Raw genomic sequence first — 57,671 nt, 5'->3', positions numbered from 1 at the left:
TGGTTTTGGTTCTAAAGATATGAGAGTGCCTGATGAAAGTTTCTATGAAAAAGGAACTCAAGAGCAATCAGATAATCATACTTTTGATTTAACTCAACCTGTGGTGCCTGAAAATTCATTAAAAAATCAATTTAATAAAAATATACCCCAATATTCTTTTGCTGAAGAGAACACTTCCTTACAAGAACAAACTCGTGATGAACTATCTCAAATAGAAGATGCAGTAAATAACTACCAACAAGATGCTCGGGAACAGGGTTTAGATGAAATTAATCGTCAGGAAATTGCACAACAAGATGGGGTAAAAAAGGGAACTATACAAATGAATCTTTACCCAATGAGAGAAAAATTTACTAGAGGAACTCTAGGTTTATTATTACCTCAGTTTACGATCAAAGTACAAAGTGGCAGTTTCTTTGATGAGGATACACAGCTATTGGATAGAGTCTACTTATTACAAGATTTTAAACTCTCAAATCAGGATTCTAATTTAGATATCGGTAAAATTGACAGTGAAATTTGGCAACTTAGTGTTCAAGATAGTGATGATGGTTCAGATACAAGATTAACTCTAGACCGTTTAAAGCAACGTGATATTAAAGATTTAATTAATCAAGTCGCACAAATGACTGATACGAGCCAAATTAAACAAATTGAAGACTCAATTTTTAATAGTTTTACTAGAAAAGCCTTTTATCCAGTTGATGATGGAGACTTAAGGCTTTATATCCGTAAAATTGTAGGTGTCTGGACTAGAGAACAACGTATTTCTTCAATTAAAAATTTGGCTACAGTTGCACAAGTGTTTAAGCACAAGATTGATGGTTTGATGAATGAATATGCAGCCAGACAGTTTAAATACTTAGTAGATAGTTCCGATATCAATGTATCCCCCTCATTTCAGCTTGCATCAAGTTTAGCCATTCCTGAAACTTTTACTTTACCTTTGGAAAATAGCCTTTATGAAAAAGAGGCGAAAGCAAATAATTTGGAAGTAGATTTCATAACTAAACTTGTTGGCTTAGATAATATTGAGTGGTGGCATCGAAACTTGAGTCGAGGTAAGGGGTTCGCTATTAATGGTTATTTAAATAATCACTATCCTGATTTTATTATTCTGACTAAAAATAAGCATCTTATTTTGCTAGAAACTAAAGGTGAAGACAGAGATGGTTCAGATTCAGCCTATAAAATGAAGTTGGGTGAAGTATGGAAGAATCAGGCAAATTTATTAAGCCACCAGACTGGATACAGATATAGTTATTTTATGGTATTTGAGAAAGAAACTAAGCTTGAGCAGGCTTATGGATTTAACCAGATATTGCAATTGATTGGTAACTTGTAAAATGATCGAACTATAAATAAAGATTATATAAGATATTTAAAAGCTCATCGGAAGATGGGCTTTTTTATTGGAGTAAAGACGGACAAACTTATAGTTTTCGTATAAGAATAGGAAAATATTGATTCAACGTAGCTTCTATATATTTGTTATAAATAAAAAAAGAGACCTTAAGCTGATCTCTTTTTTATTAAATTTTTTATATCTAAAATCTCAATCAACTTTTGAAACTTTTGTGCGCTTTCGGTAAAGTGGGTATTTCTTTCCAAATACAACGCAATCATGGCGCCGATAAAGGTAAGAATATATTTTATAAACAAGGGTGATCAAAGATTTCCTGATTCTCCTTTTTCAAAGTTTCTTGCCACTTTGGTTGTTGCTCCTTGAGCCATTTATTTAAATCTGGCATTTGTTCAATATTACGCTTTACTGAATTTATATAAGTTGGATTAGTAACAAACCTACCCATTAAACATAAAGAATTTAGATCAATTGGCTCTACAGTTTTTTCGAGCTTGAAATTTGCACTTGCTTGGTCATCATATCTTTTTAATAAACTAAGCTTAAATAATGCATCTTCATACATTTGTTTAGTTAAAGCTGTAGGGGCTTCTTTTGAAACCAAAGCATAAGTACCCGCATCAATATTATAAACTGTAGGTAAAAATCTAGTTTGGAGATCTAGTTCTTCTTGAGGGCTTGGTTTTGCATTGCACGCAGTTGTAAAAATGGGTAAAAGACAAACTAATAAGTATTTCTTCATTGTAAAATCTATAGATATTGCTAAATCTGGTAAAATATTGAAATTCCTATTCGCATATTAACACCATTGAAGAAATAAGAAAAATATTATATTATTTAACTATATGTATTAAACTTAATCAAGCTTCAATAGTATGAAAGTAAGAGTATTTTATATACCTTTGTGTTTTGCTCGTATTTTTATTATTAATAAAGGTCATAATAAATAATGTTCAATAGTATCTTTGGTATTCTTGATAAATTAGGATATGGAATACAGAAACGCGCTATTAGTATTCATTTTTCAAATACGCAACTCAACTCTCAAATTATGTTGCAACGTATTGATGGTTATCATGGTCTCAATGAGGGGCTGTCTGCTGAACTTATTTGTTTATCAACCAATCCGTATATAGAACTCAAACAATTTATAGGCTGCCAAGTAGCAGTAGATCAAATTACTGATTCAGGTAAATTATTTAGAACATCAGGTATCATTACAGGCGCTAGTCAGGGGCAAAGCGATGGGGCTTTTAGTCTTTATCGCTTAACTATGCAGGACCCTACAAGTTTATGGCATAAAAGACGTAATAGCCGCGTATTTATGAATAAAAGTGTTGTCGATATTGTAGAAATTATATTCAAAGAGTGGCAGACAAAAAGTTCTTTATTTGCAGCTAGTTTAAAACTTGATACAAGCGGCTTAACTAAATCTTATGATATAAGACCTTTTTCCATGCAGGCCAATGAAAGTGATTACACCTTTCTAACAAGATTAATGCGTGAAGAATCTATTAACTGGCTTATAGATGAATCAAATTATATTATTACTAACAATAGTGGGGACATAGAATCTCAAAAGTTGAGATTAATTGATGATAACTTTCAATTTACTGCAATTGATCGAAGAACAATACGCTATCACCGTTCAAATGCTACAGAGCAATATGACAGTATCACTAGTTTTATTGCAGAGCGTAATTTACAGTCGACAGCCATTCATGTACAGCGTTGGCAAGCAGATAGTTTAAGCCAGCAAGATGCAAGTGGCTTAATTGTAAGTTCACATAAGCATAGTTCACAAAGAGACAATGAAAGTCTTAGTCTGGAACAAGCGTGGAGTTTATCTCCATCATGGATTAGTGATCTTAAAGGTGAAGATCAAGCTACCGCATCAAGTAATGATCAACTTGAGAAATTAAATAGGCATCTTAACCAATATCAAGCTTTGCAGGCTAAATATTTCACAGCACACAGTAGTGTACGCGATGTACAGGTTGGGTACTGGTTTCAGTTAGTTGAGCATCCCGAGCTAGATAAAAACCATGCTGAAAATGATAAGGAATTTTTAATTCTATCCAAACATTTTTACAATCAAAATAATCTGCCGAAAGATATACAAGGGCAAGTTGAAAAATTACTTACTCAGAGCCATTGGCAAATTAGTCAAGATAGTGAGCAAGAAAGACAAGCCAATGAGCTGATTGTAGTTCGTAGAAGTATTCCTGTTGTTCCTGAGTACGATCCACTCGTACATAGGCCTATTGCACATGTACAAAGAGCCAAAGTTACTACTGATGGTGAGGAAATTCATGTTGATGAATGGGGGCGTATAAAAGTTCGTTTCCTGTTTACCCGTGCAGATGACCATGCTCATGACGGCGGTGCAGGTTCCAATGATATAGATACTGACTCAGCTTGGGTTGATGTACTTACCCCTTGGGCTGGGGAAGGCTATGGTACGCGTTTCTTACCGCGTAAAGATGAAATTGTTGTAATTGATTTTTTTGATGGCAACATAGATCGTCCTTTTGTCACTGGTCGTATTCATGAAGCCCAACGAATACCAACTAGATTTGATATTAAAGGAAAATTACCAGAGACTAAAAAACTGAGTGGCATTCGTTCAAAAGAAGTTGATGGAGAAGGTTATAACCAACTTCGCTTTGATGATACAACAGGACAGATTAGTGCTCAGCTCCATAGTAGCCACGGTGCAACACAACTGAATTTAGGAAACTTAAGTCATCCTAAAGAAACTGCAGAAAGTGATGGAAGAGGTGAAGGATTTGAGTTAAGAACTGATCAATGGGGAGCTTTAAGAGCTGGAAAAGGCTTGTTAATTAGTACTGCTGAGCAAGCAAATGCTTCTGACGTACAATTAAATATTCAAAATTTATTATCACAGTTATCAGAATCTTTAGATCAATTACAGTTATTAGAAAAAAATGCGCGTACCAGTAAAGTTTTTCAAGATGAAAACTATCAAATCAGCTTAGATTTAGTTAATCAGGCTGAAAAAACTTTAGAAAAGTTTACGGAGCCTAATATTTTAATGAGTTCAGTTAAAGACCTTCTTTCTGTGAGTCAAGGTAACCAGACTCATGTGGCAAAAGATAATATAAAATTAATTGCGGGCAAGCAATTTGATATAAGTTCTTCTGGTGAACTTACAGCGCAATCTGCCAAAGGGCTCAGCTTATATACACAAGATAAAGGCGTAAATCTATTTGCTACGAAAGGTAATATTAAAATACATGCTCAAAATGACGAGTTAGAATTAGCCTCTTTAAAAGAGTGTAAAATTATAAGTACAGAAAGCTCAATAACTTTAGCTGCAAAAAAAGAAATTATGCTCGCTTGTGGTGGTGGTTACATAAAAATAAAGTCTGATGGTTCAATAGAAATTAACAGCCCTGGTCTGGTCGAGATAAAGTCATCTCAAACTAAGTTTACAAAAGGGGTAAAACATAATTTTCCGCTTCCTAACATTTCTAGTAAGATTTGTGTTTCATGTTTATTAGATGCTGCTAGAAAATCACTACCATTTGTTCATAGAGAAATTTGATATGAAAAGTATAGAACTACTTGAGCAAATATCTGACAATAATCTAGAAACTAATTTTTATTTACTCATTGATGCTGCGAAAGAACCTTTATTTATAAAAAATTGGCTGAAAAAGATTCCGAAAAAAAAATTGTTCAGATTGGTAACTTATTTGAGGGAACTATAGATGAAACTTCTCCATTAGAAGCCTCTCCCTTATTAATACGTATTAATTCTGACTTGAAGTATGAAATTGAAATGCAATTACTAATGAATAATAATTCTGAAATGTTTTCTATCATTGAAACAACTCTATCTAAATATGAATTAATTAATCATTTGCAGCCTTTTTTACAAGCAGAGCTACCGAATGGTGAATTAGCATTGTTCAGGTTTTATGATCCATCAATTGTAAAAATTTTAAATAAAATGTTAGATGAAGAAAATTTTATTTTATTAACTACTCCGATTAAGAATTGGTGGTATCAGAGTTCAGATAATAATTATTTAAGTTTAAAGAGTAATTGATATGGTAATTGAATTTACGCAAGAACATTTAGATGCTTTTCTTTATGATCGTGAGGAAACATTAGCATTATGGAATTGGAATCGATTAAAGCAATTATATAGTGTTTTAGCAGAAAAAAACTTTGGTAATGATGAAGTAAAAGGTGTTCAATTTCTTATTGTTGCTCAAAAAAGAATTAGAAACTATCTTAATGGTATGGAAAATCATGAGGATTATAATAAGTGGAGAGCAGCGTATGGAGAAATCTGTTTTATTTTAAATAAAAATAATATAGATGAGGATCCTTGGAACCGTAGTCTTCTTGAAGAGCGGTTATGGCCTCCTTTTTTAGCAATTGATATTTTAGCAGGAGTGCTAGAAAGTAGTTTAAATAATTCTGCTAGTCAAAAGTTCTATGCTTCATTGGAGAACCATAAATGGGAGTAGCAATTGATGCGGGCTCATTTGGCGGTTGGGGTGTTGCTGCAGAAAAAGTTGGTGAAGCTGCGAAAGTTGGGACTAGAGTTAATCCTATTGGCGTATTATTGACAGGTTTATTTACACCATCTGAGCTAGGTGATGGAACAATTACAGGGATGTTAAATCGACAAATTGATATGGCTACTACAGATATTGAGGATAGTAGATCAACTATTACACAAGCTGAAAAAGATAAGGCTTTACAAGCTAGCCAAGCTAAATCGAAAGAGCTTGAAAGGTCATGCAATAGCTCTAATAAAGAATGTAATAAAGGGCAACATAATGGGCGAATTCAAGCCCAGAATGGGAAAAGAATGATCGTCACAGCTACTGAAGCTGGAAGTGTGTGGACCAATCATTCTTTTCCACCACCACTTATTTTATGTAAACAATATGCACTTTCTATGCGCATAGCTATGTTAAAACTTGAAGGGCATAGTAAACCAGATACTAAAATTAAAAGTCCTATTGATTATCATCAAGGAGCTACCAAAGCATATAAAGCGCAGGTAGCGTGGATGGAATCAAAAACACCATATGGCGTTACTGTTGGAAAGCATTCTTTTAGTTTTAGCGGTAAGCATTATATTGGTGTAATCCCTCCAATTGACGATTGTCGAAGAATTGATTTAGATGTCCTTAAGGGTGAAATTTTAAAAGGTTAAATTAAAATTATGATAGTTTCAGTAAATGTAGTAAGTTTTTTTAAAAATCACCCGAAGTTTCCATTTTTATACTGGCACAAGAATTATGATGAATATACTGCTATGTATCTTTGCTTAACAAATTTATTAAAAGCATACATATCTGAAAAAGATAGAAATGACTGGACTCATGCATATGATTTTATCGATTTTAGACGAAATCCTGATGGTGAGGTAGCCTATCCTTTAATGTGTATTAATAGCAAACTAGAACTTGTAATAAATTTAGGTCCAAGAAAATTAGATGAAAATGAAATTGATGAAAATTTCTTTTCTGTACAAGTCAGTAGAGATGATCGATGGGGTGATAAGTGGATGGATAATGCACCCGAGGAGGAATGGTATAATGAAATATCTATAATGTTTGATTTTAATAATGCTGCATCTTTAGAAAAAATTGATTTTATATTAAATAAAATTATACAAAAAAAGTTAAGCTACAATGAGTTATTGATTTTGGAAGAATAAATTTTAAGTGTGATTACTACTTTTTATATTGAATAGACTATAAAGAGTAGAATCATAGTTATTTTTAACCATTTACCAAAAGTTTAATTAGATGATTTTATATCCAATACCTGCTGATTTTATTAATGAAAAGGTGAACCTTTCTTGGTGTGATATCAAATGGGGCTATGAAAATAACCTGATTACTTGTGAACTACCAATCAAAAAAGCCGAAAATATTGTGTTAACGGAGATCTATACTAACGCCGAGCTTGAGCTGTCATTCCTTATACCGAGTGAATCAAATGATATCTTTCCCTTTTTGAATGAATTATGTTCAGAGACTAATGAAGATTCGATGATTAGAGAAAAATGGCTTTATATACTTCTTAGCTGGCTTTGGATTAATCGCGCAAGTTTTGAAGATCCATTAAGTGAAGTGGAAAGTATTTATGCTGATTTTGATTATCCTGCTGAAATAGATAGTTTCATTAAGTATATGCCTCCTGCGGATGGATATGATCCATCATCACATTCCTATACAGAAAATATTAATCAGTTAATGAGTAATTGGGAAAATTACTTACAAAAGAGTGCTGATATATTCAAATATACTCTATGCTATCCATAGTATTAATAAAATTAGTTAAATTTCTTTAAGTATTAGATTAAAACTTAAAATAATACATTAAAATTTGATATAATATTTTTCCATAAATATTCTTAAAAATACATGTACATAGAATTGAAAGACCTGATGAAAAAAAGAAATATCGCTTTAATCACTGTATTTATTCTTATTATTGGAAGTGGCCACTTATTTATTAATAATAAAGGAAATACACAAAGGGTTAAGTCAGTGATATATACAGATAAAACCATAAGAGAGAAATTTGGAAAAATTAAAGACTATAGTATTAAGGAGTATGGATCTGATTTTTATACTGATGCCGAACGGCCACTTTACTCTTATAAAGTTGAAATAACTGGAGAGAAGAAAGATGGAGTGATTGATATAGAAATGAGAAAAGATCTAAATAAAATTAAATACTTATATACTATTAAAATCAAAGAAGAAGGGCATTCTATGGGGTTTCGTATAAGATTTGGAAAACATTGATTTATCTTATCTTTTATATAATTGTTTTAAGTGAAAAGAGTTCATCTGAATATTTATTGAGAATTTCATTCTATACAGAGTAAATGCTAAATCGAAATCTAAGGAAATTGCACTATTATTGACATTAAAGAAGGCTCTTAAAATTGTGAGCTTTTTTCTTACACATTGCTTTAAATATATACAGAAACCTCGCTAAAACGAGTTGGAACACTACAAACGTGAATGATAAGTTAAACTCCACTCTTCCTAATAAGTGAGGTGAGCAATGAAATTGTTAGCTTTGATTAGCATGGGAGTTGCAGCCAGTTATTGGTATAAAACTATAAAAAATAGCAAGCTAACTCTTCGAAATTCAAATTTTGATGAAATCGTAAAAAAATTTGTATTAGCAGAATTTAAAGGCTAATACTTATTAATAATTTTAGTTAAATAAAAAGCTCATCGGAAGGTGGGCTTTTTACTTTATATGTTAAGCTGATCTTCATAAAATTATGGATTATTACAATGTTCATTTGTATTGGTGGCGATTTAGACGGCGAAGTTGTTAATAACCGTGAAGGAACGTTCTTTAAGGCTAGTGAAATAGATACAAGTAAGGAATCTACTTACAATCGTCAAAGTTACATTATTGGTGAAAACACTTATCGCTTTTGGCTTTGTGCGGAGTTGACCTATGCTGAGACAACAAAAATAGCAAATGATTACTTGGCACAAAAACATTCATACCTTTCATAATTCAGATATTAAAAAATAAGCCCGCTAATTTTGGTGAGCTTAATCTAACTAGGGTGAGTAGGTTAAGTGAAAAACAATTAAAAAAGCCCCTCATATCTGAGAGACTAGTCATATCAATTTTCTGGAATGAATGGCTGTAATTTCTTAAATAACTAAACAAATCAAATTGATAAAAGTAGTTAATATTATAATAAATCAGTGCACTAATTTATTCTTTATAGTAGCAGAGCCTCAAAACAACGTCCAAGGCACTGTTAATAAGAAATTATTTGTTATTAGGATCAGGTTGTTCATTATTCTCAGGCAGATCTTTTACAGTGCCAGGAACTTGTGAAGGCTGAGTTTCAGTAGGTGGTGTTGCTGAAGAATGCTTGTTCATTTGAGCTTTGATGATATTAGTGTTGTTTGTTGTATTTTGAGAAAAACTTTTAAAACCTGACATTTTTATCTTCTTATCTTCACTAGGGAGAGTTCATAGTACGCTTTAAAAGCCTTTACATTGCGGTAGTTTTAAGACTTATATGTGTTGATATGTCCTAGAAAAGATCTTTATCTCGACGACTTATTTCATAAATAAAATCAATTATATATAACCTGTTGAGTCTTATCCTTTAAATTTTGAAATTACGCCATCCGAATTTCAAGTAGGGGTACATAAAGCACACATATATAAATGATTCCAAGATAGTGGATTAATAAAGTTTTAAAAATTAATTCAATCTAGTTGTCTACAAAATATTGATAGTATAAAAATATCGTTAGGCATAATATGCATGATTAAGTTGGAGCATATGAATGCTAAAAGACATTACAATTATTGATTTCCAAGGTAAAGAAAAAAGAGCACAGGCAAATTATACAGAAGTAAACACTAATAAAATCAATCATTCATCTAGAGTTCAGAGACCCAAAGTTGAATATATTTTGTTAAAAGGTGAATTTATTTACCCTACTTCAAATTTGGTTTTCTATAGTTCCGATGGCAACAGCTATTATATAGAGTAAACATGACCCACTTCAGTGGGTTTTTTAATAGTTGATTTTAGTTGCCGAACGTCTTACGGCACAGGAAGAGCGTTTTGATTTGGTCTTGGCAGTCTGCTAAAAGAATGCACTTTAGAAGCATGATGACTGTTCCGATGGTGCCGTCAGCTTTGGATGAGCTTAAAGAAAAATGTATTAAATCTAAAGTACATTAAATTTAGTCGCCAAGATGAACTAAAAAAACTAGATATAAAGCTCCTAAACACGAAGCTTTTTCTTTTTGATGGGATGAAAAATTAAACTGACTTAAATGCTGTCGTGATATGGTATAAAAGCACCTCAAATAATAAGGATTATATATGTCAGACAATTCAACAAAATGGCTTTGTGTGGGTGGTGTTCTAAGTGGTGAGTGGAGAGAGCAGCAGTTAGAAGCTTTTGATGTTGATCCTAATGATTTAAATACTCATAGTTATGAGTCAATGAAACTTATTAATCCTGTTACCAAGACAGAGCAGGATTTCTATGTATATAGCGAGCTACAAGAACAGGCATATGATCGGGCAATAAACTTTGCCTTATCCAAAAATCAATGAGAACGAGAGAGCACTTAGGTGCTCTCTTTTTATCTAAGCCTTAAAAATCAAACAACCTTTTGAACCTTTTGTGCTTTAGGTAAAGTCGGTTTTCTTCCCAAATATAATGCAATTACGGCACCGATAAAGGTCAGAATGCATAACGGTAAAAGAGAAACAGGAAAACTACCTGAATAATCTTTCACTACTCCCATTATAGAGTTCATGAGACCCGTACCAATATGCGCGATGGTATTGACCGCTGCAATGCCTACAGCTACCAGAGTTGGCGGTAAGCGTTCAGAAACTAATGCCCAGAAAGGGCCTTTGATTGCATAATTACCCATCAAAACGATAGAGAATAAGACTAAGCTCAAGGTTAAAGATGAGGTAAAAAGAGTCAGGAGCAAACCAAAACTCGTTACAAATAATGGAATAGCCGTATTTAGGCTCTTATTTCCACTTTTATCGGCATGTATGCCCCAAACAATCATGAAAACAGAAGCCAAACCAAATGGAATCATATTTAAAAGGCCTGTTTCCATGGCAGTCAGATGGAAAGCTTTTAGTATTTGAGGCATCCATAACGATAAAATATTGCTGGTTGCTGAGCTTCCTGCATAGATAATTGCGAAGAACCATAAATATTTATTGGTAATAAGAAGCTTGAACTTACTCTTTTTCTGTTCGGCACTGTCTTCTTTTTCAGAATTTAACAGTTGGTTTTTTTCAAAAGTTAAGGTGCTTGAGAGCCATTCCTTTTCTTCTTTACTTAACCATTTAACATTAGTTGCTGTATTAGGCAGCCATACAAGACACAATAAACCAAGAAGAATCGCGGGTAATGCTTCAAGAATTAAAAGAACTTGCCATCCACTTAACCCAAGTAGGCCATGTAAACCCAACAATAAAGCAGATAAAGGCGAACCAATAAAGTTAGATAAAGGAATGGCAACCATAAATACAGCAACGATTCGGGCCATATATCGTTTAGGGAACCAGAGCGTTAAATACAGTAATACACCCGGGAAAAATCCAGCTTCGGCAGCACCGAGTAAAAATCTTGAAATTGAATAAGAAATAGGGCCGATAATGAAGGCTGTACAGCAACTCACAATCCCCCAAGTAATCATGATTCTGGCAATCCAGATACGTGCACCCAGCTTTTCCATTGCCATGTTACTAGGAATTTCAAATATGACGTATGCAATAAAAAATAAGGTAGCACCAAAACCAAAGGCAGTTGCGGTTAAACCAATTTCTTGGTTCATGGTTAACGCGGCAAAACCAATGTTTACCCGATCAATATATGCGATGAAATAACAAAGAATGAGGAAGGGAAGAATACGAAACGAAAGTTTACGGATCGTTGACTTTTCTACTTCCGATATAGAGATATCATTGTTCATACATACTCCTTATGTACGTGAGAAACCAAACAGCTCGGTAGGGTTCTGGTTTAAAATTAAACACTGCTCGTGTTTATCAAAAACAATCTGTTTAAAAGCATGAATTGCATCTTCATAAGTTATATATGATTCATGTTGGGTGTGTGGCCAGTCACTTCCCCAAACGAGCTTGTGTAAAAAACCTTTGTCTTTAAAAATGTTATAGGCCTGTTGGGCAATATTGATATGATTTGGGGCAGTACCCAAACGATAGAAACCAGACACTTTAATCCAGTGCTGTTTTACGTTAAGCAAGCTTAAAAACTTTTGATAATCTGAATCATTAATCCCTTTAACACGGTCAACGCGACCAAAATGGTCAATCACAACATTAACGTTGTATTCACTCAATTGAGGTAAAAGCTGCACCAGATATTTTGGTGGAGCGTGTACTTCAACTTGCCAGTTGAGGCTTTCCAGATTTCGTAAAAACATTTGCCATTCAGGCGTATTTAACGCAGGAGGGTTAAGACCGAATAGATTTAAACGAACGCCGACGATGCCTTGTTGTTTCAGTTGAAATAGCTCATCAAAAGCCGTCGTATGTTCAACAACAGCAATCCCTTTTAAACGCTCAGGGTATTGCTGAATCGCATTTAACATTGCTTGGTTATTGGTTCCTAAAAAGCTAGGTTGAACCAAAATACCGTGCGTGAATTTGTGCTGATCAAGATGAGAGATAAAACGTTGCACAGTTGCATCGTAATGAGGTGTATAACGCGCTGTTTCAATACTGCGGTCCTGTACCGAAAAAACATGTGCATGTGTATCTATACAGTTCATTTTCATCTCACATTACAATTTTTAAAGCAAAAATAGCGATTAAAGCGGCAATAACTCCTACAGGTATTGCTTTAAATAACAGTTGATTAAAGAATTTGGTTTTGTCGATATCTGCTGGTGCAGAAGCCATAATGAGGCTACCGCCAGACGAGAAAGGAGAGATCGCTGTAGATTGAGCGCCCACCACAATACAAATGAAAAGCATCAGTGGATTTAGCCCAGAACTCAGAGCAAGTGCTGGAACAATTGGGAATAAGGTAGGAGCAACAACACCAAGCGTGCTTGAAAATACAGACATGATGGCACTAATCAGACATAGCAGTACTGGAATAACCCAGACTGGAACATTGTGTGCTAACCATTCTGAAAGTGTGGTAATAATGCCGAGTTTTACACCTAATGCGATGAGCATACCGACACCGCAAATCATGATAAGTGTTCCCCAAGGCACAAGTGCTACCACCTTTTTTTCATCGGCAAGTTTCATGAGTAAACTGATGAGTGAAAAGGTAATGGCAAGAAAAGCAATATCAATTTTGGAGTTTAAAAAACTGATGGCTTTTGCATCTGGAAAAACAAGGTGCAATATTGGAAAAACCAAAACAATTGACATCATTAAAACAATAAGGAATATTGATTGTTTCTGCTTTTTATCGAATGGCTCAGGCTTTTGATCTTCAATAACAATAGAATTACTTTTTCTATTCCAGAGGGTATAAATTCCCAACACCACAATTGGAATAATCAAAGTTATAACAAAAATTCCGCTGCTATATGAAAAAGCGGTTTGAGAGCTAATGCCTGTATTTTCCATTAAGCTTCGGAAAATAATACCACTTTGTGATGTCATAAAATTTGCGCCAGCTAAAGCGCCATAATTTGCAGCCATCCCACCAATAATCATATTCATATTGGTCTTTTTACAAAGTAGCAGGGTAATGGGTGCCATAAAAGCAAGTACGGTATAAAAACCAGCGCCTAGGCCTGCAATAATAGTCGCTGCGAAAAAAATCGCTAAGGGTAAAAACTGTGGGAACTTACGGCATTTATATAAAAGATGGCTGGCAAGTTTTTCTAAAGCACCATTTGCTAAAGCAAAGTTATAAAACAGAGTAACCGATAAAATAATAAAGAAAATTTTGACAGGCCATAATTCAATAACTTCAGAAGGCTTCAGACCCATGCCAAAGCAACCAATCAGGTAGGCAAACGCAATTGTAAAAAATCCAATATTGATTTTTGTTTTATAACCTAAACCTATAGATACGGCTAAAGCTATAAGCATCAATGCAGCCATATTATCTTCCTTGATAAATATATAAACATCTAAACATATATATGTTTGGTTTTTTGTATTACATATAACTATGCTAATATTGTCAAATCGATTTCATAATGTTTAACGCAAATGCTTGATGAAACTGCATTTAAAAATTTTAAATTGCCAAGATATGAAAAGGTCCGTTGGGAGCTTCAAAAACTACTGATCCAGTCTAAATGGACAGTGGAAGAGCCTATTCCAAGCGAACAAGAGCTTGCTCAAATGTATAGCGTATCGGTTGGAACCGTTAGAAAAGCTGTAGAGGGATTGGTTGAGGACGGCTTGTTGGTTAAGTTGCAAGGAAAAGGCACTTTTTTAAAACAACCTAATTTTGAAAACTCACTCATCCGTTTTTTTAGACTCCGTAATAAAAAAGGCGAACTCATTCAGCCACAAGGTCAAATTAAAAAAGTAGAAGTGTGTGAGGCAATACCGGAAGTAAACTCAGAGCTGGGGCTTGGGCTTAACGAAAAATTGCTTTATATCGAGCGTGTGCGTAAGCATGAAGAAGTCGTTGTGTTAAGCGAAAGAATCTGGCTGCCTGAACATTTATTTAAAAATCTAAAAGAAATTCCAATCTCTGAGTTTGGTAATTTACTTTATCCTTTTTATTATCAGCACTGTGGCCAATTTATTTCTTCTGCAACAGAACGGTTAACTTTTGAGAAAAATATGAAAGATAGCCATTTAAATAATAACCTTGAAGATCCTTTGGTTAAAGTGTGCCGTATTGCAAAAAATCTTGAAGGTGTAGCAGTCGAGTACCGTGAGTCGTTTGGTTTAGCTCATAATTTTCATTATGAAATATCGATTAACTAATTCTTTTTATAATCTTTAATTTTGGTTTGAAGTTGATTTTTTTACGATCTGGCGGAGGTAGAAACTACCTCCTTAATGATTCAGCACTCGTTTCTCAAGCATTTCCATAAAAGTTTTTAAAATAATATTGTGGTTTTTACTTTTGTGAGTAATTAAGCAAATGGGTGTACTGTAATGCATTTTTTCCTTTGAAACGGCTTGCATAAAACCATCTTCAACCCATTTTTTTGCGTAGTGGTCGGGTAAAAAACCTAAGAATCTTCCCGTTAAAATCAAAAAGGCAATTCCTTCACGGTCACTCGCTGTCGCTTTACAGTCTAAAAGCTGGTGTAACTTTGCTGCTTCAGGTGTGATTGCATAATTGGGAAGCACCGCTTGCCATCTTTTTAATTCATCTAAATCGATCTGGCTGCATTGGTTAAACAATGGATGGTTCTTGCCGCAATATAAAAATGAACTTTCGCTATATAAGTCAAAATAGTCTAGGCCTGACAGCGGAGTAACGAGGGGAATTGCTCCAGCATGTAAACGGTTGTCTAGCACGCGGCATTCAATATCTGAAAGTGTGCTCATGCTAATGTTAATAATTACTTCAGAATGTTCTTCTGCAAGTTGTGCCAGCGTATTGGTAATGTAGCCACTTGGCATGGTCACAAGGTTATTAATAATACCTATATTAAATTCGCCCTTAAGACGGTTATGCATTTGATTGACTTTGGAGCGAAAGTCTTCGATAGATGCGGTGAGCACTTCTATATATTCTAAAATTTCCCGTCCTTCATCTGTCAGTGCAAACCCTGCGCGACCACGTTGGCATAGCCGAATGCCTAAACGATTTTCTAAATCGCTCATATGCAAACTAATTGCAGAGCGGCTAATGCCAAGAATACTTTCGGCAGACGTGAAGCTGTGACAGTCACAAACCGTTTTAAATACTTTAAGTAATTTAATATCAAAATCAGTAACTTGATTTAATTTTTTAGGTTTCATTTAGTTTTGTTTTTTTAAATCTAAACTCAAGATAATTTGAATTTATCAAAACTATAGTGCTATGTACACTCAAAAATAGCCTCAAAACAAGAAGAGTGATTATGTTTGATATCGACAAATTAGGTGATGGTAATTCTGCATCGGAAACCGTTCAATCAAATGCTCAGATGAGCTTAAATTATCAAGCGCATTGGATGCCATTTTCTGCAAATCGTAATTTCCATAAAGACCCGCGCATGATTGTTGGTGCTAAAGGGTCTTATTTAATTGATAGCACTGGCCGTGAAGTCTACGACTCATTATCAGGTCTGTGGACTTGTGGTGCTGGCCATACGCTTCCTGAAATTCAGCAAGCTGTAAGTACTCAGTTGTCAAAGCTGGATTACTCGCCAGCATTTCAATTTGGTCATCCATTGTCATTTCAATTGGCTGAAAAAATTATTCAACGTATGCCTGAAAAATTGCAGCACGTGTTCTTTACCGATTCAGGTTCAGAGTCTGCCGACACAGCAATTAAAATGGCGCGCGCCTATTGGCGAATTAAAGGGAAACCAAGCAAAACCAAACTGATTGGACGTGCCCGTGGCTACCATGGTGTAAACGTTGCGGGGACTAGTCTTGGTGGTATCGGTGGTAACCGTAAAATGTTTGGTCAGCTTATGGATGTAGACCACTTACCGCATACTTTACAGCCCGATTTAAGTTTTACCAAAGGCTGTGCTGAAACTGGTGGTGTAGAGCTTGCCAATGAAATGCTTAAGTTAATTGAGCTGCATGATGCATCGAATATTGCTGCCGTTATTGTAGAGCCAGTTTCAGGTTCAGCAGGGTGCATTGTGCCGCCGACTGGCTATTTAAAACGCTTGAGAGAAATTTGTGACCAACACGATATCTTACTTATTTTTGATGAAGTCATTACTGGTTTCGGTCGAATGGGCAAATGGACGGCTTCAGAATATTTTGATGTTACGCCAGATATTTTAAATTTTGCGAAACAAATTACCAACGGCGCGATTCCACTTGGTGGCGTGGTGGCAAGCCATGAAATTTACGATGCCTTTATGCACCAAGATTTACCAGAACATGCGGTTGAATTTACGCATGGCTATACCTATTCGGCACATCCAGTGGCTTGTGCAGCAGCTTTAGCAACACTCGATGTTTTAGAAAAGAAAAATTTAATTCATCAATCGGCTGATTTAGCGCCAAGCTTTGAAAAACTTCTACATGAGTTAAAAGGCGCACCAAACATTATTGATATACGTAACTGTGGGCTGATTGGTGCTGTGCAATTAGCACCGCGTGATGGCGATGCGACAATTCGTGGTTTTGAAATTGGCATGCAACTTTGGAAAGCAGGTTTCTATGTCCGTTTTGGCGGAGATACCCTGCAATTTGGTCCAATGTTTAATAGCACTGAGGCAGAGTTGCAGCGGCTCATGAACGCCGTTGGCGAAGGAATTTATCAAGTGAAATAGCAGTTATTTATTTTAAGACTTAACTGGAAAAGATGAATAGACACAAGGAACAAAGATGAACACTTTAGAGAATTTTGACAGCAATGCCGTTGCGAACACAGACAAAGATCAGAGCCAGCAGGCCGTTAAAGTAGTAGGGCATTTTATTGATGGTGGTTTGGTAACTAAAACAAACAAGAAACAGCCAGTTTATAACCCTGCGACAGGTGAAACAACCAAAGAAGTTGCACTTGCAGACGCAGAGTTGGTCAACCACGTGGTTCAAATTGCAGAGCAGGCTTTTCCAGCATGGCGTGATACACCAGTGATTAAACGTGCGCGCGTGATGTTTAAGTTTAAACAATTACTCGAAGAAAATGCTGACAAGCTCTGCCAACTCATTGGTGAAGAACACGGAAAAATTTGCCACGATGCTAAAGGTGAATTACAACGTGGTATCGAAAATGTTGAATATGCATGTGGTGCGCCAGAGTTTCTAAAAGGCGAATATTCAAAAAATGTGGGTCCAGATATTGATTCATGGAGCGAGTTCCAACCGCTAGGCGTGGTTGTGGGCATTACGCCTTTTAACTTTCCTGCGATGGTTCCATTGTGGATGTTCCCAATGGCGATTGTTTGCGGTAATTGTTTTATTTTAAAACCTTCGGAAAAAGCGCCTTCAGCTGCCTTATTTTTAGCGGAGCTTCTAAAACAAGCAGGATTGCCAGATGGTGTTTTTAGTGTCGTAAATGGTGATAAAGAGGCTGTTGATGCGTTATTACATCATCCTACAATTCAAGCGGTTAGCTTTGTCGGGTCTACTCCAATTGCAGAGTACATTTACCGTACAGCAACCGCGTGTGGTAAACGTTGCCAAGCTTTAGGCGGAGCAAAGAATCATGCCATTATTATGCCCGATGCCGATATTGATAACGTCGTGACTTCTTTGTTAGGTGCTGCATTTGGCTCATCTGGTGAGCGTTGCATGGCATTATCTGTGGCTGTCGCAATTGGCGATGAAGTTGCAGATGTCATTATTGAAAAATTAAAGCAAGAAATGAAACAATTGAAGTTTGGGCACTATGCAAATGAGCGTAATGACTTCGGACCGCTCATTACGCAAGCACATAAAGATAAAGTACAGGCTTTTATTCAAAGTGCAGAGCAACAAGGTGCTAAAATTGTTGTGGATGGTCGCGATCCAAAACCTGAAGGTTATGAAAAAGGTTTTTTTGTCGGGCCAACTTTAATTGATCAAGTTTCACCTGAAATGACAAGTTACCAGCAAGAAATATTTGGCCCTGTTTTACAGGTCATTCGTGTCCAAACCATGCAAGATGCGATGCAACTCATTAATGACCATGAATATGGTAATGGAACGTGTATTTACACTCGTGACGGTGAGGCTGCACGCTATTTTACCAGCAATATTCAAGTGGGTATGGTTGGGGTCAATGTACCTTTACCTGTGCCAGTTGCATATCATAGCTTTGGTGGTTGGAAGCGTTCATTGTTCGGTGATTTATATGCTTATGGCCCAGATGGTGTACGTTTCTATACACGCCGTAAAACCATTACGCAACGTTGGCCTTCAACGCAGGTCCGTGAAGCCAAACAATTTGCTATGCCTACATTAAATTAATCAATCAAAAGGGAAAACTCTGATTTTCCCTTTTTTGTTGGGCACAAGTTGGAGACGTGCATTTTAAAACGGTTTTAAAAATATTTTGTCAATTTGAAGGAATCGAATATGAACAATGATAAAACAATAAAATTAGGTGAAGGACTTTCTAATCGACATGTCACCATGATCAGCATTGGTGGCGTTATTGGTGCAGGTTTATTTGTAGGCTCTTCTGCGGCAATTGCAAAAGCAGGGCCTGCCGCTGTACTCGCTTATATAATTACAAGTATTTTGGTTTTTTTGGTCATGCGCATGCTGGGTGAAATGGCGGTAGCGCAGCCCGATACAGGTTCATTTTCTACATATGCCCGTAAAGCCATCGGCCCTTGGGCAGGGTTTACCATTGGATGGTTATATTGGTGGTTTTGGGTGCTGGTGATTCCAATTGAAGCGATTGCTGGTGCTGAAATTTTACATGCTTGGTTCCCACAAATTTCCAGTGCTATTTATGCATTTGCCTTTATTATTCTACTCAGTCTAGCCAATTTTTTTAGTACCAAAAGTTTTGGTGAATTTGAATTTTGGTTTGCTCTCATTAAAGTCATTGCGATTGTCGTATTCATTATTATTGGGGCAATGGCTGTATTTGGAATGTGGCCTTTAGCAAAAAATGTCAGTGGCGTTGGCAATCTATTTTCAAATGGTGGCTTTATGCCACATGGTATGGGTGGGGTTGTTTCGGCCATTTTAATTTCGGCATTTTCATTTTTTGGAATAGAAATTCTTTCTATTGCTGCAGCTGAATCTAAGAACCCACAAGAAAAAATTAAACGTGCAACGAATTTGGTGCTCTATCGAATTATTTTATTCTTTGTTGTTTCGATTTTTCTAGCCGTTGCTTTAGTCGATTGGCGTTCGCCGGACTTACAAAAATTTGGCACTTTTCAGTTTGTATTAATGAGCCTAAATGTTCCTGAAACTAAATTGATTATGGATGCCGTAGTATTTATTGCAGTTGCAAGCTGTATGAATGCAGCAGTTTATACCTCATCTCGCATGCTATTTGCTTTAGGCACACGCCAAGAAGCGCCTAGGGTTGTGACAAAAATTAATAAAGCGGGTGTGCCGACTTCTGCTGTGTTTTTATCTACTGTGGTTGGAGTCATCTGTTGTGCAGTCAACTATATGTTTCCGGGGCAAGTCTTTGGATTCTTGTTATCAACAACAGGCTCAATTGCTTTACTGGTTTATTTGGTGATTGCATTTTCTCAATTGCGTTTAAGACATAAATGGGAAAAAGAGGGCACAGCGGTATCATTTAAAATGTGGTTGTTCCCTTGGTTAACTTGGTTTGTGATTTTGGTCATTATGACCGTTTTAGGTTATATGTTCCTATCGCCAACCTATAGTTATGAAACGACTTTATCTTTAGGGGTAACTTTAGTGGTGGTTGTTTGTGGATTAATCGTCACTCGAAAGCGTAAAGCAACCAGATCGGTTGCCATGAATATAGATTAATTAAAAAAGAGGCTTTAGGCCTCTTTTTTATATAACAAACGCACATATACGGCCCGATAGAAATTTCTGTACCGAACTGCCATTCACTCCTTATTGCTTCAAAGGAATCCAGCCGGGCATGCCTTGAATGATGGTCCATAGCTTCTGAGGAATTTTGAGAGCATCTATCTTGGCTGGATCAAGTTCGACATTCACTTCCTGTTCTTTTTTAAGATGATCGACCCAGTCTGGATTGATGATCAGCCCGCGTCCAACCGAAACCATAGATAGTCCAGTATCCAATGCTTGCTTGGCTTGATCGGTTGTCAGGATACCACCAGCAGCCAAAACTGGCAGGCGGTTGTCAACTTTATTAATAATGCGACTGATAATGGATGGTCCAGTTGGATCATCTATAGGGCTATCAGTCAGCAAGTTAGCGAGAGAGATGTGAATGTAATCGACCTTGAGGTCTAACAATTGATCAATAAAAGTAAGCGTTTGGTCAATACGGTAACCTTCCTCGACGGTCTCCTCAGGTGAAAGGCGGACACCAATAGCAAATGGTCGATCAGCATAATTGGCTATAACGCGCTTGATCTCTGCAACGACGGCTAGCGGAAACCTCATACGGTTTTCTAACGAGCCACCCCATTCATCGGTGCGTGTATTGGTGGCTGGTGACAAAAAGTTTTGCAAAAGAAACCCGTGGGCGCCATGCACTTCAATCCCGTCAAAACCAGCCTCAATACCGCGTCTTGCTGCTTCACCGAATGCCTTGATCATCTGCAAGATTTCATCACTTATCAGTGCCCGAGGTGTCAGCGGTGCCATAAAAGGTGTAGCTTTCGTCAAGATAGCACTCGAGCTCACTACATCTGCATCGGGAATGAGATGAGGCAGTGCCTTGTTGCCCGCATGAAATAACTGAAGAATGGCTGGTGCACCACCACTCTTTACAGCGTCTGCGAGCCGCTTAAGGCTTGGAATATAGCTGTCGTCAGCTGCGGAAAACTCATTTGTAAACCCAATACCATTAGCGGTGACTTGGGCACAGCCGCTAATGACCAAACCCACACCTTTGACGCGAAGACGGTAATAGGCTTCCTCTTCGTCCGAGATTTTAAAATCATTAGTACTTGACCAAGTTGTCATTGGCGACATCACAATGCGATTACGAAGAGTTATGCCTGAAGCAAGCTTAAGAGGATGGAAGAAGTTATTAAGAGTAGACATCAAATAGACTCTAAGAGGTATGAATCTTAATGGTATATATTATAAACCTAGTGTCAATTAGGTACTTCGAGTAGACTAAGTATACTCACGTAAACCATCTCGGTCTCTAATTTCATGTTAACTAACTGCTGCGCTACTATGATGTGACTCTCAATCAAGCTGGCTAAGAGAATGGATTGAGGCCTTGTTGTTCAAGCTTCTAGATTGGTATAAAATTTAAACCTAGTACCAAATTAGTATAGGGTTTTCGGGGGAGAGTCATGGAACATTCGATGTTAGTTATTGAACCGCAGTGCTTTTCATCAGATTGCCCAAGTAGAGCCTTATTTGATCAAATCGCAGATAAGTGGTCAATGATGGTGTTAGCCGTTTTGGACGACGGTCCGCAACGTTTCAATGCGATTAAGCGACGGTTGGAAGGCGTTACTCAGAAGGCTCTAACCCAGTGTCTGCGCCGTTTGGAGCGTAACGGACTTATTTCCCGTCACGTGATTTCATCCCCACTTGCTGTTCAATATGAAATCACGCCTTTGGGCAACACATTGCAGCAGCCCTTACGACAATTGCATGCATGGACAATAGATAAGCTTCCAATGGTTGAATATGCTCGAAATGCTTTCGATTTGCAAAACTCAGTATGAATATATTTCTAACTGAATTCATATCTTAAAAAATAAGCCAATTTTTACCCTGAATGTAGTATAAAACTACAGCTACCCTCAGGTTGTGAGTTGTATTCAATATATCTGTAAAGTCCTGTCTATTTCTTCGTTGTATCTACAGAAACCAAAACAGATAAGCCAGGACGCAAAAGCTTAATATCTGGTTGGTTTTCAACAAGTTTGATACGTAAGGGAAGGCGTTGGACAATTTTGGTGAAATTCCCTGTCGCGTTATTTGCAGATATTGGAGAGAAAAAAGCACCAGTAGATGGAGAAAAACTATCTACAACACCTTTTAATTCAACATTATAAGCATCTACATAAACCTTAACTGGTTGTCCGATTTTTATTTGTTTTAATTCAATTTCACGGAAGTTCGCTTCTACATACACTTGATTTAGAGGCACAACAACCATTAATGGGTTACCTGCACCAACAAAGTTACCCACGTTAGCCGACTTTTGACCAATCATGCCATCAATAGGAGCTCGAATTTCGGTATAACTCAAATTTAGTTTTGCTTTATCAAGCGCGGCTTGGGCTTGTTTGAGAGCAGCTTGTTTGGCTTGTACCTGAATCTTGTATTGGTTTAATTGATATTGCGCATCTATCACTTTTTCTTTGCTGCTATCTAAATCTGCATATTGCTCGGTTAAAGTGGTTTTTGACTGCTGCGTAATCAATCTCGATTCGGCACCGAGTGCCTGCAACTGCTCGTAACGCGCCGTATTATCTTTTGTGAGTTTAATTCCGGCTTCTACTTTTCTAAGCTGGGCTTCTGTTTCTCGAATAACAGTAGGTTGTCTATCAACTGCCAGCATTGCTTCACTCAGGTCAGCTTGCGTTTTTGCATAATTAGATTCAGCCTCAGCCAAAGCAGCTTGATAATCGCGTGGATCAATACGTGCTAATAGCTGGCCTTTTTTTACAGTCTGATGATCTTTAATATAAATCTCTTCAATATTGCCAGCTACTTTAGGCGCAATAGTCGAGTACTCTACATCCACACGCGCATCGTCGGTTTTAACAATCGAAGAGGGTAAAAATATAAGTTTTAAAACCCATAAAATTGAGGCTAAAACAATAATAAATGCGATAACCATAACCCAATGCTTTTTGAGATATTGCACCTTTGTTAACTTGGGTGGTTCTGTGTGGGGAGTAGCTTGGGCTTCGAGAGTACTCATAAAGATTTTCCTGAGTTATGACTATTCATTAACTTAATGAGAGCAATGCGTGGCGGGTAAGTTCTGACTGGCAAAATCAACATCACAATAAACAAAATAGCCGTGAGGCCAGCTAAAATTAGATATTGATCGCTAATGACCAAAACCGATTGTTGGGCCTGAATTGCAGAATTTAGAGCAGATAAGCCACCTGAAACACGGTCTGCGCCATTTGCGGTGAGTACGGGGGGCGTAAGCGGATTAATCACTGGGCCTTGAATATTTTGGAAAACATGTTGGGCTGTATTTTCAATAAGTCGTGTTGAGTGGTATTCACCGCGTATTCGGTTTATCCAATCCAGAATACAAACACCAAGTACGCCACTGATCGCACGTGGAGTATTAATCATTGGCGAAGCGTAAATTGCCATGGTTGGATGTACGCTGTTCGTACCCATCATGAGCAAAGAAAGCACCACACAGGTTTGCCCTAAGCATGAAATCGCATGCCAAAAATAGAATTGATCTTGGTTCCATGTTGTATCGAGTTGACTTGCACCTAGACAGCCTGCAATCACGAGCAGTAGACCAAAGCCATGCACATAGCGGCTATCGACCCATGGCTGATTTAAAAGCTTAACGACGATAGGAATATAAATGAATTGTAATGCTGCAATTTGTAAGCCAATCCACATGGTTTGAGTGGGTTTATAGCCATGTACAGCACTAAGATAATTGAGCGGCAGGGTACTGGTGGACATGCCAATGATGACAAAACAAAATAGAGCAAACACGGCGTATGCGAAATTTCGTATTTCGAGCATTTGTGGCTTAATTAAAGGTGTTGGATATCGCCATTCTTGTATGAAAAATAAGGGCAAAGTAATGGCACTAATTAAAGCCAATACACAAATCAATTTAGAGTTAAACCAGTCTAAGTGATTGCCATGCAATAACATGGTACTCAGGCTTGCTATGCTGATGATAGCTAAAAATGCTCCTGTCCAATCGTAAGTTTTTATTCTTGAATAATTTAAAGGGTCTTGAGGAATACCAAAATAAACCAGAGCTGCACTTAGGGCACAAAAGGGAATGGTTTGGAAGAAAATCATTTTCCAGCCAAGTACATCTAAATAAAAGGCAGAAAGCGCAGCACTTAAGTTGGGAAAGAAAGTCGCAGTTAATGCGTAGCAGGCTAAGCCCCATAGTCGAATATCTGGCCCCAAAAATCTGAGCGCACATGCCATGAGCAAAGGGATGGTTAAGCCATTAGCAAGACCTTGTAAGGCGCGTAATAAATAAAATATTTCGATATTTGGACTAAAAGAAATTAAAACGCTAGAAACGAGGCAAAGCCCTATAGCAAAAAGAAGAACTCTCCGCATAGAAAAAATGACCGCCCAACTGGTGGAAAGTATCATTCCAATAATCATGGCGCTGGCATAAATACTGTTGGCCCAATAACCCGAGTCGACACTAATTCCCATAGCTCCACGTATGTCGGCTAAGGTAATGCTGGTGATGCGGTTATTAAATTCGACAGTCATTGCAGCAAATATTGCACCTGCCAAACCGATGAGTGGGCGTATATTCATCTTTTACCTTAAATTTTAAACACAACTTTATGCATGGAGCAGGTATTGCAATTAACTGTACCGATCGGTACTCTACTCTTTAATTAAATTTACGTCAATTCTCGATTTTGAACTTTTCGATGAGTTACACTACAAACGAAGTCGCTAAAATTGTTATAAGGTCACTATGTCTGGTTCATCGAAAGCTAATGAAAAAGATCAAAAAATTCTGGATGCAGCAACTAAATTTTTTCTGACTCATGGCTTTAGTGGCACCACAACAGATATGATTCAAAAAGAGGCGGGTGTTTCAAAAGCAACCATGTATGGCTGTTATAAAAATAAAGAAGTGATGTTTGCTGCTGTGATTGAACGACAATGTACGAACATGCAAGAGCAAATTATATTAGTCGAGACAAAAGCCGAAAACCTACGTTCTGCTTTAACGGAAATGGGGAAAACTTATCTGTGTTTTATATTATCTCATTCAGGTTTGGCTTTTTTTAGAGTATGTATTGCAGAAGCAGTAAGGTTTCCAGAGTTATCTGAAAAATTCTTTCAAGTTGGCCCACAGCGTCTTGCGAATATCATTGCGGGTTATCTTGAAAAATCAGCCAAAAATGGTGAAATTGAGTTAAATTCTTCTTCAGATGTCGCTGCGAATATATTTTTAGCGTTACTACGAAGTGATGCGCACCTTAAGTGTCTTACACATCCTAATTACATCATATCGGATAGTGAAATTAGTTCTTGGGTTGAATATGCAGTTGGTTTATTTATGAAAAATATCAATTACAATGAGAAGTTAAAATAATTTTATAAGTACTTCCAGTCTCAAAATTGGTAAGAATAGTTTCTATTTTTGCTTATTTGATAATAAAACAACTTGATATTTAATCTATATGGATTATTCTTTTTCTCTAAAGGTTAATGCATAAGAATGGGGATATTTTCTTAAGTTAACACCATTAATTTTAACTTGTACTGTGGAATCAAATGAGTAAACAAACTAAAGAAAAATTGATAGAAGCAGCCATCATTCTTTTTTCACAAAATAATATTGAAACGCTATCGGTACAAAGAATTAATGAAACTGCTGGAGTTGCAAATAAGTCAGCTCTTTATTACCACTTTAAATCAAAATGGGGACTCGTGGAGGCCGCATTAGATCATGTTATGCAGCCTTATGTTATTGATAGTTTAGAGTTATTAAATGCTATTCCATCTAATAATGTACAGGTTTCTGATGTTGTAGATGCTTTAATGAAACCCATGGTAAAAATACTTTTACAGCATAACGGAATTCATTACATCAAATTTTTCTCTAAAACGATTAGTGCTGGAGATGAAGGGCGCGTTATTGTTGCAAAAACTTTAGTACCTATTTCCAATAAAGCCGTAGGTCTATTACAACAAGCTTTACCAGATGCAGACCCTAATGCAATTTCACTTAAAGTACTTTTTACTTTTAATATTATTTTAAATGTGATCAGTGATGTTGGACTTGAGCATTTTTGGCCAACAGAGGTTAAGGACCATAAACTACTCGCCAAATATTTAAAAGATTATATTGAAGGCGGAATTCGTTTTAAAGCAGATCATTTTTATTCATAAGCCTCAAAAAATTCCCTATCTTTCATTGAGGTAGCATTACTTCATTTCGCCCTACATTTTTATAGAACCCGTTTAGACAGTACTGTTTGAACTCTCCTCACTTGTGGAATCAGAATTGATAAAACTTTTTTTGTAGTGTTGATATTTTAATAAAAAATTATAAGTATTTGATTTTATTTTAAAAAATAATTTTATTCATTGTTGATAAAAATAGCTTGATATTTAATCTAGTTGGATTATTATTTTAATCTAAATGGATTAGGTCTCGGAAAAAATTCGAGATTAAGAAATATAACAAAGAGATCAAGTTTGTATCACTTGGTCAAAATGGAAAAGTATTATGGAAAAATTTAATCAGTTAAGGATTGCAATATTATTGACGGTTATTGGCTCTGTGGGTTTGAGCGCGTGTAATGATAGTGATGATTCTACTCAGGGAAATAAGCCAGTAAATCCAGGAACTGAGTTAACAGATTGCATGTGGCAAGATTCTGTAACAAGTAAACAGCATACTGGAGAAGACCCGTTAAATTATGCGTTTCCTGATTCTAATGTAACGTATTGGTCATCAGAATTTACGGTTCCAGAAGGTGCAAAAGTAATGATTGATGGGGATTATCCTTATTCACGTCACTTTTCATTGGTGAGTTATACCGCAAAAGGTGAGCGCGTTAATTCATTATTAGATGCAGCCATTTTACCAAATCAAGGTTCAATCAACCCGTTTGTAGTCGGGAATAACCGTCTTGGCAAAGCGCGTAGTTACTCAGCACAATTGCAATTAGGAGATTTACCAAGTACTCCTCTAAGTAATACGTTGTATGCCCCAAAAACGGTTGATGGCAAAGTTGCCATTTTATATCGTGTATATGTACCCAACAAAAATATGGATATTAAAGGAAATGTGAGTTTCCCTCGATTTAAAGTACAACTTGCAAATGGGGACGTTAAAAAAGGCCAAGATGTTTGTAATGTTCTACAAGTAAAAAAAGCACCTATTGATCGTATATCGGCAATACCATTAAAAAATACTGTAGATGCATTTAACCAAAATAGATATGAGGGTTTTCCTGCACAACAGGAACCAAAATGGTACAAAGCTTTTAGTGCTTTAGATAGCTTCAAATGTATTTATAAATTCGATCCTATTACAAAACAGCCGATTGATAAATGTGAAGGTTTGGCGGTCACACCAAAACTTGGTTATTGGGCTACACCTGACAATGAATATGTTTATGCGGCAGTAAGTAGACGATTAGGTAAAGTGATCGAACTTCGAGGTAAAGTTCCAACTACAGCAAAAACTTTTAATAATGATCCGTTTGTTCAAAAAACAGATATACGTTATTGGTCAATTTGTACAAATGAAGTGATTTCAACCGCGACAAATTATTGTCTCTATGACGAAAATATTCAAAAAGTAGATAAAGACGGTTTCTATACCATTGTTGCTTCGTTACCAGAAGATCGACCAGCGAATGCACGAGAAGAGTGTGGCGTATATTTCCTTGAGCTAAGTCCTCGTGGTTCAGGCTATACAGCCGAAGATGGTAAAGCTTTCGGTCACTCAGACTTTGGTTTATTTATTATGCGTAATTTATTACCTGATAATGCCTTTGCTCACGCCGTTCAGAAGGTGAAAGTACCCGGTGAAGAAAAAGCAGTAATGGGTGATTATTTGCCAGACATTCGCTACACCTCTAAAGACGCCTTTGAAACAAAGGGATGTTCTTAAAATCTAGATATAAAGAAAATCAACCAATCTTTTAATGAAAGATTGGTTTTTTCTTTAGTACGCTAAAAAGTTCTAATTCAATAAAAATATTCCCAATCTTTAAGGGATAAAAAGCATATAAAACATTAAGGAAATTTTATGAAAATTAAAGTACTAACGGTCTCATTATTATCTATTTTGTCGCTCAATGTATTTGCAGAAAATAAAGTAGAGAAGGCCGTTATTGACTCAAATGCTTCGTACGGTAGCAAGTACAATCTACAAGATGCTGATGAGTTTAAAAATGCTGAAAAGGGTTTTATCGCTAAACCTACTGGCCAAATAAAAAATGAGCAAGGAGATGTGATCTGGGATTTTGATGCATTTAATTTTATTAAAGATCAAGCTCCCAATACTGTAAATCCAAGCCTGTGGAGACAAGCAAAATTAAATAATAATGTTGGTTTGTTTAAGGTGACGGACCGTGTCTGGCAAGTTCGAGGCTTTGATCTGGCAAACATGACCATTATTCAGGGTAATACAGGCTGGATCATTGTTGATACTTTAACATCTAAAGAAACTGCTGAAGCGGCTATCAAATTTGCAAGACAGCATTTAGGTAACCAGAAAATTTCAGCGATTGTTTTTACACATAGCCATATTGATCATTTTGGTGGGGCGCTCGGTGTTATCTCTGCTGAAGAATTGAAACAAAGAAAAATACCAATTGTTGCTCCCGAAGGATTTATGGAAGAAGCGACTAGTGAGAACATTATGGCGGGGCCAGCCATGACCCGCCGAGCAACGTATATGTATGGTACATTTTTACCTAAAAATACAGAAGGTTTGGTGGATAATGGTTTAGGTAAAGCGGTAGCAGTTGGACAAATCGGAATTTTAGAACTGAATCAGTTGATTACGCAGAAAGAACAAAAATTAAATATCGATGGTTTGGATTTTGTATTTTATAACGTTCCAAGTTCAGAAGCGCCGTCAGAATTAACTTTTTCCATTCCTTCACTTAAGCTTTATAACGGCGCAGAGATTCTCTCTCATACGCTACATAATCTTTATACTCTAAGAGGTGCTAAAGTACGCGATACGTTAAAGTGGGTCGGTTATCTTAACCAAGCTTTAGTGCAAACCCAAAACTCAGAAGTTTTTATTGCCCAACATCACTGGCCAGTTTGGGGGCAACAAAATATTCAAGACTTTATTAAGACACAAAGAGATGTCTATAAATTCATTCATGATCAAACTGTTCGTTCTATGAACTCTGGTTTAAATGGTGCTGAAATTGCAGAGAAGATTAAGCTGCCACCAGAGTTAGACCAAAAGCTATATGCTCACGGCTATTATGGAACCTTAAAACATAATACAAAGGCTGTATATCAATACTACATGGGTTGGTTTGATGCCAACCCGTCAAATTTAGACCCTTTACCGCCTAAAGATGCTGCAAAGAAATATATTGAACTGGCTGGTGGAGAGGCGAACGCTTTAAAAAATGCTCAGCAAGCTTATGACAAGGCTGAATACAGATGGGCTGCGGAAATTCTAAAACATTTAGTATTTAATAACCCAAAGAATTTTCAAGCCAAAGAATTGCTGGCAAAAACTTATCGACAATTAGGATATTCAGCTGAAGCTTCGACTTGGCGTAATTTCTATTTATCGGGTGCACAAGAATTACAAGGCGTTACTCCACTTAAGAATACTTCGGATTTATTAGGTTTATTTATTCATACGCCGACTGAAAGATTTCTTGAAGCGATGGCAACCAATCTGGATGTTGAAAATTTAAAAAATGAAAATCAGTGTATGAACTTAGTATTGACCGATACACAAGAAAATTTTTCATTACGGATTGAAAACTCGGTCATGCTCTTTGATAAATATGACAGCGATAATCTACCTACAAACTGTCCAACGTTGAAGCTGACTAAACTTTTATATTTAAAGTTAATTACAGGTGAAGTGAGTGGTTCGAAAGTTTTATTTTCTAAGGAAAGCGAAATAAAGGGCAATCCGTTAAAAATTGGAAAGTTCTTTTCTTTATTTAAAAAGTCTACCAATATTTTTCCAATTGTGACTCGTCCAGAAAACTAAAATGATCAAAGATAGATCCATAGGAAACTTAAGATAAAGCATCCTTTAGCAATGATTTCAATTGATCTAGATCTGGCAGTACCTGATACACCTGACAATCAGGTACTGCATTTTTAACTTTATATAAACCAAATTATTCGATGTGCTGGTGTAAATTTGGAGGTTCTAACTTCTAGTCTCTTTAAAAAGTGAGCGTTACGTGAGAAGAGTAATTTTAGCTGCTACATTAAGTTTTGCTGTACTAGGTATGCAAGGTTGTCTTTCTTTGCCTAATAAAGTTGATGAAAAACCTGCTGAAAAGAAAAACGAGTATTTTTCAGAAATTGTTAATTTCAAAGGTTTGAGCCAAACGCAAATTTATGATGCTTCTAAAAACTGGCGAAACAATGTGGTGGATTATGTTTCAAGTCGAAAGATTATTCAGGCAGATGAAGTAAATAAAGTACTGACAATTAAAGGACATGCAGGGCTAAAATTTGATAATTGTATGGACTGTCTAAGCAGAAATATGATTAAGATTGCGGATGATTCCTTTAATTATATTTTGAAAATAGAAGTTAAAGATCATCAAGCTAAGCTTACGTTTAGCAATATAGAACCCCGTGACAATCGTAATAATCATTTTTATAAAGATAAAAATGCAGCCATAAAGAACCAAATAAAGAATGTTGCGGAAGCCTATAAATTTCATGTCTTACATCCGAATGCTCAGCCTGTTGGAGCGAGTCCAATGTAGTTTTCTTACATGGGCTTATAATAAATATAGTTGAAGAGTCTCATAAGTTATAAAAGGTAAATATCTAAGAAAAAATAGGGATTTATCTGTAGTACGTAAGTGATGTATCTTATTTTTAATAAAAAAATCTTGAATAAATATTGGTTTCCTATATGCTTAAGTTAACTAGAAAAAAGACTTGTAGTAAATCTTCTTTAAGTATCGTAGTTTTAGTCATAATCCTTCGTTTTTTCAGATATTAAGCTCAATTCGTTATCATTTTTTCAAGTTATATTTGTCATTTTAAATGACTCAAATGATTAAAATTAAAGGATATATTATGTCTAATACAAATACTGGTACAGTAAAGTGGTTTAACGAAACTAAAGGTTTCGGTTTTATTCAACAAGAATCTGGTCCAGATGTGTTTGCTCATTTTAAAGAAATCGCTTCTTCTGGCTTCAAAACTTTACATGAAGGTCAGAAAGTAACTTTTAATATCGCTCAAGGCCAAAAAGGTCCAAGTGCTGTGAATATTATTCCACAGTAATACGCGATAAATAAAAAAGCCCTGAATATTCAGGGCTTTTTTATTTATATACTTTTTATATCCACCGACGGTGGCGCCCCGAAAAAGCGTTTATATTCCCTTGAAAATTGCGACAAACTTTCATAACCGACCTGAATACTGGTCGTTGAAATATCACATTCTTCAGTCATCAATAAACGCCGTGCTTCAGTTAACCTCATTCTTTTTTGATATTGTAAGGGACTCATCGAGGTTATATCCCTAAAATGTTGATGAAAACTTGATGCACTCATCCCCATTGTGCTGGCAAGCTCTTCAACACTAAATGATTTTGCAAAATTATTTTTCAGCCATTCAATCGCTTTCACAATTCGATGACCTGTGGTTCCTGCCGCAGCAATACGTTTAAGCCGATCACCTTGTGGACTCATCAATAAACGATAAAAAATTTCTTTAATAATAAGAGGAGACAAGATTGGTATGTCTTGTGGTGTATCCAGTAGTTTTAATAACCGTGTAAAAGCATCATTTAGCTCTGAATTGACGACTCCAACCGCCATACCTTTCTTTTCAATATTTGTATCTTTAAAAGGAATATGCGCTTCAAGCATGATTTGGGCAAGCACATAGGGGTCTAGGCGTAGCACTATTGAAAGATAAGGTTGTTCAACCGAAGCTTCAAGAACTTGAGCGATTACAGGCAGGTCAATTGCCGTAAAAAGAAAATGATTAGAGTCATAGGTATAGGTTTCTTCGCTAAGAATAACTTGTTTTTTCCCTTGAGCAATCATACATAGACTGGCATCCATCATACTGCTACTTGGTGGGGTCAACGTTTCTGCGCGATATAAAGTCAGCCCTGCAATAGGCGTTTTGAATGTACCTTTTTCTCGGGTCCATTGATCGACAAGTTGAGCTAATTCTTGATTATGGTTTAGAGATCTATTTGCCATTCAGATTCCACCTATTGCCATCTGTGTTTTTATTGTAGGCATTTCAAATAAGAAAAATAGAGCGAAGTGCAACAATTCGGAGGATTAGGCAAATCTGTAAGAGGAATAGAACAACGCCTGTCGACTTTCATTTTTATACTGTTTGAACAACGCTTAATCCTGCGTCCCCTCATTAAATTGAGGACATGGGTATCAATTTTATCTCAATGGGAGTACCCGCAATGGATAAAAAATCAGTCGTAGCATCTCAAACTGTTAAAAAAGCCAACCAACAACAGGTAATTACTGGCCCAGATAATATTTTTACGGGTCAAGTTGCGATTAAACCATTAACTGATGTTACTGACAGTTTAAATGCTTCAAGTGCCTATGTAAGTTTTAATGCCAGTGCCCGTTCATTTTGGCATACCCATCCTAAAGGGCAATATCTCATTGTTACAGAAGGAGAAGGACTGGTACAGGAGTGGGGCAAACCTGCGGAGAAAATTTCTGTAGGGGATGTGATCTATTGTCCACCTGGAGTGAAACATTGGCATGGTGCAACTGGGCATTGTGCAATGACACACCTTGCTTTAACTGCAACTGATGAACATGGCAAAAATGTGGACTGGTTAGAGCCTGTTTCAGATGAGCAATATAAAGCGGCGAGCCACTGAAATTATAAGGCCTCTATTTCTAACCATTGGTATGTTGGTGCTGAATCAACTGACGTTCTAAAAGAGTTCTCAGAGACGAACTCGTCTTTATTTACACATTAAATATGAGAGAAAAAATATGACAAATGAAGTTTTAGGATATGCCGCGCTGTCTTCAGAAACGCCTTTAGTTCCATTTAGGTTTGAACGTAGAACTCCAAGGCAGGATGATGTTGTTATTCAAATTGAATATTGTGGTGTTTGCCATTCCGATCTACATCAAGCTAAAAACGATTGGGGCTTTAGTGCTTATCCATTAGTTCCAGGCCATGAAATTGTAGGGCGCGTAACCTCAATCGGTTCTAAAGTCACAAAATATAAAGTTGGTGACTTAGTTGGAATTGGCTGTATGGTAGATTCATGCCGTACTTGTTCGGCTTGCCATTCAGGACTAGAACAGTATTGTGAACAAGGCAATATCCAGACTTATGGCGGCGTAGATCGCCATGACCATAGTCCAACTTATGGTGGATATTCACAAAGCATTACATGTAGCGAAGATTTTGTATTAAAAGTACCTGAAAATCTGGATGCTCAAGCTGTACCACCACTTCTTTGCGCGGGGATTACCACATGGTCGCCTCTACGCCATTGGAATATTGGAAAGGGTAGTAAAGTTGCAGTCGTCGGCTTAGGTGGTTTAGGGCACATGGCTATTAAACTTGCCAATGCTCTAGGTGCAGAAGTGACATTATTTACCCGTTCTGCAAACAAAGAACAAGATGCCAAACAACTCGGTGCGCATCATGTTGTGTTATCAACAGATGAAGCTCAAATGAAATCAGTGTTAAATCAATTTGATTTAATTGTTGATACTGTGCCTTATGACCATGACTTGAAGCCTTATATTCCAACACTAGCTTTAAATGGAACCATTGTGTTGGTTGGGTATTTAGGTGAAATTAGCGCAAATTCAGTCCCTATGATTTTAGGACGAAGATCAATTGCGGGATCGGTCATTGGTGGAATTAAAGAAACACAAGAGTTATTAGATTTTTGTGGTGAGCATAATATTGTTTCTGAGATAGAAATGATTGATATGCAAAATATTAATGAAGCTTTTGAACGTATGCTAAAGAGCGATGTGAAGTATCGCTTCGTGATTGATATGAAAACATTATCTGATCATTAATCTGGTTTTATCTTTGCTGTGCATCTTGATTGTAGGATGCACAGCACATAGGTTGCGTCTAAATGTGAGGGGTAAAACTTATAATTTAGATTCGATATGTTTCTTACGTACTGCAAGGATGAGTATGGTAAATAGCATACTCAAACCGAAAACAGGTAAGCTTATTCCTAAAAGTATAAGTGCGCTCATCATTAATACTTTGTGTTGGCGAGTCGCATGATTCCATAAGAATAAACTTTGACTCACAAAGTGAGTGGTCATGTGTTTTAAATTCGAGTTTTTAAACGCAGCTCTATATGCATAAATAATCATAATACACAGGGCGAGAGCGTAAAGCGCCAGTACAAGTTGGTTTATCCAGCCAAATAAAATACCAATATGGGCATCAACTCCCCAACGAGTCAGCTTAGCAACTAGTGAGTAGTCTTTAAAAGCAAGTTGATCAATGACTTTGTGTTGTTCCATATCAATTGCGATGCTATCTGCTTGAGTTGGCCATTTGCGCTGAATCTCGGCCACGGTCCAAGCTTGATTTCCACTGGTGGGTGGTTTGATTTGTATTTGTGCTGCATCAATGCCATGTGCTCGGGCCATTGAAAGAACTGTATCGTATTCACTTGAAATAATATTTAAATTAACATTTTCACTGTGCGGCATCTCGTGATGTTCATGGTGCATCACTGTTGGTAAATTATCATCTTGAAGAGAAGTTGCTAATGTTGGGGTTTGCCAGTTGAGCCATTGACGAGCAACTCGAATATTATCTCCAGCCCACCCAGACCATGTCAGACCCGTAATAGCGATTAACAGTAAAATTGGAAATAAGACTAAACCAAGCGTGCTATGCCACCTCAATAATTTATTTTTCTGTGTTTGTCTGATTTTAAAATTCTGACGACGTTTCCACCAATTGTACAAGCCGGTTAAAGTTAAAATTCCGAGCCAACTTGCTGCCAGCTCACTATAAAAACGTCCCCATTTTCCTAGTAATAAATTGCTATGTAACTGATCAAGCGTAGTTCGAAATGGCAGAACACCACTGGTACCATACACAGCTAGATGACCTTTGGCTTGAAGTGTAAAAGGATCAATAAAAACTGCTTCACTCGTAAAATGATGTATGGGGTCTGAAAAAATTACTCGTGTTGTCTGGTCAGAGCTTGGCGCTGGTCTAACCTCAATCACTTGTGCAGACATAGGCATTACTTTTTTTGCGGCTTCAATTTGCTGACTAAGCTTAAATTCCGCTTGGTTCAGTGGCTCAACATATAGAACATCTTTATAAATTGCTTGTTCAAGTTGAGGCGTAATTGCATAGAGTAAACCGGTGATTGCAGCAACCAATATAAATGGTGCAATAAAAATACCAGCATAAATATGAATTAAACGATAAAGACTACGCCAGAATGATGAGGAGGTAAGCATCAGAAGATTAGGTCTATCAGGTGTTGGGCTGGATTATAGCGACTTATTTCTTTTGATGTTGATTGAGCTGACATGACTATTAAATTATTTGAATAGTGCTTATACAAACTGTCTGACTTAAACGTTAGGCCTGAAAAAATCAGGCCTAACGTTTAATGATTATTTTGAAGTTTCTAGGCGTACTTGATCTCAAACTTTCTGATTAAATTTAAATATTGAAAAGAGAGTTATAAAACGGGAATGGATCGAGACGTATGACACTATTCACATGACTAAATATTTATAGCGTTTCATTCTGAGCATGAAATTTTTTTAGAAAATGGGTAGGTGGATAGCCCATAATTTTACTGAACATTGCGGTAAAAGCTGCTGAGTGTTCATAGCCCAAACTAAAAGCAATTTCAGTAATTGAGATATTTTCTTTTAATGCATTTAAAGCATAGATGATGCAGACCCGATTACGCCATGCTTGAAAGGACATACCCGTTTCAGACTTAAACCAACGATGAAAAGTCCGTTCACTTTTATTGTGATCATGTGCCCAATCTTTAGGGCTACTATGAATATTAGGTGCTTTCATAAATTCAGCACACTGTTTAGAGAGTAATGTGTTGTGAGGTAGCGGAATAAACAAAGGCAGGGCTGGTGCAGCTTCTAATTCATATAACAATAAATCGATAAGAGCGCCGTCACGGCTTGCACGTTGATAGTCAACAGGTAGCTGATTTGCCTGAATGAGTAGTTGATGCAGTAACGGTGAAACTTGTACGACTTCACAATATATTGCCTGTCTTGGCGCATTATCCGTCTCTATATACAAACTATAAGTACTGACTTTAGACAACCATACCTGATGTGGTTTGCCAGCGGGTATCCACACACCACTATAGGGCAAGACAAGCCATTGACCATCTTCGGTTTCAACTTTCATTACGCCTTCGGGTGCATATAAAAACTGTGCACGGCGATGACTATGTGTATCTAGTAAGGTATCAGCAGGATAGTCTGATCCCAAAGCCAGAACCGCTTGCGGTAAATGATCTACATCGTTAATTGGAATATTACGCATATATTTTTGGCTGAAATAAATAAAAGAATGGCTTTTCTACGTTAGTTTGCCACATGGCTATTTTATATCATGCCTCTATAAACGTGAGGAAGATGATCATGCTATATGAGCTATTTTTATTTGGGCTGCTTTCAGGCGTAACCACTTGGTTATTTGGCTTTGGCGGTGGTTTTGTTGCTGTGCCTTTGCTTTATACCTTGATTATTCACAAGTGGGGCAATGAAAGCAGTGTTGGCATACATGCTATGCAAATCGCCGTGGCGACATCAGCCTTTGTGATGTTGTGCTCGGCAAGTTTTGCAACTTTTCGGCACTATCGGTCTGGACATATAGATTGGCAAAAGATCCGCTTTTTATGGAGTGGTATCGCACTGGGTGGAGTTGTTGGTGCGGTAATGGCCTCATTATTTAATGGAAACTGGCTTCGCTGGATATTTATGGGCTATGTGTTCGTAACGATTATTGATTGTTATTACAGACCAGGCTTTCTGGTGACATCAATGCAAAAGCAACATGATGGTCAAAATAGCGAACTTATTAAAGGCGGAATAATTGGCTGGGTTGCAGCGCTTTTAGGTGTGGGAGGAAGCGTCATGACGGTTCCGTTATTACGGCGGCGGGGTAGTTCTATGGCAGAGGCTGCTGCTATTGCAAACATTCTCACGTTGCCTTTGTCTTTAACTGCAACGCTGACCTATTGTGTATTGTCACTTTGGCAATCTGAATGGACACCTAGTGGATTTATCGGTCTAATCTGGTTTGAAGCTGCATTATTTTTGGTTGCAGGAACATGGATCGGACTCTATTTTTCAGAAAAATTTATTTCAAAACTACCTGATTTATGGCGAGCAAAGTTGTATCCATTACTTTTGATAGGAGTTTTTTTAGTCATGACTTTTGTAAATTAATTATTTTTTTCAATATCTTGAATAATAATTTATATTAAATAACGAATTTATAAACGCTCTAAAACTGCAAATTTTATGTCTTAAATGGCTTCGAAAAAAGTTTAAAAAAATAGACTTGCAACATATAGTGGCTTTATGCCACTATATATTCATCGAAGGTCATTAGACAAAAAGAGGATGATATGGCTATCCAGCTTTTAGATGCGGCAAGAAATGAAATTCCAGTGAAATTTACGCAGTTTTCTGGTGGCGAGCGTCATGTTCAACTTGATGAGACAACTTTAGGTTCACTATCTGGCACGGTATTGGTACGTGCTCAAATGACCTCAAGTCATGATGTGATGGATTATTTACTACTTGAAAATATATTGCTGACTCAAGGCTTAACCGTTGACCTAGAAATTCCATATTTTCCATATGCACGTCAGGACCGTATTTGTGCAGTTGGCCAAGCATTTTCTCTCGATGTGATGACGAAGTTACTCAATATCAATGCCGATAAAAAAGCGGGCAAACAAGGCAAGCTGACTGTTTGGGACTGCCATAGTGAAGTAACAACAGCTTTGCTCACTGCCAATACTTCTTTTAACGAAGTTGTAAATGTGAGTTCAGTTGACATCATCGCAAAGAGTGAAGCACTAAGCACACTGTTAAAAGATGAAAAAACCGTGCTGATTTGCCCAGACAAAGGCGCAAAAGCACGTACACAAATGGTTGCAGATGCTTTTAATGTTGAGTGTAAACAACCAATCACTATTGTTCAGTGTGATAAAAAGCGTGACCCAGTGACTGGCAAAATTTTGGGTACACATGTACATGCGACTGATTTATCAGGCCTAACAGCGGTCATTACCGATGACATTTGTGACGGCGGTGCAACCTTTATTGGTATTGCCAAAGAACTCCGTCGCCTTAATTGCCATAAGGTCGTTCTATACGTGACTCACGGTATTTTTAGTAAAGGAATTGAGGTTTTTGATGGATTGCTTGACCAACTATTTACCTCAGACAGCTTTCCACAACAACCATCAGACAAAATTTCAGTAATTGCTTTTGCAGCAGAATAAAGAGAACAAAGATGACTATTAAACTTAATCCATTAAACGCTATCGATTTTTATAAAGCTGATCACAGACGTCAGTATCCCGAAGGTACAGAGTATGTATATGCTAACTTTACGCCGCGTTCATCTCGACTCGCAAAAATGTTGCCTGACTTTGACGATAAAGTTGTGTTCTTTGGGCTTCAAGGTTTTATTAAACACTTTTTAATCGATACATGGAGTGAAGGCTTTTTCAAACAGCCTAAAGACAAAGTGGTGGCTGCTTATAAACGCCGTATGGATAGTTCACTAGGTGAAGGTGCAGTACCGGTCGATCACATTGAAGCATTACATGACTTGGGTTATTTACCTTTACGCATTAAAGCATTGCCAGAAGGTAGTCGCGTCAATATGCGTGTACCCGTGCTCACTGTAATTAATACCAATCCACGTTTCTTTTGGTTAACGAATTATATTGAAACCGTGTTAAGTGCTGAGCTGTGGAAAAGCTGTACTACAGCAACTATTGCCTACGAGTACAAACGTTTATTAACTCAATATGCTGTAAAAACTGGCGCACCACTCGATTTTGTACCTGTGCAAGGACACGATTTTAGTAGCCGTGGTATGAGTGGAATTTATGATGCAGCGCAATCAGGTGTAGGCCACTTAACCAGTTTTATTGGAACAGACTCGGTTGCTTCAATTGACTACGCCGAAGAATACTACAAAGCAACTGGTGTCATCGGGGTCTCTGTACCAGCGACCGAACACAGTGTGATGTGTATGGGCACCGAAAACAGTGAGCTAGAAACATTTAAGCGTTTAATCTGCGAACTTTATCCGTCTGGTGTTGTCAGTATTGTGTCTGACACTTGGGACTTTTGGCGAGTCATTACAGAGTTTACCGTGGCTTTAAAACCTGAAATTTTGGCGAGACAACCGAATGCTTTGGGTTTGGCTAAATTGGTTTTCCGTCCTGACTCTGGCGACCCAGTTAAAATTATTTGTGGTGACCCAGACGCCGAAGTTGGAAGTCCAGCCTACAAAGGTGCAGTTGAATGCTTATGGGAAGTGTTCGGCGGTACAACAACCGACCAAGGCTATAAAGTATTGAATGAGCGTGTTGGCTTAATTTATGGTGACTCAATTACTCTAGGCCGTGCACAGCACATTTTGGAAGGGTTAGAAGCCAAAGGCTTTGCTTCAAACAACTTGGTGTTTGGTATAGGCAGCTTTACTTATAACTACTTAACTCGCGATACCTTTGGGTTTGCTGTAAAAGCAACTTGGGGGCAGGTCAATGGTGTAGGTCGAGAGCTGTTTAAAGACCCGATTACGGACTCTGGCGTAAAAAAATCTGCTAAAGGTCTATTACGCATCGAAGAAAGTGAAAATGGTTTTACCTTGTTTGATGAGCAAACAGCCGAACAAGAACAAGGCGGAGCACTAAAAACCGTCTTTGAAAATGGTAAACTTCAATATGAGTGTACTCTGGATCAAATTCGTGAGCGTTTATCCATCGTATAACTGAGTTTAGATGAGTCGTTACATGGGTATCGGCTCATCATTTTTATTGAGAGGCTGAACGTGACTATTCAAACTGAACAAGAATTCCTTGCCAGTTATGATCGCCGAGATTATGACGCACCTTTACTCACTGTCGATATGGCTATTTTCTCGGTATTTAATGGTCAGTTGCAGGTATTACTCATTAAGCGTCCAAACTTTCCAGCCAAAGATCAATGGGCTTTACCGGGCGGTTTTGCCGATTTAACCCATGATCGAGACTTGATGGCCACGGCATATCGTAAGCTGGTCGAAAAAACAGGAATTGCTTCGCCATACTTGGAACAAGTTGTCTCTGTCGGCAACGCGAAACGTGACCCGCGTGGTTGGGCCGTGACCATTTTGTATTTTGCTTTAATTGATTTTAATGCGTACCAACACCAAGCCTTGGCTGAATACAGCGAATGGGTGCCTGTAGTAAAAGCACAAGATTTAGCATTGGCATTTGATCACAATGAATTGCTCAGCTTAGCTTTAGAGCGTCTCACCAATAAAACTCGCTATACCGCATTGCCAGCCAGTCTCATGCCTGAGTTGTTTACACTGACTGAGCTACAAACCATTTATGAAATTATTCTTGGGCAATCTTTAGATAAAAAAGCGTTTAGGCGCCGTATGATAGAAGCGGGTGCAGTTGAAGAAACCAACCACAGTAAAATTGTGGGCAAACGCCCAGCTCAGCTTTACCGCTATGCACTCGATTCTTTCGATTTTATATTTCCTCGCTCACTCGAATTACCCAGAAATAAAGAGAGTGAAGATAAGCAAAACATTGAGCTTTCTGACTAGCGCATATTGATGCGCTTTGATTTATAATGCCGCGCTTATGATTGATGTCATGTTTTGATCAGCACTTTGCCTATGTCACACGTTTCTCCTTGCTTCCAACCAAATCAGTTTTTTGTGTTGGTGGAATATCTCACTTCACTGCATGAAATTTATCCTGTGAAACATGAGTTTGCAGGATATCCGGCGGCAATGACATTGGCAGATCGTGTACATTCAGATCATGATATTGCGCCACTTGATGCCAGCAAAAGTTACCCTGACTCAATCGATAAAGTCTTACACTATTCAGGTAAGGCCCGAGATATACAAGACTTTGAGCAGTTTTTAGAACAAGCCCAAGCAGCCAATATTCAAAACTTGTTATTGCTTACAGGCGATAAACTTAAAGAACACCATAATGGTCGAGATGGGCAGCCTCGTAGTCGATACCTAGAGTCGGTAAACGCCGTAATGGCAGCCAAGCAACATGGTGGTTTTCGTATTGGCGTTGCTTTTAACCCATTTAAATATGTTGAAGCTGAGCGTGATGCCCAGTATTTAAAACTGCATAAGAAGATTAAAGCAGGCGCAGACTTTATCATTACCCAATTGGGCTATGATATAGAAGCTTTAAAACAAGCCAAATCATTTTTAACCAAGCATGATTATTCACAGCAAATACTGGCTTGTGTGATGCCACTGACTTTGGCACGTGCCAATTTTATGGTGAAGCATAAAGTGGCAGGTATTGTGATTACTCCGCATATGCTAACAGTTCTGGCAGATGAGAAACAGGCAGGGCATACTGACCGTGTTTATTTACGCTGCGCTTTACAGATTTTGATATGTAAACATTTGGGATTTGCAGGAATTCATTTATCTGCTTGTCATAAGCCCGAAGAGCAAATGTTGCTTGAAAGCTATGTCGAGCAATATCGCCATTTGGAGCTTAAAGCCTTAGAAGAGCTTTGGAACTCACTTTGGCAAGTCACCACAGGCAAAGAATTTGCGCCTGAAATTTCTAGCTTTTCGCATTTGCCTACTTCTAAACAAATGATTAAATATCGCCAGTTACATGTGATGCATGAGGCGCTGTTTGATTCAAAAATTGCTAAAGGCGTTGGACGGTTTATTTTTAAAGCGTCATTTTGGGAAAATACTTTGGTTGCCAAAGCATTACTTAAAACCGAAGTATTGAGTAAACATAGCCTCGTGGGCTGTGAAAGTTGTGGTCAGTGCCGTTTAGGTGACACTTTATATATTTGCCCTGAAACTTGTCCAAAAGGTTTAGCCAATGGGCCTTGTGGTGGAACAACTTTAGACCGCTGCGAATTTGGTGACCGTGAATGCATTCATTCAGTCAAAGCAAGACTTGCAAAAGCTCTTGAGCAAACCGAAGTATTAAAAGAAAAACTCATTCCAACCGTGCCGATTAAAACGAGAGGAACTAGTTCTTGGAAAAACTGGTATTTAGCAACTGAGGCTTGAATTTACCTGCCTTGGATGGTCCTAAAACACAAACTAACGTTGATGCAATTACAAAACAGCAAGGTAAATTACCACCCATTACTGTGCCCGAAAATCAACAAATCCCGTAATAAGAAAAAGAAATTCGTCCTTAGTAATCCAGCTGTCGGTTATTTGTTGGTTTAGTCATTATCTTGACTTATTTAGCTATTAATTTTTGCAGTAAGGAGACTGACACACTCTTAAATTTAGTCTGATTAAGGAAAGCTTACAATGAAAACATACACTATAAAGATGCGAGGACTATTGGTGGCTGCTTTGGCCATCGGACCTATGTTTCTGGTTGGCTGTCATGTAGGAAAATCATCAAGTGATACGAGTGTTTCGGTAGCACCTAATGATATTAGCAAAGTACAAAACGTGGTGGTGATTTATTTGGAAAACCGCTCATTTGATAATTTATTCGGTAATTTTCCAGGGGCAAACGGTATAAATAACTACACTGCTGCTAATGCACAGGTTGATTTTGATGGCAAAACAACGCTGACAACATTGCCTCCAGTATGGGGAAGCGAAACCGATCCAAATTTGGGTGTAATCAACAAGCTAACTAACGCACCTTTCCGCCTTGATGCTGCACCAGTTAGTCTTGCTCAATCTGCTACAGGTCCTGACCTTGTTCACCGCTTTTACCAAAATCAAATGCAGATCAATGGTGGAGCAAATAATATGTTTGCTGCTTATTCCAACCGTGGTGGTCTGGTGATGGGTAGCTACGATGGCTCAGGTCTGAACCTATTCAAACTTGCTCAGAAATATACATTGGCTGACAATTTCTTCATGGGTGCATTTGGTGGTTCGTTCCTAAATCATCAATATTTTGTATGTGCTTGTGCGCCGTATAACCCGGCAGCACCTGCTAGCATGCGTGCTATCGTGACTACACCAGGTGGTTCTAGTCTAGTAATTGATCCTGCTAAAACACCAATTAGTGTACAAAATGGTCAAGTTAAGTTTGTCCAAGATGGTCAATATACGGATGATGGTTATGCTGTGAATACCATTTTGCCTCCTTATCAACCTTCAGCTTCTGCAGCTGCACCGGGTGCTAACCCAATGCTGGCTAACCAAGCCGACCCGAATAATCCAGTATTGCCTCCAATTGATTCTAGCAAGACCATTACTATTGGTGATACGTTGAGTAATGGTGGTATTAGCTGGAAATGGTATGCTGGTGCTTGGAACAATGCTTTGAAAGAAGGCACTTCACCGAATATCGGTACGACTGCTAACCCGTACAAAATCATCTGGGCTGAAGAACCGGGTCAAGAAGATTTCGAGCCACATCATCAACCATTCAACTACTATAGTCGTTTTGATCCAACAACAACGTCTGGTCAAAATGAGCGTTCTGCTCACTTAAAAGATGCAATTGATCTTTATGCTGATGCAGCAGCTGGTACTTTACCAGCAGTTTCTTTCTATAAGCCAGCTGGTAACATCAATGCTCACCCAGGTTATTCAGACATTCAGAGTTCTGATGCAGAAGTTGCAAAAATTGTTGGAGCATTGCAGAAGAGCCCACAATGGGGTCATATGGCTGTGATTATTACTACAGATGAAAACGGTGGTTTCTTTGATCACGTAGCTCCGCCTAAAGGTGATCGTTTTGGTCCAGGTACTCGTATCCCTGCAGTTGTGATTTCTCCGTATGCTAAAAAAGGGTTTGTGGATCATACCTATTATGACACTGCTTCTATTCTGAAATTTATTACCAAACGCTTTAACTTGAAGCCATTAGCTGGTTTCCGTCAAGCGACTGGTGACCTGACTAACGCGTTTGATTTTAGTCAAAATTAATTAGGAAGTTTTACGATTTATAACTGCATGGGGGGCTGGCATAGTTATAAAAGCCTCCCATTCGATTAGGTTTTATTTTAAGGTCAATAGTACCGATTGAAACTAGAGAAACCAGCTCTTAGAAAAATTTGAGACTTAAGTTTTTTATTAGTACTTGATTTGATTTTGTTAAAAAATCAGAAAATATGCTAAAGGACAGCTATAATTTTAAAAATAACAATTGTTTGCCTTAATTATGTCCAATAAAAACGATTGCGTAGGAGTATACTTAAAGCAAATCTTTTGCGTTAAAAGAAAGGCTGTCTCAATGAAAAAGTTGGTTGCTGCACTTGCTGTAATTGTTATTTTAACTGGATGCGTTTACGACCCTGTTAATTACGACAAAATACACGACCAAGAGTTCCAAGACCACCTCAGGCAAAACGGTTAGTAATAAAAAACCCACTCAATGAGTGGGTTTCATTTTGTGAGTTTTTTGTTTATAAATAACTGATGTTCTTGATAATATCTCTTAAATTAAATTGTTAGATTAAAATGAAAAGATATTTATTATTAACTTGTATCATCGTTTCAAATGGCTGTATGGCATATTCGGATACTCCTAGCCTTCAAACATCGTGTGAACGTATAAGCATACAAGCAGAAAAAGTTATGGAGAGGAGACAAGCAGGTGTAACTTTAAGTGATGAAAAAGAAGTACTCAGAAAATTCAGGGAAATACATAAGTTTAATTCTGAAAGTTCAAAATCAGCATATGAAATAGTTTTAAATAAAATCTTAATTGAGGTTAATAATGAAAATATCAAAGAAAGTGACTTTGAAAAAGAAATGATGATCAGTGGCTACAGACAAAGAATTTTCTATAAATGTTTATCTGGCGAGCTTATTGACAACTCAATATAAGTTCTAAAACTAAAAAATAAAAAGACTCTGTTTATAAAAGCTCGTATATGCGGGCTTTATTATGGATTCTACAAGCTAAACGAGTTTATTTATTAGGAGACGAAGCATCGGAAAAATAAGATACGGAGCAATAGATTTTTTATTAAAGTTATATAAAATTTACATATTCCAATATTTTGTAATGAGCACAAGAATTTTATGGGTAGAATATTATTAATTTTTATAAGTTTATTGATTATTGGCCCAGTGTACAGTGCTGATGATTTTTTCGAAAAAAAACCTTCTATCTTAATTGGTAAGGATGAAGGGATTCAAAATAATAACAGTCGTGAGAAAGTAGATTTTTTTGAGTTATCAAATCAACAAAAAATAGATCGTACAAATCAAGTTTTTAGACAGGCTGAGCGAAATAAAGACGTTCTATTCCAGACGTCAAATATGACTGATTATGATAAAGCACAATATTACAGAGAAAATAAGTTTGATAATTATAGAGGGTATTCACCGCACATTGAATCTACACCTAATCGACAAGTAATGTCAGAAGAAGAATATGAAAAGCTAATGGAGCAAAAAAGAAAAGCGAGAAAAGTTGATCGAAGCCTTCTGTATTTATTCGACAAGTAATTTCAGAGGAAGAATTTCAACAGCTAAAAAAGCATAATTTTTTTCATGGAAAAGTGTTATTAGGAATTATACTTTAAAATTATTTTAATATTTGCACATAAATGTTATAGAAAAGGACGAGATCGGTCATAAGAATAAGCTCAAAAGAAGCGCTTAACCGATCTTCTTAAAAATCGATGGATTTCGTTAAATAGGCAGACTATGACTGCACTTTTAGAAAAAGATTTAAGCCCGTCTGAGTTCACCTTGTTTTCTGAAATATTATGGAAACTTGGCTCAGGGAAAGGGCAATACAATTTACGTGAAAATATCATTGCAGATATTGCCATTTTATTAAGAGCAGATTTCGCCGCATCTTATATTTGGGATTCAGCGCATAACTTATCGAAAGAAGGCGTGATATGGAAAATCGACCCCAAAGCCATGGAGGACTATGAGTGTATTTGGCAATTTGCAGACCCTATTACTGCACAGCTTCGTAAACTCCAGAAACCGACATTTGTAAATGAAGTCATACCTCTCACAGACCTTAAAAAAACACCGTATTACAATGAGTTTTTACGCGCCTATGGTTTGTATCACGGCATAAATATTTATTTTGTCCGAAATGGTGTAGATGTTGGTGATTTACGTATTTGGCGTGCACAAGATGCTGAAATGTTTGGTGAGCGTGAAAAAAGAATATTAACTCTGCTTGAACCTTATTTTACTCAAGCCTTACCAGCAGATTTATCAACCCAATACGGTTTGACTTCACGTGAACAAGAAGTGGTTCAGTTGGTATCTAAAGGTTTAAGTGATAAACACGTGGCAAATTTACTGGGTATTGGCTTTACCACATTAAGAACTCATTTGAACAATTCTATGAGAAAAATCGGCTGCAATAATCGCACTGAAATGGCTTTGCTCATTCAACATTAACGTTTAAGCAATCCTCAATTTTGAGGATGCGAATGAATGGGCAATTTGTACTAAGTTCCTAAAATTACAACTTAAATGGATTCTAAGTTACTATGTTAAATACAAATGAAAAAAATAACTGGATTGAATCACTTGATCTATCAAATGCTTCAGTAGATATCATTACTCAATTGATTCAAGAGAGAAAAGTATCTTGTGAAGAGCTTGTGCATCATTACTTCGATACGATTGAAAAACAGCAATCCTTAAATGCATTTATTAGCACAGATAAAGCTTCGGCAATTCAACAAGCTCAATATTGGGATAAATACCTCTTAAGTGGAAAACCATGTCCAGCTTTGATGGGTATTTTAATTGCGGTTAAAGATAATATTCATGTTGCAGGTTTCCCAAATAGTGCAGGTACGCCAGCTTTAGCTCAATTTAGACCTCAAACTTCTGCGCCCGTTATTCAAAAACTTATTGATCAAGGCGCGATTATTGTTGGTAAAGCCAATATGCACGAATTGGCCTTTGGGGTCACAGGTTATAATACTGCCATGCATATAGAGGGCGTGGTGGGTATACGAAATGCCGTAAACCCGTTACACATTGCAGGCGGGTCTTCTTCGGGTAGTGCGGTGGCTGTTGCGGCGGGCATGGTTCCGATTGCTATGGGTACAGATACTGGCGCTTCGATTAGATTACCAAGTGCTTTAAATGGTTGTGTGGGTTTTCGTCCAACAGTAGGACGGTATTCACAAAACGGTATTACCCCAATTTCACATACTCGGGATACCGCTGGCCCCATAGCGCATACTGTATCGGATGTTATTTTAATTGATGAGCTTATTACTCAAGAACCAAGAAAAAAACCATTACCCCCTCATCAAATTCGACTCGGTATCAATTCATATTTTTGGAATAATTTAGATGAAGATGTTCATGAGCAGGCGCATATTGCTCTTGAGCTTTTAAAAGATGCAGGAGTCGAAATTATTCCTGTCGATATGCCGAATTTAGAACAACTTAATCAAGCGGTTTCATTTCCTGTGGCCATCTATGAAGGCAAATATGACCTGATTCAATATTTGAAAGATTATCAGGTAAATTTGACTATAGAGGCTGTAGTCGATCAGATTTCAAGCCCAGATGTACAGGCAGTTTTTAAATTGAATATTCTTCCTGAGTTAACTATAGATCCGACGGGGCAAATTGTTCCAGTTTTACCTTTGTATGAAAAAGCCATTAGTGAAGCTCGGCCACAGTTGATTGAACTCTACCAAAACACCTTTAAAGCACATAACTTACATGCTTTATTATTTCCGACGTCACCAATTGTTGCACCACTTGCAAACGAACAAGTCTATTTAATTGAAACTTTCCAAACACTCATGCGAAACACAGACCCCGGCAGTAATATTGGAATACCGGGACTGAGCTTACCCATTGGAAAGGGTGCGAAATCAAAACTGCCAGTTGGTTTTGAAATAGATGGCCTAGCTCATCAAGATAGTGAGCTGCTTGCAATAGGAATAACTTTAGAAGAAATTTTTAAGGGCTTAAATAAGTAAAAGTAGGCTGCCTTTGACGTATTTAAGCAGAGATTCGCCGTAGGTGATTTATGAGCAAAAATTTGCTCAATTCTTAAGTTATTAAATAGGATTGAGCAAATATCTGCACAAAATGGTAAATGTCAGCTAGAGCAAGAGACTTTTCTCATGGTGATTTTGATTGCGTTACAAAATCAAAGTGAATCGTTTTAGACTTAATAAACCTAGCGAGTTTGACCTTTTCAGCCCAACCTATCTTGCGCCGTTGAAACAGCTAACATAGTTTGAAGGTAATAATCGACACGTGCGTGATTATTGTCCTTATGTGAGTTATGCGCATTAAACGCTGCATCATGAAGTTTCACGACTCGGGCAATTGGATTTAAACCACAACGGAATAAATATTCTTCACGTGTTTCATCTTCTCGTTTGGTTAATGCATCGACAGCATCACGGATTTCTTTTCCAAATAAACTTTCGATTTTGTCGAGTGTAAGAGGCGTGTCTTCAACACTATCGTGCAGAAGGGCGGTAATAATGTAGATTTCTGAAAATTGATGCTCGATTAAAGAATTGACCACACCTTTAATATGGTAATCAAAGTAATCATGAGAACCATACTTTTGACCTTTATGAGATTCTTTTGACAATGTCTCTGCGAGTTCAACTTGATTTTGAGTCATTTTTTGCTCTTATCGCTTTAAGTATATGACGCGGCCTAATTTATAAGATGGTCGATTAGGTTATAATTTTATACTGAATACTTAGATTAGGCATAAGAGTAATTGCTCATTTTTATTTATTCATTCTTATTTAATATGAACCAAACCAGACCTTAGGTCTCTATAACTTTAAACTTTAACTTAATGATATAAAAGCAGATTGTAAATATTACTTAAGAGTTTCCTTAAATATGTAATTGAATGAAAAATAATAACTATTTAAATAATTTCTAGCCAATTTTACATTGACACCTTAAATATCTGAGATTACCATTTGCGGGCTGGCCTACATCGCCAGTCGGTTTTAGCAGACCGTTTGTTTCGACCGCATCAGGATTATTTCTTCTGAGGAATAGTTTTGTGCGCGCACTCCCAGTTCCCTCCCGTAGCGGTAGGACGGGAGAGGGACACCCTCGGGTGTGCTGGAGTCGAAACCAGTCTGCTAACCTTCTTCCGTTCTGCCACCATAATTTTATGCTCTGGCAGAACTCCATATATAAGGAGTTGGCTTTGCTCATCCATAATTTCTTGGCAACCATTGCCAAAAGCTATAACGACACAACTTAAAAATTTAAAGCAGCTTGATAACCTTTAGGGTTTTCAGGCTTTAAGTCATTACGGCTCAAAAAACTTGCATCAACAATAAAACTTGAGATGTGCCAAGCACAGTCTTACGGCTTTGCTATGCCTTTTTTTCTCCTAAAAAAGTATCTCTTTTAGAAACAACAAGAATTTATAACGGAAAAACTATGCCACATTTAGAAATCTCTTCCAAAAAACTAAAGGTCGTCCAAACGGCTATACACTTATTTACCACTCATGGTTTCCACACAGCGGGAATAGACCTGATTGTGAAAGAGTCCGAAATAACCAAAAGCACTTTTTATCATTATTTTCAGTCCAAAGAGCGCCTGATTGAAATGTGTATCGTCTTTCAAAAGAGACTCCTTAAAGAAGAAGTGCTAGCGATCATTTATTCAAACCGCTACTACACTTCAAGTGACAAACTCAAAGAAATTGTACGTTTACATGTCTGTTTTAATAGCCCGTATCATTTGCTGTTAAAAGCCATATTTGAAATTAAACTCGTTTATTCGCAGAGTTACCGCATGGTAGTTGAATATCGAAAATGGCTACTTCATGAGATTTTCGATCTGATTTTTAGTCTAGAAACTTATGCAATAAAACCAGATGCCAGCATGGTGTTAAACCTAATCGATGGTTTGATGTTCCAGTTTTTAAGTTCCAATAGTTTGGAAGAAAGGGATCTGGTGCTAGAGCAGTTTTTTAAATCAAGTATTTGAATATAAAAGTTAATTTAAAAATTTGATGCGATGAGTAGAGCATAAGCGCCGTGCGATGAACCGAAAAGTTAATATTTTGACTTTTGGGGGCTAATATTGCTATTTTGTTTTACGATAATCGTAAATTGATTATGAATAACATAATTAAAATGAAAATAATTGAAAGCGCAACATGGAGAAAGGATGACCATGAAAGAAGTTGCATTAAGTGATTTGATCAATCAGCACAAAGTTGGACGTTATCAGAAATTTATTCTGTTCACCTGTTTATTGCTGATGATTATGGATGGGTATGACATTCAGTCCATGGCTTACGCAGCCCCAATGATTATTGAAGAATGGGGCGTTCATAAAACCATGTTAGGCGTTGTGTTTAGCGCCAGCTTATTTGGTTTGTTTGTCGGATCATTTTTATTAAGTTCACTTTCTGATCGTTTTGGCCGCCGTCCAATCCTACTAATCTCAACCTTTATGTTCTCTATATTGATGCTGGTAACACCACATGTCGGCAATATTGAGCAATTGACTGCAATCCGTTTTGTTACAGGAATTTTTTTAGGAGGTATCATGCCAAATGTTATGGCTTATAGCTCCGAAATTGTTCCATATAAATCTCGTATTTTCACCATGATGGTCATTTCTTGTGGTTATACGGTCGGGGCAATGTTGGGAGGAGGTATATCTGCCTTATTAGTTCCTTGGGGAGGATGGCAGGCGATTTTCTATTTTGGCGGTATTGTTCCTTTAATTATTTTCTTTATCACATTCTTTAAGCTGCCAGAGTCTTTATATTTTTTAAGTGAAAATAGCAAAAATACCCCCCAAATTTTGTTTTGGTTAAAGAAATTTTATCCTGCATTAACATTTAATTCAGAGATGAAAATCATCAATACAACTGAAGTTCAGGTTAAGAAGTCACCGCTTGAGTTATTTAAAAATAAGCGTGCATTTTTTACCTATTCCATTTGGATCATCAGTATTTTAAACATGATCAGTCTCTATTTTCTGGCGAACTGGCTACCGACTTTGTCCAAAGAGTCAGGGCTGTCATTAAATCAGGCATTGATGATCGGCTCAACTCTACAATTAGGCGGTACGATCGGTAGTATCGTGATGGGCCTTAAAATCGATAAGACTGGATTTTATAAAGTATTAATTCCTGTTTTTTTTGTTGCAGTGATTAGTGTTGCTTTAATTGGCTATGCTGTTAGCCATATTGTTTTATTATTCATCATCATTTTCATTGCGGGCTTTGCGATTGTGGGCGGGCAACCTGCCATTAATGCGCTGTCTGCGAGTTATTACCCAGTTTCACTTCGTACCACTGGTGTGGGCTGGAGTATTGGGATTGCCCGTTTGGGTTCGGTCATTGGTCCGTTATTTGGTGGCTATCTTTCTCAATTTCTGGTCATTACCCATTTATTTGTGATTGCTGCAATACCTTCGTTGTTCGTTATTATCATGCTAATGATTCAGGCCAAGTATCGGTCATAAGGCTATCTACAAGTGAATGAGCGGGAGAGATTGCTTGAGTATTTCTTACTGCAATTGGTGTGAGAGTCGATCTGACTCTCACATTTTAAAAAACTGATTGTGCCAAGCTAGGCATTCAGATTGTTACAGCTCTAGATACTTTTTCAAATAGTGGCCAGTGAATGATTTTTCTGCTGAGAGCAAACTATTAACAGTTCCAGAGAACACCAATTCACCACCTTTGTCACCAGCTAATGGACCAATATCAATAATCCAATCTGCTTGGCTAATGATATCTAAATTATGTTCTATAACGATGATCGTATTGCCTTTTTCAACTAAGCTATTTAATAAACTAATCAATTTTTCAGTATCAGAAGGGTGTAAGCCTGTACTCGGCTCATCTAATACAAAAATATTATCTGTTTCATTAAATTCTTTTGAGAGTTTTAATCTTTGCCGCTCGCCACCGGAAAAAGTATTTAAGCGTTGGCCAATTGCAATATAGTCTAACCCCAAACTTACCAATGAATTAAATTGCTGTTGCAAATTACGATCTTCAAAAAAGTGACTGGCTTCTGTAACAGTCATTTTCAAGATTTCAGCAATGTTTTTACCTTTATAGTGATACTTTAGCACCTCTGGGGCGTATCCTGAGCCGTGACAAAGATCGCATGTCATTTCAACATCATCTAAAAATGCGAGTTCAATTTTCTCGATACCTGATCCTTTACATTGAGGACAGGCACCTTCGCTGTTAAAACTAAAGAGCTTAGCACTCACTTTATTTGCTTTTGCAAATAGTTGACGAATCGGATCAAGAAGGTCTAGATAGGTTAGTAAATTTGACCGGATGCTTGCAGTAATTGCAGATTGATCAATCACTTTTGTTTCAGGATATTGTTGCGGTAAGACTTTACTGATTAACGTACTTTTTCCAGAACCCGCAACGCCTGTAATCACGCTTAGACAATTTTTGGGAATATCGACATCAATATTTTTTAGATTGAATAAATGGGCATTTTTAATCGAAATCCATTCACAACGAATGCGTGGTGTTTTCTTATAGACATTTGGTCTTCTAAAAAACTGGCCTGTTAAACCTGATGAGTTCTTTAACTCTGTGAAAGTCCCTTGGTAAATAATTTGACCACCATTGACACCAGAAAGAGGCCCCATATCAATGACATGGTCAGCTGTTCTAATAAGATCAGGGTCATGTTCAACCAGTAAAACACTATTTCCTTTATCTCTAATCTTTTGAATGATTTTAATAATATTATCTAAATCTTTTGGATGCAGCCCAATACTTGGCTCGTCAAAAATGTAGAGTAAATCAACTAGACTATTACCCAAATGTTTAACCATCTTGATTCGTTGTGATTCACCGCCTGATAATGTATTGCTCACACGATTAAGGTTTAAGTAACTGAGACCAACTAAGTTTAAGTTGCTCAGCTTATTAATGAGCTCATGTAAAACGGTTTCAAATTTCTCACTTTTTATGGACTCTATAAACTCTAAAAGCATTGATACAGATAGAGCTATACATTCAGCAATATTTTTACCGTTAATCTTACAAGATAAAGATTTTTGATTAAGCCGTTGGCCTTTGCATAAAGAACATTCTTTGGTTGTAATAATCTGCTCAAGCTTATTCCCATAACGATTTCTTTCCCGTGTTTCTCCTTTTAAAAAGTTACGTTCAAATCTGGACACTAATCCTTCGTAAAGTGCAGTTTTTCTCCATTTACTTGTTGGATTCAAAGGTTTGTGCTGAGGGGCATACAACAACAAGTCCCATTCTTTTTCACTATAATCTTTTAATTTTTTATCTAAATCGAAATAACCTGAATCTGCATATCGAGTCCAACGCCATGCTGTAGGTTGATAGGTAGGAAAATTGATAGCACCTTCTTCATTTAAAGATTTATCTAAATCTAATATTTTATAAATATCAATCGTTTGTTCTAAACCAATACCTTCGCATTGTGGACACATGCCATTGGGATGATTAAAAGAAAAAACATTCGAATATCCAACAAACGGTTCGCCCATACGTGAAAATAATAAGCGAAGATTGGCGTAAATATCTGTAATTGTTGCAACGGTTGAGCGGATGTTACCCGTTAAACGCTTTTGATTAATAATGACAGGTACATTTAAATTCTCAATTTTATCAACGTCAGCCACGCCAAAATGCTGTAAACGGTTGCGTACAAAACTATCTTGAGTTTCATTAATTTGTCTTTGAGCTTCGGCGCCAATCGTTTCAAAAACTAAAGAAGATTTACCTGAGCCAGAGACACCAGTAAAGACAACAATTTCATGTTTTGGGATTTTTAATGAAATATTTTTAAGGTTATTTTGTCTGGCTCCATAAATATTTATTGTTCTTTTAGTCATGTGTAATCACTTGAACTTAGGGATTTATAGTAAAAGTAAAATAAAATTGATGAAAAGGATGTATATGTTTATTAAGTAAATAGTTTAAATATTAAACTTAATTATCACTTTCTGTAGAAATAAATTGATGTTTTTTGGCTTGCTCGAATCGCCAGAGCGTTGTTTCATCAGCTGCTGGTCCTGGGGTAATCATAATTTGATTGGGATGAATCACTTCTTGAGTTTCTGAGCGAATAATTGCCAAGGAAATGGGCGCATTACTGCTTTTTTCAACGGCCATAAGTTGTGGAGAAATTTGTTCTTCTTCATCAAAATTATTTCCCAATTGCAGCATCATTAAAATAACCAAACCTATTTTTTGACCTTTAGATGTCGGAATATATTCGTAACGTTCGGGTTTTACTTGATACATTTTTTTTTCAATAAGTTCATTTTTTTCTAATACTTTCAGTCGATCAGAAAGGGTCGCATGAGTAATATTTGTCGACTTTTTAAGCTCATCATATCTTCGTAACCCTAAGAATAGATCACGCATGATCAAGACACCCCAACGGTCATTTAAAAGACTCATTACTTTGGCGATTGGGCAGTTCATACCATCAAAGTCATTCGATTTCATTAAGAACTCCAAAAAGATTTTCTATTATTTCAAACAAATAATTAAATTCTGAAATTTTATATTTACAACTCTAATTATAAGAGCTATAAACTCAAAACACAATAACTCTAATTATAAGAGTTACTATTGAGGATATAAAAATATGACGCTAACAGACAAAACTGCTTTAGTAACAGGAGCATCTTCTGGGATCGGTGCAGCCTATGCGAATCAACTGGCAAGCCGAGGATATAATTTAGTACTAGTTGCACGTCGTGAGGAGCGACTTCATAAATTAGCATTTGAAATAAAGCAAAAGTATTCAAAAAACGTGGAGATCATTGTTGCCGATTTAGCAAACCCAATTGGTTTGAAACAGGTCTGTCGTCGTATTGCTGATATTGAGCAATTAGACATGATTGTAAATTGTGCGGGTTTAGGTGCTCTAGGAACAAATCAACTGGTCAATCCCGAATCGGTTGTTCAGATGTTGCAGGTAAACGTAATTGCATTAACGGAACTATCTTTGGTTGCAGCTAAACGTTTTAGCCAGCAGCAATCAGGTCATATTATTAATGTCGGTTCTATTCTGGCTGTAATGCCTGTTGCTGGGGCTGGTGCATATAGTGGCTCTAAAGCATATGTTCTAAATTTTTCGAAAGCCTTACAAGCGGAATTAAAATCTTCGGCTGTTAATGTTCAAGTCATCATGCCTGGACCCGTGAAAACGGAATTCTTTGGTGAGACCACTGCACCATTTCCTGAAGCATTGTTTATGCAACCAGAAACATTGGTTGAGATCGGATTGATCGCCTTAGATCGGGGAGAAGATCTAATTTTCCCAAATTTAGAAGATGTATCGTTATGGGAGCAATATGAAGCTTCACGACATGTTTTAGTTAAAGGGCTAACTCAGTCAAGTGCAATCCCGTCACGTTATTTATAAGTCAGTGTGAATATATTTTTAATTTAACAAGAGGAATTTGATATGCCAATGTGGAAAATATACCATCCTGAAAATGCATTTAGTGATGAAGATAAGCAACAGCTTGCACAAAACATTACACAGCTTTATTCGTCTTTCTTACCAAAATTTTATGTGAATGTTTTTTACCATCCGATTACTGCTTCAACTTGTTATATCGGTGGACAAGAGAGCAACGATTTTGTCCGAATTGCGATTGATCATATTGCTCGCTCAATCACTTCACCAGAGGCTCAACAACAATTCTTAAACGGTTGTACTCAGATTTTGAATCCTTATGTTCAAGAAAGAGGATATCGCTGGGAATTACACGTGAATGAAACCTCATTTGAATTATGGACAATTAATGGGTTTAAACCACCTTTACCAAATACAAAAGCTGAAACAAAATGGAAGGCAGAGAATAAACCTTCCGCATATGATGAATAACTTGTTACCTTGAATATATAACCAAGTAAGAAACAGTCTGTATAAAGCAGATTGTTTCTTTGGAACAAAAATGTAGCTATAAACCTTTGCGGTTTAGGATAAGTTTTTTAATTGTTTTGGGTTAAATTTAAATAAAAGCTGCACACATGTACTATATCATTTTTATGTGTATGTAAAGGTTGTTTTTAAAATTTTTAATTAATTTTTAATAGTTTATGGAATAATCGGTATGTTCGAATTTAGCCTAAGCAAATTAATAACTTTGATGTTCAAAAGGTTTAGCAAAAGAAATCTGTATGACAGCCAGTAGCTAAAAAATGCAGCTTGCAAGGCTGTGGCTGTAAGCAATTCGGTTCACTTTTGTCTAGGAGAGTGGTGGTAGTCCACCACTAATTAAAATGCTGAGGCTACGATTTCTGTTTTGCTTTTTGCCGTAACACATACAAATATAAGTTTTCTACTTTTTCACGTGCCCATGGTGTGGTACGTAAGAATCGTAATGATGATTTAACACTTGGATCTATGCAAAAACATCTAATTTCAATTTTACGACTTAAGCCTTCAAATCCACCGTAGTAATCCAATAATTCATCCAAAATGTCAGCAAGTTTTTTGCCGTGTAAAGGGTCATTGGAGGCGTTCATAATAGATCAACAATATTTTAGGAGTCCATTATTATAACCAGAGCTAGTTGGAATCCAAAGAATAGCTGTACACACGTACTATATCAGTTTTTTCAAGCGTGTAAAGGGGTTTTTGAAAATTTAATTATAAATTTCAATGAGATATAAATAAATCAATGTATTTGAATTTAGCCTAAGCAAATTAATAACTTTAATATTCAAAAGGCCATTTAGGGAAAGAAATCTATATAGCAGCAGCCAGTAGCCAAAAATACAGCCCGTAAAGGTGGTAAGTAGCTTACGCGTTCTAGCTAGGGCAAAATAAAAGTGTAATTACATTTTATAGAAGGCTGCTTAGAGAATTATTTTGGCTAAGATTAGAAATAGGGTTAGCCAATTTAAGTAATTAAGACTGCCACGGCTTAGTAAGTTGCTTGAGGAGCAGATACCAAGCTAAGAATTTACTGTATTAAAGAATCAACGGCGTAGCAGCAACGTAGAGTAGCCAGGGCTTTATATTGGTAGGTTCACACATATCT

The 57,671-nt window shown here is 37.0% G+C and carries 55 protein-coding genes (1 of these 55 running past the window's edge); 39 read left to right on the top strand and 16 right to left on the bottom strand.

Translation table 11 applies throughout. The features are described 5' to 3' along the window. Positions 1-1,345: the 3' portion of a DEAD/DEAH box helicase gene (locus tag I5515_RS16455; protein WP_199968701.1), read on the top strand. Its footprint begins 1,325 nt before the window's first position; 1,345 of the gene's 2,670 nt are visible here — the last part of the coding sequence; its start codon lies beyond the left edge, outside the window; the stop codon is at positions 1,343-1,345. 307 nt (positions 1,346-1,652) lie between these two features. Here the strand turns inward: I5515_RS16455 and I5515_RS16450 are convergent, their stop codons facing one another. Beyond that, positions 1,653-2,105, bottom strand: coding sequence for a hypothetical protein (locus tag I5515_RS16450; RefSeq protein WP_199968693.1), 453 nt, complete (start codon positions 2,103-2,105; stop codon positions 1,653-1,655). A gap of 207 nt (positions 2,106-2,312) precedes the next feature. On the opposite strand from I5515_RS16450, the gene I5515_RS16445 reads away from it, so the two are divergent. The 9 genes from I5515_RS16445 to I5515_RS16405 all read left to right on the top strand — a co-directional run bounded on the left by I5515_RS16445 (position 2,313) and on the right by I5515_RS16405 (position 8,904). Continuing rightward, positions 2,313-4,931: a type VI secretion system Vgr family protein gene (locus tag I5515_RS16445; protein ID WP_199968691.1), complete on the top strand. Its 2,619-nt coding sequence runs from the start codon at positions 2,313-2,315 to the stop codon at positions 4,929-4,931. Positions 4,932-5,033: 102 nt separating this feature from the next. Next, the gene (locus tag I5515_RS16440; protein WP_227562750.1) at positions 5,034-5,438 is read left to right on the top strand and encodes a DUF4123 domain-containing protein; all 405 of its coding nucleotides are present in this window, start codon (positions 5,034-5,036) and stop codon (positions 5,436-5,438) included. Position 5,439: 1 nt separating this feature from the next. Then, positions 5,440-5,865, top strand: coding sequence for a hypothetical protein (locus I5515_RS16435; RefSeq protein ID WP_199968688.1), 426 nt, complete (start codon positions 5,440-5,442; stop codon positions 5,863-5,865). After that, positions 5,856-6,563, top strand: a complete 708-nt coding sequence (locus I5515_RS16430) for a hypothetical protein (RefSeq protein WP_199968686.1) — start codon at positions 5,856-5,858, stop codon at positions 6,561-6,563. The genes I5515_RS16435 and I5515_RS16430 overlap by 10 nt, the downstream gene beginning before the upstream one ends. A 9-nt stretch (positions 6,564-6,572) precedes the next feature. Beyond that, complete coding sequence (locus I5515_RS16425; protein ID WP_199968683.1) at positions 6,573-7,070, top strand: hypothetical protein; 498 nt, start codon at positions 6,573-6,575, stop codon at positions 7,068-7,070. Positions 7,071-7,161: 91 nt separating this feature from the next. Beyond that, positions 7,162-7,680 carry a DUF2247 family protein gene (locus I5515_RS16420; RefSeq protein WP_199968682.1) on the top strand — a complete coding sequence of 173 codons (519 nt, stop codon included), beginning with the start codon at positions 7,162-7,164 and terminating at the stop codon, positions 7,678-7,680. Positions 7,681-7,806: 126 nt separating this feature from the next. Then, complete coding sequence (locus I5515_RS16415) at positions 7,807-8,169, top strand: hypothetical protein (protein ID WP_227562749.1); 363 nt, start codon at positions 7,807-7,809, stop codon at positions 8,167-8,169. 265 nt (positions 8,170-8,434) lie between these two features. After that, positions 8,435-8,575: a hypothetical protein gene (locus tag I5515_RS16410; RefSeq protein ID WP_077169826.1), complete on the top strand. Its 141-nt coding sequence runs from the start codon at positions 8,435-8,437 to the stop codon at positions 8,573-8,575. Between the two features lie 98 nt (positions 8,576-8,673). Then, on the top strand, positions 8,674-8,904 hold the full coding sequence (locus I5515_RS16405; RefSeq protein ID WP_199968679.1) for a hypothetical protein: 231 nt from the start codon (positions 8,674-8,676) through the stop codon (positions 8,902-8,904). Between the two features lie 265 nt (positions 8,905-9,169). Here I5515_RS16405 and I5515_RS16400 read toward each other — a convergent pair whose 3' ends face one another. Next, entirely contained in the window at positions 9,170-9,346 is a 177-nt protein-coding gene (locus I5515_RS16400) for a hypothetical protein (protein ID WP_166645289.1), read from the bottom strand. Positions 9,347-9,699: 353 nt separating this feature from the next. Here I5515_RS16400 and I5515_RS16395 point away from each other — a divergent pair, with 353 nt between their 5' ends. Both I5515_RS16395 and I5515_RS16390 read left to right on the top strand, forming a co-directional pair. Beyond that, positions 9,700-9,909, top strand: coding sequence for a hypothetical protein (locus I5515_RS16395; protein WP_004642902.1), 210 nt, complete (start codon positions 9,700-9,702; stop codon positions 9,907-9,909). A gap of 338 nt (positions 9,910-10,247) precedes the next feature. Further along, positions 10,248-10,484 carry a hypothetical protein gene (locus tag I5515_RS16390; protein ID WP_199968677.1) on the top strand — a complete coding sequence of 79 codons (237 nt, stop codon included), beginning with the start codon at positions 10,248-10,250 and terminating at the stop codon, positions 10,482-10,484. Positions 10,485-10,531: 47 nt separating this feature from the next. Here I5515_RS16390 and I5515_RS16385 read toward each other — a convergent pair whose 3' ends face one another. Genes I5515_RS16385 through I5515_RS16375 form a run of 3 tightly spaced genes read right to left on the bottom strand, consistent with a single transcriptional unit; the run spans position 10,532 to position 13,991 of the window. Further along, positions 10,532-11,872 carry an MFS transporter gene (locus tag I5515_RS16385; protein WP_199968675.1) on the bottom strand — a complete coding sequence of 447 codons (1,341 nt, stop codon included), beginning with the start codon at positions 11,870-11,872 and terminating at the stop codon, positions 10,532-10,534. Between the two features lie 9 nt (positions 11,873-11,881). Then, positions 11,882-12,694: an amidohydrolase family protein gene (locus I5515_RS16380; RefSeq protein WP_199968673.1), complete on the bottom strand. Its 813-nt coding sequence runs from the start codon at positions 12,692-12,694 to the stop codon at positions 11,882-11,884. A gap of 7 nt (positions 12,695-12,701) precedes the next feature. Beyond that, positions 12,702-13,991: an SLC13 family permease gene (locus tag I5515_RS16375; protein ID WP_199968671.1), complete on the bottom strand. Its 1,290-nt coding sequence runs from the start codon at positions 13,989-13,991 to the stop codon at positions 12,702-12,704. Between the two features lie 111 nt (positions 13,992-14,102). Between I5515_RS16375 and I5515_RS16370 the strand changes: the two genes are divergently transcribed. Continuing rightward, complete coding sequence (locus tag I5515_RS16370; RefSeq protein WP_199968669.1) at positions 14,103-14,834, top strand: GntR family transcriptional regulator; 732 nt, start codon at positions 14,103-14,105, stop codon at positions 14,832-14,834. Between the two features lie 72 nt (positions 14,835-14,906). Here I5515_RS16370 and I5515_RS16365 read toward each other — a convergent pair whose 3' ends face one another. Further along, entirely contained in the window at positions 14,907-15,824 is a 918-nt protein-coding gene (locus I5515_RS16365) for a LysR family transcriptional regulator (RefSeq protein WP_199968667.1), read from the bottom strand. A 95-nt stretch (positions 15,825-15,919) separates the two neighbouring features. Between I5515_RS16365 and I5515_RS16360 the strand changes: the two genes are divergently transcribed. The 3 genes from I5515_RS16360 (at position 15,920) to I5515_RS16350 (ending at position 20,423) form a co-directional block, all read left to right on the top strand. After that, entirely contained in the window at positions 15,920-17,302 is a 1,383-nt protein-coding gene (locus I5515_RS16360; RefSeq protein WP_199968665.1) for an aspartate aminotransferase family protein, read from the top strand. A 55-nt stretch (positions 17,303-17,357) separates the two neighbouring features. Further along, positions 17,358-18,923: a CoA-acylating methylmalonate-semialdehyde dehydrogenase gene (locus I5515_RS16355; protein ID WP_199968663.1), complete on the top strand. Its 1,566-nt coding sequence runs from the start codon at positions 17,358-17,360 to the stop codon at positions 18,921-18,923. A gap of 108 nt (positions 18,924-19,031) precedes the next feature. Beyond that, positions 19,032-20,423, top strand: a complete 1,392-nt coding sequence (locus I5515_RS16350; protein WP_199968661.1) for an amino acid permease — start codon at positions 19,032-19,034, stop codon at positions 20,421-20,423. Positions 20,424-20,513: 90 nt separating this feature from the next. Here I5515_RS16350 and I5515_RS16345 read toward each other — a convergent pair whose 3' ends face one another. After that, complete coding sequence (locus I5515_RS16345; protein WP_199968659.1) at positions 20,514-21,638, bottom strand: NADH-dependent flavin oxidoreductase; 1,125 nt, start codon at positions 21,636-21,638, stop codon at positions 20,514-20,516. Positions 21,639-21,898: 260 nt separating this feature from the next. Here I5515_RS16345 and I5515_RS16340 point away from each other — a divergent pair, with 260 nt between their 5' ends. Further along, the gene (locus I5515_RS16340; RefSeq protein ID WP_265092302.1) at positions 21,899-22,279 is read left to right on the top strand and encodes a winged helix-turn-helix transcriptional regulator; all 381 of its coding nucleotides are present in this window, start codon (positions 21,899-21,901) and stop codon (positions 22,277-22,279) included. A gap of 119 nt (positions 22,280-22,398) precedes the next feature. Here I5515_RS16340 and I5515_RS16335 read toward each other — a convergent pair whose 3' ends face one another. Together I5515_RS16335 and I5515_RS16330 are read right to left on the bottom strand one after the other, a co-directional pair. After that, positions 22,399-23,487: an HlyD family secretion protein gene (locus tag I5515_RS16335; protein WP_199968656.1), complete on the bottom strand. Its 1,089-nt coding sequence runs from the start codon at positions 23,485-23,487 to the stop codon at positions 22,399-22,401. Beyond that, positions 23,484-25,061: an MFS transporter gene (locus I5515_RS16330; RefSeq protein WP_199968654.1), complete on the bottom strand. Its 1,578-nt coding sequence runs from the start codon at positions 25,059-25,061 to the stop codon at positions 23,484-23,486. Before I5515_RS16330 ends, I5515_RS16335 begins: the two co-directional genes overlap by 4 nt. A 166-nt stretch (positions 25,062-25,227) precedes the next feature. On the opposite strand from I5515_RS16330, the gene I5515_RS16325 reads away from it, so the two are divergent. The 6 genes from I5515_RS16325 (at position 25,228) to I5515_RS16300 (ending at position 31,742) form a co-directional block, all read left to right on the top strand. Continuing rightward, on the top strand, positions 25,228-25,854 hold the full coding sequence (locus I5515_RS16325) for a TetR/AcrR family transcriptional regulator (protein ID WP_199968652.1): 627 nt from the start codon (positions 25,228-25,230) through the stop codon (positions 25,852-25,854). A gap of 182 nt (positions 25,855-26,036) precedes the next feature. After that, positions 26,037-26,654 carry a TetR/AcrR family transcriptional regulator gene (locus I5515_RS16320; RefSeq protein ID WP_199968650.1) on the top strand — a complete coding sequence of 206 codons (618 nt, stop codon included), beginning with the start codon at positions 26,037-26,039 and terminating at the stop codon, positions 26,652-26,654. Between the two features lie 340 nt (positions 26,655-26,994). Beyond that, a complete protein-coding gene (locus I5515_RS16315; protein ID WP_199968648.1) occupies positions 26,995-28,389 on the top strand; it encodes a hypothetical protein in 1,395 nt (464 codons plus the stop codon). 138 nt (positions 28,390-28,527) lie between these two features. Beyond that, the gene (locus I5515_RS16310) at positions 28,528-30,477 is read left to right on the top strand and encodes an alkyl/aryl-sulfatase (protein ID WP_199968646.1); all 1,950 of its coding nucleotides are present in this window, start codon (positions 28,528-28,530) and stop codon (positions 30,475-30,477) included. 199 nt (positions 30,478-30,676) lie between these two features. Next, on the top strand, positions 30,677-31,213 hold the full coding sequence (locus tag I5515_RS16305) for a DUF4468 domain-containing protein (protein WP_199968637.1): 537 nt from the start codon (positions 30,677-30,679) through the stop codon (positions 31,211-31,213). Between the two features lie 319 nt (positions 31,214-31,532). Continuing rightward, positions 31,533-31,742 (top strand): cold-shock protein, encoded by a 210-nt coding sequence (locus I5515_RS16300; RefSeq protein ID WP_199968635.1) that lies wholly within the window; start codon positions 31,533-31,535, stop codon positions 31,740-31,742. A gap of 44 nt (positions 31,743-31,786) precedes the next feature. Here the strand turns inward: I5515_RS16300 and I5515_RS16295 are convergent, their stop codons facing one another. Then, entirely contained in the window at positions 31,787-32,674 is an 888-nt protein-coding gene (locus I5515_RS16295) for an AraC family transcriptional regulator (protein WP_199968633.1), read from the bottom strand. A 185-nt stretch (positions 32,675-32,859) separates the two neighbouring features. Here I5515_RS16295 and I5515_RS16290 point away from each other — a divergent pair, with 185 nt between their 5' ends. Together I5515_RS16290 and I5515_RS16285 are read left to right on the top strand one after the other, a co-directional pair. Beyond that, positions 32,860-33,330: a cupin domain-containing protein gene (locus tag I5515_RS16290; protein WP_199968631.1), complete on the top strand. Its 471-nt coding sequence runs from the start codon at positions 32,860-32,862 to the stop codon at positions 33,328-33,330. 118 nt (positions 33,331-33,448) lie between these two features. Further along, positions 33,449-34,501 carry an NAD(P)-dependent alcohol dehydrogenase gene (locus tag I5515_RS16285; RefSeq protein ID WP_199968629.1) on the top strand — a complete coding sequence of 351 codons (1,053 nt, stop codon included), beginning with the start codon at positions 33,449-33,451 and terminating at the stop codon, positions 34,499-34,501. Positions 34,502-34,579: 78 nt separating this feature from the next. On the opposite strand, the gene I5515_RS16280 is transcribed toward I5515_RS16285, so the two are convergent. Together I5515_RS16280 and I5515_RS16275 are read right to left on the bottom strand one after the other, a co-directional pair. Next, entirely contained in the window at positions 34,580-35,926 is a 1,347-nt protein-coding gene (locus I5515_RS16280; protein WP_199968627.1) for a PepSY-associated TM helix domain-containing protein, read from the bottom strand. 280 nt (positions 35,927-36,206) lie between these two features. Continuing rightward, positions 36,207-36,995, bottom strand: coding sequence for an AraC family transcriptional regulator (locus I5515_RS16275; RefSeq protein ID WP_199968625.1), 789 nt, complete (start codon positions 36,993-36,995; stop codon positions 36,207-36,209). Between the two features lie 98 nt (positions 36,996-37,093). Here I5515_RS16275 and I5515_RS16270 point away from each other — a divergent pair, with 98 nt between their 5' ends. The 10 genes from I5515_RS16270 (at position 37,094) to iaaH (ending at position 48,613) form a co-directional block, all read left to right on the top strand. Next, positions 37,094-37,903 (top strand): sulfite exporter TauE/SafE family protein, encoded by an 810-nt coding sequence (locus I5515_RS16270; RefSeq protein WP_199968624.1) that lies wholly within the window; start codon positions 37,094-37,096, stop codon positions 37,901-37,903. 182 nt (positions 37,904-38,085) lie between these two features. After that, positions 38,086-38,970, top strand: coding sequence for a phosphoribosyltransferase family protein (locus tag I5515_RS16265; protein ID WP_199968623.1), 885 nt, complete (start codon positions 38,086-38,088; stop codon positions 38,968-38,970). Between the two features lie 11 nt (positions 38,971-38,981). Next, entirely contained in the window at positions 38,982-40,475 is a 1,494-nt protein-coding gene (locus I5515_RS16260; protein ID WP_199968622.1) for a nicotinate phosphoribosyltransferase, read from the top strand. 60 nt (positions 40,476-40,535) lie between these two features. Continuing rightward, positions 40,536-41,303: an NUDIX domain-containing protein gene (locus I5515_RS16255; protein ID WP_199968621.1), complete on the top strand. Its 768-nt coding sequence runs from the start codon at positions 40,536-40,538 to the stop codon at positions 41,301-41,303. A gap of 72 nt (positions 41,304-41,375) precedes the next feature. Continuing rightward, positions 41,376-42,770: a methylenetetrahydrofolate reductase C-terminal domain-containing protein gene (locus I5515_RS16250; RefSeq protein ID WP_199968620.1), complete on the top strand. Its 1,395-nt coding sequence runs from the start codon at positions 41,376-41,378 to the stop codon at positions 42,768-42,770. 252 nt (positions 42,771-43,022) lie between these two features. Further along, entirely contained in the window at positions 43,023-44,609 is a 1,587-nt protein-coding gene (acpA, locus tag I5515_RS16245; protein WP_199968619.1) for an acid phosphatase, read from the top strand. Between the two features lie 534 nt (positions 44,610-45,143). Then, complete coding sequence (locus tag I5515_RS16240; protein ID WP_199968618.1) at positions 45,144-45,512, top strand: hypothetical protein; 369 nt, start codon at positions 45,144-45,146, stop codon at positions 45,510-45,512. 198 nt (positions 45,513-45,710) lie between these two features. Then, a complete protein-coding gene (locus I5515_RS16235) occupies positions 45,711-46,139 on the top strand; it encodes a hypothetical protein (protein ID WP_199968616.1) in 429 nt (142 codons plus the stop codon). 201 nt (positions 46,140-46,340) lie between these two features. Beyond that, positions 46,341-47,060 (top strand): response regulator transcription factor, encoded by a 720-nt coding sequence (locus tag I5515_RS16230; RefSeq protein WP_199968614.1) that lies wholly within the window; start codon positions 46,341-46,343, stop codon positions 47,058-47,060. A gap of 92 nt (positions 47,061-47,152) precedes the next feature. Next, positions 47,153-48,613: an indoleacetamide hydrolase gene (gene iaaH, locus I5515_RS16225; RefSeq protein WP_199968612.1), complete on the top strand. Its 1,461-nt coding sequence runs from the start codon at positions 47,153-47,155 to the stop codon at positions 48,611-48,613. 221 nt (positions 48,614-48,834) lie between these two features. On the opposite strand, the gene I5515_RS16220 is transcribed toward iaaH, so the two are convergent. Next, positions 48,835-49,275, bottom strand: coding sequence for an HD domain-containing protein (locus I5515_RS16220; protein WP_199968610.1), 441 nt, complete (start codon positions 49,273-49,275; stop codon positions 48,835-48,837). 788 nt (positions 49,276-50,063) lie between these two features. On the opposite strand from I5515_RS16220, the gene I5515_RS16215 reads away from it, so the two are divergent. Further along, positions 50,064-50,618: a TetR/AcrR family transcriptional regulator gene (locus I5515_RS16215; protein ID WP_199968608.1), complete on the top strand. Its 555-nt coding sequence runs from the start codon at positions 50,064-50,066 to the stop codon at positions 50,616-50,618. 189 nt (positions 50,619-50,807) lie between these two features. Further along, a complete protein-coding gene (locus tag I5515_RS16210; RefSeq protein WP_199968722.1) occupies positions 50,808-52,112 on the top strand; it encodes an MFS transporter in 1,305 nt (434 codons plus the stop codon). A 123-nt stretch (positions 52,113-52,235) separates the two neighbouring features. On the opposite strand, the gene I5515_RS16205 is transcribed toward I5515_RS16210, so the two are convergent. Both I5515_RS16205 and I5515_RS16200 read right to left on the bottom strand, forming a co-directional pair. Continuing rightward, a complete protein-coding gene (locus I5515_RS16205; RefSeq protein WP_199968607.1) occupies positions 52,236-54,497 on the bottom strand; it encodes an ATP-binding cassette domain-containing protein in 2,262 nt (753 codons plus the stop codon). 97 nt (positions 54,498-54,594) lie between these two features. Further along, complete coding sequence (locus I5515_RS16200; protein ID WP_199968605.1) at positions 54,595-55,116, bottom strand: winged helix-turn-helix transcriptional regulator; 522 nt, start codon at positions 55,114-55,116, stop codon at positions 54,595-54,597. Between the two features lie 142 nt (positions 55,117-55,258). Here I5515_RS16200 and I5515_RS16195 point away from each other — a divergent pair, with 142 nt between their 5' ends. After that, a complete protein-coding gene (locus I5515_RS16195; RefSeq protein ID WP_199968603.1) occupies positions 55,259-56,041 on the top strand; it encodes an SDR family NAD(P)-dependent oxidoreductase in 783 nt (260 codons plus the stop codon). 42 nt (positions 56,042-56,083) lie between these two features. Next, positions 56,084-56,509 (top strand): tautomerase family protein, encoded by a 426-nt coding sequence (locus I5515_RS16190; protein ID WP_199968601.1) that lies wholly within the window; start codon positions 56,084-56,086, stop codon positions 56,507-56,509. A gap of 407 nt (positions 56,510-56,916) precedes the next feature. On the opposite strand, the gene I5515_RS16185 is transcribed toward I5515_RS16190, so the two are convergent. Then, on the bottom strand, positions 56,917-57,153 hold the full coding sequence (locus tag I5515_RS16185; protein ID WP_004961824.1) for a VF530 family DNA-binding protein: 237 nt from the start codon (positions 57,151-57,153) through the stop codon (positions 56,917-56,919). Between the last annotated feature and the right edge of the window lie 518 nt (positions 57,154-57,671).

It is taken from the genome of Acinetobacter calcoaceticus (assembly GCF_016508255.1).
GTDB classification, from domain to species: Bacteria; Pseudomonadota; Gammaproteobacteria; order Pseudomonadales; family Moraxellaceae; genus Acinetobacter; species Acinetobacter calcoaceticus_E.
Note: the sequence above shows the minus strand (reverse complement) of the source record. Positions and strands in the feature narration are given on the sequence as shown.

What these genes read in the sequence shown, in the direction of transcription:
- I5515_RS16450 (WP_199968693.1), bottom strand. Translation starts at nt 2,105, where the DNA reads ATGAAGAAATACTTATTAGTTTGTCTTTTACCCATTTTTACAACTGCG.
- I5515_RS16445 (WP_199968691.1), top strand. Translation starts at nt 2,313, where the DNA reads ATGTTCAATAGTATCTTTGGTATTCTTGATAAATTAGGATATGGAATA.
- I5515_RS16435 (WP_199968688.1), top strand. Translation starts at nt 5,440, where the DNA reads ATGGTAATTGAATTTACGCAAGAACATTTAGATGCTTTTCTTTATGAT.
- I5515_RS16430 (WP_199968686.1), top strand. Translation starts at nt 5,856, where the DNA reads ATGGGAGTAGCAATTGATGCGGGCTCATTTGGCGGTTGGGGTGTTGCT.
- I5515_RS16425 (WP_199968683.1), top strand. Translation starts at nt 6,573, where the DNA reads ATGATAGTTTCAGTAAATGTAGTAAGTTTTTTTAAAAATCACCCGAAG.
- I5515_RS16420 (WP_199968682.1), top strand. Translation starts at nt 7,162, where the DNA reads ATGATTTTATATCCAATACCTGCTGATTTTATTAATGAAAAGGTGAAC.
- I5515_RS16415 (WP_227562749.1), top strand. Translation starts at nt 7,807, where the DNA reads ATGAAAAAAAGAAATATCGCTTTAATCACTGTATTTATTCTTATTATT.
- I5515_RS16410 (WP_077169826.1), top strand. Translation starts at nt 8,435, where the DNA reads ATGAAATTGTTAGCTTTGATTAGCATGGGAGTTGCAGCCAGTTATTGG.
- I5515_RS16405 (WP_199968679.1), top strand. Translation starts at nt 8,674, where the DNA reads ATGTTCATTTGTATTGGTGGCGATTTAGACGGCGAAGTTGTTAATAAC.
- I5515_RS16400 (WP_166645289.1), bottom strand. Translation starts at nt 9,346, where the DNA reads ATGTCAGGTTTTAAAAGTTTTTCTCAAAATACAACAAACAACACTAAT.
- I5515_RS16395 (WP_004642902.1), top strand. Translation starts at nt 9,700, where the DNA reads ATGCTAAAAGACATTACAATTATTGATTTCCAAGGTAAAGAAAAAAGA.
- I5515_RS16390 (WP_199968677.1), top strand. Translation starts at nt 10,248, where the DNA reads ATGTCAGACAATTCAACAAAATGGCTTTGTGTGGGTGGTGTTCTAAGT.
- I5515_RS16385 (WP_199968675.1), bottom strand. Translation starts at nt 11,872, where the DNA reads ATGAACAATGATATCTCTATATCGGAAGTAGAAAAGTCAACGATCCGT.
- I5515_RS16380 (WP_199968673.1), bottom strand. Translation starts at nt 12,694, where the DNA reads ATGAACTGTATAGATACACATGCACATGTTTTTTCGGTACAGGACCGC.
- I5515_RS16375 (WP_199968671.1), bottom strand. Translation starts at nt 13,991, where the DNA reads ATGGCTGCATTGATGCTTATAGCTTTAGCCGTATCTATAGGTTTAGGT.
- I5515_RS16370 (WP_199968669.1), top strand. Translation starts at nt 14,103, where the DNA reads ATGCTTGATGAAACTGCATTTAAAAATTTTAAATTGCCAAGATATGAA.
- I5515_RS16365 (WP_199968667.1), bottom strand. Translation starts at nt 15,824, where the DNA reads ATGAAACCTAAAAAATTAAATCAAGTTACTGATTTTGATATTAAATTA.
- I5515_RS16355 (WP_199968663.1), top strand. Translation starts at nt 17,358, where the DNA reads ATGAACACTTTAGAGAATTTTGACAGCAATGCCGTTGCGAACACAGAC.
- I5515_RS16350 (WP_199968661.1), top strand. Translation starts at nt 19,032, where the DNA reads ATGAACAATGATAAAACAATAAAATTAGGTGAAGGACTTTCTAATCGA.
- I5515_RS16345 (WP_199968659.1), bottom strand. Translation starts at nt 21,638, where the DNA reads ATGTCTACTCTTAATAACTTCTTCCATCCTCTTAAGCTTGCTTCAGGC.
- I5515_RS16340 (WP_265092302.1), top strand. Translation starts at nt 21,899, where the DNA reads ATGGAACATTCGATGTTAGTTATTGAACCGCAGTGCTTTTCATCAGAT.
- I5515_RS16335 (WP_199968656.1), bottom strand. Translation starts at nt 23,487, where the DNA reads ATGAGTACTCTCGAAGCCCAAGCTACTCCCCACACAGAACCACCCAAG.
- I5515_RS16330 (WP_199968654.1), bottom strand. Translation starts at nt 25,061, where the DNA reads ATGAATATACGCCCACTCATCGGTTTGGCAGGTGCAATATTTGCTGCA.
- I5515_RS16325 (WP_199968652.1), top strand. Translation starts at nt 25,228, where the DNA reads ATGTCTGGTTCATCGAAAGCTAATGAAAAAGATCAAAAAATTCTGGAT.
- I5515_RS16320 (WP_199968650.1), top strand. Translation starts at nt 26,037, where the DNA reads ATGAGTAAACAAACTAAAGAAAAATTGATAGAAGCAGCCATCATTCTT.
- I5515_RS16315 (WP_199968648.1), top strand. Translation starts at nt 26,995, where the DNA reads ATGGAAAAATTTAATCAGTTAAGGATTGCAATATTATTGACGGTTATT.
- I5515_RS16310 (WP_199968646.1), top strand. Translation starts at nt 28,528, where the DNA reads ATGAAAATTAAAGTACTAACGGTCTCATTATTATCTATTTTGTCGCTC.
- I5515_RS16300 (WP_199968635.1), top strand. Translation starts at nt 31,533, where the DNA reads ATGTCTAATACAAATACTGGTACAGTAAAGTGGTTTAACGAAACTAAA.
- I5515_RS16295 (WP_199968633.1), bottom strand. Translation starts at nt 32,674, where the DNA reads ATGGCAAATAGATCTCTAAACCATAATCAAGAATTAGCTCAACTTGTC.
- I5515_RS16290 (WP_199968631.1), top strand. Translation starts at nt 32,860, where the DNA reads ATGGGTATCAATTTTATCTCAATGGGAGTACCCGCAATGGATAAAAAA.
- I5515_RS16285 (WP_199968629.1), top strand. Translation starts at nt 33,449, where the DNA reads ATGACAAATGAAGTTTTAGGATATGCCGCGCTGTCTTCAGAAACGCCT.
- I5515_RS16280 (WP_199968627.1), bottom strand. Translation starts at nt 35,926, where the DNA reads ATGCTTACCTCCTCATCATTCTGGCGTAGTCTTTATCGTTTAATTCAT.
- I5515_RS16275 (WP_199968625.1), bottom strand. Translation starts at nt 36,995, where the DNA reads ATGCGTAATATTCCAATTAACGATGTAGATCATTTACCGCAAGCGGTT.
- I5515_RS16270 (WP_199968624.1), top strand. Translation starts at nt 37,094, where the DNA reads ATGCTATATGAGCTATTTTTATTTGGGCTGCTTTCAGGCGTAACCACT.
- I5515_RS16265 (WP_199968623.1), top strand. Translation starts at nt 38,086, where the DNA reads ATGGCTATCCAGCTTTTAGATGCGGCAAGAAATGAAATTCCAGTGAAA.
- I5515_RS16260 (WP_199968622.1), top strand. Translation starts at nt 38,982, where the DNA reads ATGACTATTAAACTTAATCCATTAAACGCTATCGATTTTTATAAAGCT.
- I5515_RS16250 (WP_199968620.1), top strand. Translation starts at nt 41,376, where the DNA reads ATGTCACACGTTTCTCCTTGCTTCCAACCAAATCAGTTTTTTGTGTTG.
- acpA (WP_199968619.1), top strand. Translation starts at nt 43,023, where the DNA reads ATGAAAACATACACTATAAAGATGCGAGGACTATTGGTGGCTGCTTTG.
- I5515_RS16240 (WP_199968618.1), top strand. Translation starts at nt 45,144, where the DNA reads ATGAAAAGATATTTATTATTAACTTGTATCATCGTTTCAAATGGCTGT.
- I5515_RS16235 (WP_199968616.1), top strand. Translation starts at nt 45,711, where the DNA reads ATGGGTAGAATATTATTAATTTTTATAAGTTTATTGATTATTGGCCCA.
- I5515_RS16230 (WP_199968614.1), top strand. Translation starts at nt 46,341, where the DNA reads ATGACTGCACTTTTAGAAAAAGATTTAAGCCCGTCTGAGTTCACCTTG.
- iaaH (WP_199968612.1), top strand. Translation starts at nt 47,153, where the DNA reads ATGTTAAATACAAATGAAAAAAATAACTGGATTGAATCACTTGATCTA.
- I5515_RS16220 (WP_199968610.1), bottom strand. Translation starts at nt 49,275, where the DNA reads ATGACTCAAAATCAAGTTGAACTCGCAGAGACATTGTCAAAAGAATCT.
- I5515_RS16215 (WP_199968608.1), top strand. Translation starts at nt 50,064, where the DNA reads ATGCCACATTTAGAAATCTCTTCCAAAAAACTAAAGGTCGTCCAAACG.
- I5515_RS16210 (WP_199968722.1), top strand. Translation starts at nt 50,808, where the DNA reads ATGAAAGAAGTTGCATTAAGTGATTTGATCAATCAGCACAAAGTTGGA.
- I5515_RS16205 (WP_199968607.1), bottom strand. Translation starts at nt 54,497, where the DNA reads ATGACTAAAAGAACAATAAATATTTATGGAGCCAGACAAAATAACCTT.
- I5515_RS16200 (WP_199968605.1), bottom strand. Translation starts at nt 55,116, where the DNA reads ATGAAATCGAATGACTTTGATGGTATGAACTGCCCAATCGCCAAAGTA.
- I5515_RS16195 (WP_199968603.1), top strand. Translation starts at nt 55,259, where the DNA reads ATGACGCTAACAGACAAAACTGCTTTAGTAACAGGAGCATCTTCTGGG.
- I5515_RS16190 (WP_199968601.1), top strand. Translation starts at nt 56,084, where the DNA reads ATGCCAATGTGGAAAATATACCATCCTGAAAATGCATTTAGTGATGAA.
- I5515_RS16185 (WP_004961824.1), bottom strand. Translation starts at nt 57,153, where the DNA reads ATGAACGCCTCCAATGACCCTTTACACGGCAAAAAACTTGCTGACATT.